Consider the following 56,892-nt stretch of genomic DNA (forward strand, 5'->3'; position numbering starts at 1 on the left):
TTGTGGCATGGGCCGGGTCCCGCCGGTACGTACCGGCGGGACCGGGCCCTTCGCCGTCGGCCGGGCGGACCCGTCCCGACGGGCGGACCGGCCGGCCGTCAGCCCACGAAGATCTCCGTCACGGACCAGATGGCCAGGCCGAGCATGCACAGACCGCCGATGCGCTGCACGGTCTTCAGCGGGACGCGGGTGGCGATGAACCGCCCCGCGAGCAGGGCGAGCGCGGAGACGGACATCAGCGCGGCGGCCGAGCCGATGGCGGTGGACCAGGTGCCGTTGCTCGCGGCGAGGTTGGCCGTGGTGATCTGGGTCAGATCGCCCCACTCGCTGATGAAGACGGCCATGAAGGCGGTGGAGTAGACCGGCCAGAACCCGGTGACCGTCCTGGTCTCCGTCTCGTCCTCCCCGTCGTCGCCCCCGCCGCGCAGCAGCATGAAGGCGCCGAAGGCGAAGAGCGCGGCCGAGACGAGCTTGACGATCCAGTCGGGCAGCAGCCCGATGAGGCTGCCCGCCCCGATGGCGATGGCGACGTGCACGATGAACGCGGTCGACGTGCCGAACCACACATAGAGCGGACGCATCCGCGTCCCCATGGCGAGGGACGCGAACATGGTCTTGTCGGGGAGCTCCGCGAGGAAGATCAGTCCGAAGGCGGTGAGGATCGCCAGGGGATCGAGAGACATTCCGGGTGGCTTTCTCTGGGGGCCGGGCCCGGATCTTCGCGAAGCACCTTGTCGGAGCCAGGAGGACCACTCGGCCCGGCACGACGGTGTTGTCACCCACGCCATGGGACGTGGGCCTGTCAGTGCCTGACCGAAGGTCTCGCCCACCCGCCTGGTCGGCGGGCCCGGCCACCGGGAACCCGGGGGTTCCAGTGTGTCGACGACCGGTTCGCGGGGCTACTCCCCTTCGCAGACCCCCACGGTACCCCACCCGCGGCGCGGCGCGGGCCCCCGGGGGGAATGGGGCTGTGGGGGCCTGCGTCGCGCGGCATACACACGAACGGCGCGGCGTCCGTGTGAACCGTGCGACTCACGGCTCCCCGGACGGCCCTGTCCGCTCGCGCCGGTACCGGGGCTGCCGTCTAGTGGGGGCTGCGGTCGCGTTCGGGCGGGCGCCGTGCTGCCCTTCGGGCGGCCTGATCCGAGGAGTTTCGAATGAAGAGCAACACCAGGGCAGTCACCGCGATGGCCGCGGCCGCACTCTGCGCGGTCGCCCTCGCAGGTTGCTCCGGCAGCGACAGCGCGTCGGAGTCTGCCCGGGAAGAGGCGCCCGCGGAGGCGGCCGCCTCCGCGTCGATGTCCATGAGCATGTCGCCGTCGGCGATGCCCTCCGAGCTTGAGGGCAAGGTGAATGCGAAGGAGCTGGCGCCGTACGGGAAGATCCTCGTCAACGGCCGTGAGCGGACGCTCTACCTCTTCGCGGCGGACAAGACGAAGGAGTCCACCTGCACGGGGGACTGCGCGAGGGTCTGGCGCCCCGTGCTGGTCACCAGCGGTGTCGAGCCGAAGGCGGGCACCGGCGGGGTCAAGCAGAGCCTGCTGTCGACCATCACCCGTACCGACAACACCAAGCAGGTCACCTACAACGGCCACCCGCTCTACACCTACAAGGCCGACAGCGCCCCGGGGGAGGCCCGTGGCCAGGACCTGACCGAGTTCGGCGCCAAGTGGTACGTGGTCGACACCGCCGGCAAGAAGGTCACCACCCCGCCGCCGAGCGGGAGCGCCAGCCCCAGCGGGAGCATGAGCCCCAGCGCGGGAATGAGCGGCACTCCCAGCCCCAGCGCCAGTTACTGATCCCACCCGTCTGATCCCGTCGGGTCGGACAACTCGGAGAAGCCATGCCGTTCCCGGGCGCCCGCAGCCGGTCACCCCGTGCTGTCCTCCTCGCCGCCGTCCTCGTGACGCTGCTCGCGGGCTGTTCCGGCGGGGGCGGTGGCGGATCCTCGTCGCCCTCGCCGTCGCCGACCCCGTCCGCCCCGGCGGGCGGAGCGGCGCGGGTGACGATCGACAACTTCACCTTCACGCCCGCGGCCCTGACCGTCGCTCCGGGCACCGAGGTCACCGTGGTCAACAAGGACTCGGTGGCCCACACCCTGACCGCCGCACAGGGCAAGGTGTTCGACACCGGCACCATCGGCCCGGGGAAGACGGCCACCTTCAGCGCACCGGGCAAGGCCGGCGCCTACCCGTACGACTGCACCATCCACCCCTTCATGAAGGGGACGCTCACGGTCCGCTGAGCGCCACCGGCCGACGACAGCCCCCGCCCACCGCGCGCACGCGGTGAACGGGGGCTCGGTGCTGCCGGGGGTGTCTCCCGGGACGGGACGGTGCGGGGGACAGGTCAGCGGCCCTGGCCGCGCCTGCCGCCGCGCATGCCCCTCTCGTCCTGGTCCGTGTCGTACTCGATCTGCTCCTTGCGGACCTCCGCCGAGACCTCCCGCTGCTCCGTGACCCGCTCCGTGTCCAGGCGGACGCGTTCGACGGGGACGGACTCCTTGCTGATCACCGGCTGGTCGGCGTGCAGTGTGACCTCGGTCTGGGCCTCACCGATCCGGGTGGCGCGGACCGCGCCGCGGTCCTCGGGCGAGATCGCCTCGTGGACCACGCGCACCTCCTCGTGGCTGAGCGGTACGGAGGTGGTGACGTTCTCCGTCACGACGACCTTGCGCAGCCGCGCGTGGCCGACCTCGCGCTCCTCGGTGGTGACGTGGAGCTCCTCCTCGGAGCGGATGAGTTCCTCGCCGTGCATCTCGCCCGTGCGCATGTCGCCCAGGTCGGCGCCGCGTGTCGCGGACCCGGCCATGGCCGGTCCCCGCGTCCCCTCCGGCGTGGCGGCGCGGCCGGTGGACATCCCCGACTCCGCGGACATGCCGGCTCCGGCCCGGGTCCTGCCGCCGGTGGCCGCCCCGCCCGCGCCGGCCGCCGTGCCCATGCTCGCGGCGGTGCCGATACCGCCCGCTCCGGTGAGCCCGTAGTGGTGGTAGAGCTGCTTCTCCTGGCCGGGGTCGAGGTGCTCGTCGGCTTCGAGGCGCGGCGCCTCCTTGACCGTGTCCTTGGCGTACGGGACGTGGATGTCCTCGCCGGCGCGCCGGGCGCCGGACAGCGGTACGAGGCTCTCCTTCATCCCGAACAGACCGGTCCTGACGGTGACCCACTCCGGGCGGCCCGTGCGGTCACCGACATAGACCTGGCCGATGCTGCCGATCTTGTCACCGTCCCTGTCGTACACGCTCCTGCCGTTCAGACTGCTCGGGTTGTTGAACACGCCTTCGGCTGACATCTGCGATCACTCCTCGCGTGGGGGAAGCGCGTCTGCGGGATGAGGCCCCTCACGGCCAGGCGCGCACGACTCCATCGCGCATCCGTACGGGTCCTTCGGCAACCGGGGGAGGCCGGCCCGGCGGTGGCGGCACCGCCGGGCGCCCAGTGCGGACAGTGTTCCCGGGGGCCGGCGGCCGGTCCGAACTATCCGCCATTCGGGTGAATGTGGGGTGGGGTGGGCGGGCGGGAGGCAGCGGCCGCGCGCTCCGTCCGCGCGCGCTCGGACCGCCTCCTCCGTCATCCTGGAACCGATGGCCGACGCGCCGACCGGAGGCCGTGCCGGCCGGACCTACGGAGAGCGGGCCCATGGCTGTGGAACGTATCGGTCTCGTGGTCCACCAGGGCCGCCCGGCGTCGGTGGAGGCGGCCCGTACCGTCCACGCCTGGTGCGAGGCGCACGGTGTCCCCTGCAAGGAGATCGACGTGTGGCGGGACCACGAACCCCGCCACGGCGGCCAGGAGGAGGCGTCCGCCGCGGGCAACCCCGACCTCGTGGTGACCCTGGGCGGCGACGGGACCTTTCTGCGCGGGGCGCGCATCGCGGCCAAGAGCGACGCCGCCGTCCTCGGCGTCGACCTCGGGCACGTCGGCTTCCTGACCGAGGTCCCCGCGGACCGGATCACCCGTGCCCTGGACGCCGTCCGCGAGGGCCGGGCCGCCATCGAGGAGCGCATGACGCTCACCATGCGCGCCTCGCGCGTGCTGGAGATGCCCTCGGAGATCACGGCGCTCCTGCGCCACGGCCGGGGGCCGACGCTGCCACCGCCCCATGTACGGTCCGGGGTCACCGGGGAGGGATGGGGCGTCCCCCTGGACGTCATCGCGCTCAACGACGTCGTGCTGGAGAAACTGGCCCGGGACCGGCAGGTCGCCCTGGGGGTCTACGTCGCGGGCCGGCTGCTCGCCTCGTACTCCGCCGACGCGGTCATCGTCGCCACCCCGACCGGTTCCACCGCCTACAGCTTCGCGGCCGGCGGGCCCGTGCTCTCCCCGCACATGGACGCCGTGGTCTTCACCCCGGTGGCGCCGCACATGACGTTCGACCGTACGGTCGTCGCCGCTCCCGACGAGCCCGTCGCGCTGCGGATCCAGCCGCACTCCGGGGAGGTGGCGATCAGCATCGACGGCCAGTTGCGCGGGGCGCTGGAGCCGGGGGAATGGGTCGGCGTCTACGGGGCCACGTACCGGCTGCGGCTGGTCCGGCTGGGGCCCACCGACTTCTACACCCGGCTGCGTGAGCGGTTCCGCCTCACCGACGCGCCCGCCACCGCGGCGGACGGTCTGGCGGCCCCGCTGTTCCGCCCGGACAGCCCGGTGCCGGACGACCTGGCCCACCTCCGTCTGCCGCCGCCACCGGGCGAGGGGCCGGGACACGGGTGCTGACGACCGGGCGGCCGGACCGGGGCCGCACGGGCGTCAGTCGAGCCAGTGGCGGCGGCCGAGGGCGATGAGCCTGAGCCGGCGGCGCGCCGCGGTCACCACCCGGGCCTCCGCCTCCGCCGCTTCCTCCGAAGGGTGTTCGCCCTCCGGCGCGTGCTCCGTTTCCGGACGCAGCTCCGTCTCCGGACGGCGCTCGGCCGCGTCGAGGAAGGCGGACGCCGTCATCACCATCTGGTCGACATAGACGTCGGCGAGCATCCGCAGATCGTCCCGGCTCCATCCGGCCGAGACCGGCTCGGCGGCGAGCGCGGAGGCCACCTCCTCGGAGAAACGCCGCAGTTGGGCGGCGATGGCCTCCCGCACCGACCGGACGCCCCCATGCCGCTCGCGGGCGATGAACCGGACATGGGCGGGGTACGCGCGGACGTACTCCGCCATCGCCCGGACGGTGCGGTCGATCCGTTCCTCGTCGCCGTCCGTGGCCGTGAGGATGGCGCCGATCGTGCCGTGCAGACTGTCCAGCGCCTGCTCGACGAGGGCCACCCCGAGGTCGGCCGGGTCCCGGAAGTGCCGGTAGAAGGCAGTCGGGGCCACGCCCGCCGCCCGGGTCACCTCCCGCAGCCCGAGGCCGCTGAGGCTCTGCTCCTCCAGGAGCAGCAGCGCCGCGTCCAGCAGCGCCTGACGGGTCTTCTGTTTCCGGACCTGCCGGATGCCCTGGGTGTGACTCATGCCATTCAGTAAACAACTGTTCTCCGGAGAAGGGGAACCTAGACTGGCCAGTCAGTGCACAAGTGTTCTCGCAAAGCTCGTTCGCGCCCATGTGTCCGCGCATCCGTCCGGATCTCCTCGCAAGGAGGCATTTCATGATCTTCCTCGTCGCGGCCCTCCTGCTGATGGGGGTGGTGCTCGGCGCGGTGGCGCACATCCCCCTCCCCGTCACCCTTGTCGCCGCCGCGTTCATCGGCTGCTGGCTTCTGGCGTTCGCCGCCCGTGAGTTCCACGCCCGCGGCGGGCGGCGCTGATGCCCGCCGCGGTACGGCAGGGGCGCGACGCGGACGGCATGGCCGTCGCCTCGTTCGTCCTGGGGCTCCTCGGTCTGCTCGTGCTCAACCTCGTCCTCGGCCCCATGGCGATCGTCCTGGCGGCCCTCGCTCTGGCGCGCGGCACCGGGCGCCGGGGCAGGGCCGCCCTCGGGCTCTTCCTCGGCATCGCCGACCTGGTCGTTCTCGCCGTGCTGGCCGGCGCGGACGGCACGCTGTCCTGGGGGCTCGCCGGCTGACGCTCCGTCCTTCCGTGCGGGTGCCCTCCGCGCGGGTGCCCTCCGTGCGCGGATCCGCCCGACAAATAAATCCCTATGGACAAAAATAATTGTCGGTGGGATGGTGGAGCCATGTGGGACGTGACCGTGATCGAGGACCCGGCGGCGGCAGCCGCCTCGCTGGACCCCATGAGAGCCCGGCTGCTCGCCGAGCTGGCCGCGGGGCCCGCGTCGGCGACGATGCTGGCCGGCCGGGTCGGACTGCCCCGGCAGAAGGTGAACTACCATCTCAAGGCCCTGGAGCGGCACGGCCTCGTCGAGCTGGCCGACGAACGCAGACGCGGCAATGTCACCGAGCGGATGATGCGGGCCACGGCGGCCTCGTACGTCATCTCGCCGCTCGCGCTGGCGGCGGTCCAGCCGGACCCGGCCCGCTTCCGTGACCAGCTCTCCGCGCGCTGGCTGCTCGCGGTCGCCGCCCGGCTCGTACGGGACGTCGGCAGCCTGATCACCGGCGCCGCCCGGGCGCGCAAGCGGCTCGCGACGTACGCGCTCGACGGCGAGGTGCGCTTCGCGAGCGCCGCCGACCGGGCCGCGTTCGTGGAGGAGCTGACCCGCGGCGTGACGGCGCTGATGGCCAAGTACCACGTGGAACAGGACGGGAGCGGCCGTGACCACCGGATCGTGGTCGCGCTCCACCCCACCGTCAAGGCCACAGGGCCGGACCCGGACCTGGCCCCGTCCGTTTTCGGGTCCGGGTCCGGTGCCGGGGCCGGCCCGGAACGCCCCGCACCGATCGGGGAGGCTTCATGAACGAGAAGGAGTACGCCACCATGTCCAAGGAATTCGAGATCGTCCGCGAGTTCGAGACCGACGCGAGTCCCGAAGAGGTCTGGCAGGCCGTCACCACCGGTACGGCCGCGTGGCTGTGGCCCATGGAGTACGAACCGCGCGAGGGCGGCGCCGCGCCGTTCGGCGGCACGATCACCGCCTGGGAACCGGGGAAGCGGCTGACCGCCCGGGTCGAGGACGTCGACGGCATCTCGCAGCAGACCCTCAACCAGCTCGACCATGTCATCGAGCCACGTGAGGGCGGCGGTTCCTGGGTGCGCTACGTGCACAGCGGCATCTTCGTCGACGACTGGGACAACCAGTACGACGGCGCCGCCAAGCACAACACCTTCTACCTCCACACCCTGGGCCAGTACCTGCGCCACTTCACCGGACGCGCCGCCGTCTTCTCGGCCGCCGACGGACCCGCGGCCGCCGGGGCGCCGGACGCGCTCGACACGGCGGGCCGGGCGCTCGGGCTGGCGGACGACGCCCCGGCGGGCACGGCCGTACGGGTCGACCTGCCGGGCGTGGGCCCGGTCGACGCCGTCGTCGACTACCGGGACCCGTACTTCATCGGGCTGCGCACCGACACCGCGATGTACCGGTTCTTCGGCAGGAACCACTTCGGCGCGACGGTCGGGGTGAGCGTCCACGACTTCGCACCGGGCGCCGACGCCGAGCGGACCGGAGAGGCCTGGCAGAGCTGGCTGGACGGCGTGTACGCGTAGGCCCGTACGGGGCGGGGGCTGCGGCCGCCCCGTACGCCTCACGCGCGCGCCGGGGCGCGCCGGGTCCGGGTCCACTCCCGCAGCCCCTCGGCCGTCCAGGTGTTGACGACCCGCTCCGCCGGGACACCGCACTCCTCGGCCCGGGCACAGCCCAGAAGCTGCCAGTCGAGCTGCCCGGGCGCGTGCGCGTCGGTGTCGACGGCGAAGAGGACCCCGGCCGCGACCGCCTCGCGCAGCAGCCGCCGGGGCGGGTCGAGCCGCTCGGGCCGGCTGTTGATCTCCACCGCCGTGCCGGTCCCGGCGCAGGCGTCGAACACCGCCCGCGCGTCGAACTCCGACTCGGGCCGGCTGCCGCCCGTACCGCGGTCCCGGCGGCTCCGGCCGATGACCAGGCGCCCCGTGCAGTGGCCCAGCACGTCGGTGCGCGGATCGCGTACGGCGGCGATCATCCGCCGGGTCATCGAGGCGGCGTCCATCCGCAGCTTCGAGTGGACGGACGCCACCACCAGGTCCAGCCGGTCGAGGAGTTCCGGATCCTGGTCGAGCGAGCCGTCGGGCAGGATGTCGCACTCGATGCCGGTCAGCAGCCGGAACGGCGCCCACCCCCGGTTCAGCTCCGCGATCACGTCGAGCTGTTCGCGCAGCCGTCCGGCCGACAGACCGTTCGCCATGGTGAGCCCGGGGGAGTGGTCGGTGAGTACGGCCCACTCGTGGCCGAGCGCCGCCGCCGTACGCCCCATCGCCTCGACGGAACTGCCGCCGTCGGACCAGTCGGAGTGCAGATGGCAGTCGCCGCGCAGCGCACTCCGCAGCGCGTGCCCGCCCGCCGCGAGCGGCGCTTCGGCCTCCCGCTCCAGCCGCTCCAGATACTCGGGTACGGAGTCGGCCACCACGGCCCGGACCACCTGGGCGGTCCTGGGCCCGATGCCGCGCACCCGGTCCAGCGTGCCGGCCGCGGCGCGTCGGGCGACATCGTCCGGATCCATGGCGGCCACGGTCGCGGAGGCGGTGCGGAACGCCTTGACCCGGTAGGTGTCCGCCCGCGAGCGCTCCAGCAGGAAGGCGATCCTGTCCAGCGCCTCCACCGGATCCATGGGCGCCCCAGACTGTCGGCGGTGGTCCGTCCGTTCCGCGCCCGGAACCCCTCCGTACGCGCGCCTTCATTGTCGGCGCGCCGGGCGCGCCGCGCATCCCGCCCGGCGGCGCACCGTGCCGCGCGCCCGCGGGGACGGAGAGGGGACAGGGGTGAGGCCCCGCGCACGGGGAGCGTCGCGGGGCCTCACGGGGGGCCGGTCCTGGCCGGAGCCCCGCACGCACCGCGGAACGGTGCGGCGGCGCACGGCCCCCGCCGTTCGGTCCATGCCTTCGGCCGGGTGTCCGGCGTCCGGGCGCGCCGCGTGGTGGCGGTGCGGGACGCCACCCGGCAGGGGCGGCGGGGGCGGGCCGACCGGTCAGGACGGCGGATGGTGCGGATGGTGCGGTCATGCAGTGGTGCGGGTGGTGCGGGTGGTGCGGTCACGCGGGTGGTGCGGTGGTGCGGGTGGTGCGTGGGTGACCCCTCGGGTCAGCCCTGTGCGGAACGGCGCTTGCGCGAGGCCCACATGATGCCCGCTCCGGCGACCAGCACGACACCCGCGGCACCGGCGATCAGCGGGGTGGAGCTGGACGCACCGGTCTCGGCGAGATCGTCACCGGCGGGGCTCGGCTGCGAGGACGGGACCGCGGCGGCCGAGGTGCTCGCCTCACCCGCAGGGGTCGGCGCCTCGGGCGCCGGCGTGTCCTCGCCGGGCGTCGCCTCGGGGGTCTCCTCCGGAGCGCTCGGCTCCGGGGCGGACTCCTGCGGCGGGGTGGGCTCCGGGGGCGTCTCCTCACCCTCGCAGACCGGGGCGGTCTTCGTCTCGTCCTTGTTGAACTGGTCGCCGTCGGCGGCCTTGACGACGAGACGGACCGTCACCTCGCTCTTGTGCGCGGGCAGGTCGAGCTTCTTGCTGAAGTCGTTACGGAAATTCTCCGTCGGCAGCAGGTCCTTGCCGTCCACGGTGACCGTCACGGTGTTCTTGTCGCTGTTGCCGTAGGCGGTCAGGTTCAGGCTCACCTCGGAGCACGTCACCGACCAGTTCGGCGTGTGCGCGAACGCGGGAGCCGCCGACAGGCCGACACCGAGGGCGCCGGTCGCCGCGACCGCTATGGAGGCGCTGGCGCGCCGCCACGATCTGCTGAATTGGGTCACAAAATCCTCCGCTATAACCGCGCCGCCGACGATGACGGCGCGCGCGCACAGTACCGCCATCGGTGTGTCCGCCAACAATCGACCCGTCCAACTCGCCGTCCCCGCAGGCCCCGTGGACCTGCGCAGACGCCGAGGAGCGGCCGGGAAGGCCGCGCCGGGGCGAACCGGGGACAGGGCCGCGACGACCATGATCACAAACCGGAGGGGATGGCCCGATCATGCCGTCATCACTGCTTTCGCCCGTCATTACGGGGGTGTGAACCGGCGCGCAAGCGCTTCCCCCGGCCCCATTCACCACGGACTGCCACAGCGCTGGTAAATATTCCGTCAATAATCGGCCGGTGGTTATCCGTTGCGCCGGAATCCGGCGAATCCCGCCGCGCCGACGACCGATTGAAGCCGGCCTCCGCGCATTTCCGCCCCCCCCGTTCGCGTACGGCTCTCTAGCGTCCGCGCCGCGTGAACTTTCGGCGTACCCATTGCCAGGCCGCCGTCAGCCGGGGATGGCGTTCCCGCTGTTCCCGGGAGGCCCGGTCCAGTTCCTCCATCAGCCGCCGGGAACGGTGCTCCAGGTCCAGCTCGTCGAGGATCCGGTCCAGCTCGGCCAGGAGCGCGCCGTGGAGCTGCCACTGCTCCGGGTCGCGCCGTACCTCCGCGAGCAGCAGCCCCGCCAGCCGCTCCCGGCTCGCCCCTGCCGCGTCCAGATCCTCGGCGAGCCGTGCCTCCGCCGTCTCGGCGCTCCGGGTGACGTCCGTGGTCACCATGACGGCGAAGCTCACCACCGCGTCGGCGACCAGGCCGAGCAGTTCCTGCAGCGCCGCTCCGACCTCCGGGGCGAACAGCGCCTCCCGCTCGCGCTCCTTGGCGAGGTCGGTGAGGGTTCTGGCCAGCACCCGCAGCACCACGGTGCAGATCTCCAGGGTGTCCAGGCCGGTCCGCAGCACCACGCGGTGCAGCAGCCCCTCCTTCACCCGGGGGTTGAGCCGGACACTGTCCTCCGCCTGGCGCAGCGCCGCATCCACCTCGCTGATGTCGTGATCGAGCCGGCGCGCCTCGTGCAGCCGTGAGGCGGCGTGCTCCACCGGGATGGACTCCGTCAGTCCCTCCCCGATCCGCAGCAGGAGCTGGCGCATCCGGCGGGCGAGGCCCTCCACGGACTCACCCGCCGTGGCGACCCACACCGGTGGCGCCAGCAGGAAGTTGAACAGCAGCCCCACCACCGCGCCGATCAGCGTCTCCAGCACCCGGTCCCACGCGGTGGACGCCACCCGGGGCACCCCGAGCACGAGCATGGCGCTGATCGCGACCTCGGGCACGAACTCGCTCACCCGCACGATCCGTCCGACCACGAGCGAGGCGAGAATGATCAGCCCCAGGCTCCACCAGGTCAGCCCGACCAGCACACTGAAGGCGCTGGCCACGAGCACCCCGGCCACCACGGCGTTCACCCTGCGGATACCGGTGGTCAGGGTGGAGTACAGCGTCACCTGTACGACGAGCAGCGCGGTCAGCGGCGCGGTGAGCGGCGCGGGCTCGCTGCTCAGCCGCACCGCGACCACGTACGAGATGGTCGCGGCGGCGGTCGAGCGCAGCGTCTGGGTGACGACGGGCTCCCGGCCCCGCTTCACGAACTCCGCCACCGGCGCGCTCAGGACGACTCTGGCATCACGCACGCTCACTCCCTTCCCGCGCGGGCCCGCCCGGACCCCCGCCCGGCCCCCGGATGGGCCGGTCGGGTCACCCCGCCCGCCGCCCGCCCGTCCATGACCGCAGGGCGTCGGCCGCCTTCCCGTCGACGGGGAAGTCGATCCGGTAGTACTTCAGCGCCTTGTCCTCCGCGACCAGCCGCATTCCCACCGCCGTCATGACCCGTTGCGACGCGATGTTGTCCTGATCGGTGTCCCCCTCGACCCGGCTGACCCCGCGGGCCCGCGCGAACTCCAGCAGTCCGCGCAGCGCCTCGGACGCGTACCCCTGCCCATGGACGGAGGGGATCAGCCCGTAGCCGACCGTGACGGCGAGATCCTCGTCGGGGACGGCGTGGAAGCCGAGGCCGCCGATCGCGTGCCCGTCCGTACGGCGGCGGATCTCGTACGCGCCGAAGGGCCCCGGATCGCCGGTGATCGAACACGTCGTCAGGAAGCGCCCGGCCCCCATCATGTCCCCGTCGGCGGGGTACCCGGGCGCCCACAGATCCCCGTCCGCGGTCTCGCCCGCCGCCACCCGCTCGGCTTCGAGCACGCTCAGCGGATGGAGCACCAGCCGCTCCGTCACAAGATCGTCCATAACGGCAGGCGTATCACGGGTCCCGTACGCCCCACAGCCGTTTCACGCGATGTGCATGCGCCGGCCGGGCGGGCTTCGCGCCGGTTCGGCCGGCCGGCCGTCATGGGGGCGCGTGCCGGGCGTGTCACGGGCGCGTCAAGGGTGCGTCAAGCTCCCCCGGGTCCGCGGCAGGGCTCCGTCAAGACCCCGGCCGGCCCCGCCCCGCCGGATCCGGCGGGCGCACGCTGGAGTGGAGGGCCGCCGGCCGGCGGCCCCGGTGGGGCCGGACCTCCGTACCGGCACGGCGAGGTGGACCATGCGCTTCTCACCGCGTGACCGCGTCGCGCTGGGCGCGGCGCCGCTCGCGCCCCTGGCCGTCGCCGGGGCGCTGGTGCCGCTGCGTACAGGAGTGGCGAGTACGAACCTGGCGCTGATCCTCGTCGTGGTCGTCGTGGCGGTCGCCGCGCTCGGCAACCGTGTCGCGGGCGCGGTCGCCGCGCTCTCCGCCGCGGTCTGGTTCGACTTCTTCCTCACCCGGCCGTACGAACGCTTCGCCGTGACCGACGCCAACGACCTCACCACGGCCGTCCTGCTGCTGGCCGTGGGGCTCGCGGTCTCCCAACTCGCCGCGCGGGCACGGCGGCTGCGGGTCATGACCGTGGTCGACGCGGGGCTCCTCGCCCGCATCCACGACACCGCCCGGCTGGCCCAGGGCCATGGTTCCTCGGCCGCCGTGGTCGATCAGGTCGGCCGTCACCTGGTCGACATCCTGCGGCTGCGGAGCTGCCGGTTCGAGTACGGGAGCCTGCTCGGGCACCCGGCGCGGCTGGAGCAGGACGGCACCGTCGTCGTGGACCGTGAACCCTGGGACCTGGAGGGGCGCGGCTGGCCCGACGGCGAGATCGAACTCCGGGCCGCCGCCAACGGGCACTACCAGGGCCGCTACATGCTGCTGCCGACGCCCGGGGCCGTCCCCTCCCGGCAGATCCGGGAGGTCGCGGTCACCCTCGCCGACGACGTCGGCGCGGCGCTCGACACGGCGGGCCCGGTGCCGGAGAACTGACCTGCTCAGCGGGTGGCCGCCGGGATCCGGTCCGCCGGCCAGAACAGGGCCGACGATGCCACGAGCGCGGCGTGGTCGGCCCTGTTCCGGCCGGTGTAGCGCAGGGCGAACTCCGCCACGGCGTGGTCGAAGGTCTCCGCCCCGCCGAGGTAGTGCGCGATGGCGATCCGGTCCCCGGAGCGGGCGTGCGCCCGGGCCAGCGCCCGGCCGCACAGCTTCGCGTAGTCGCGCAGCAGGGCCGGCGGCATGCCGTCGATGACGGCCGAGCCCTTCGTGTCCCGGAGCCCGCGCCAGTAGAAGTGGCGCCCCTCGGGACCGGTGACCCAGCCGAGGAAGATGTCGCCCGCCGCCTGGAGCAGCCGCTGCCCCGCGACCACCCGGTGGCCCTGGTGGGGGTAGACACTGGGCCGGAGATGCGGTTCGAGCACGGACCGCTCGGCCTCCTTGATCTGCAGGAGGAGCGGATCGCCGGCGTCGCGCCCTTCCAGCAGCACGACGAAGCACCGGGTGCCGACGCTCCCGACCCCCACCACCTTGCGGGCCACGTCGACGAACCGGAACCGGTCGAGGAGTACCCGCCGCTCCTCGGGGAGTGTGCTGCGGTAACCGATGAAGATCCGCCGGAGCATCGCCCTGTCGAGGGGACCGACCGGTTCGAGCCGCGGCGGATCGTGGATGATCCGGCGCCCTCCCTCCGCGGTGTCGGTCAGCTTCGCCACCGCCCACGGGCCGGTGCTCCGCCGGGCGCGCGACGGGTCCGCCCCGACGCGCCCGCGCGGCGCCGACCGGACCAGGGCGAGCAGCCCGGCGGTGTCGATCCGCTCGTACCAGACGTCCAGTTCGCGCAGGCGCGCCAGCCGGCGCATCGCCCGGCGGTACGCCCCGGCGGAGGCCCGCGCCCCGTCCCGGGCCTCCGCCGCCGAGCCGCCCTGGTCGAGGACGGCGACCGCGACACTGGTCGCGAGCCGCTTCACATCCCACTCGAACGGGCCGGGAAGGGTCTCGTCGAAGTTGCTGAGATCGAAGAGCAGGGCGCCGTCGGGCGAGGCGAAGACGCCGAAGTTCAGCAGGTGGGCGTCGCCGCAGAGCTGGACGGTCAGCCCGGTGTCCGGCTGGGCCGCCAGATCGGCGGCCATCACGGCGGCGGCGCCGCGCAGATAGGCGAACGAGGACGCGGCCATCCGCTCGTAGCGCAGCGGCACCAGTTCGGGGACCCGGCGCGCGGCCTGCCGGGCCAGGACGGCGAGCGGGTCGGGCCGGTCGACGCCCGGGATCCACAACCCGTGCGAGGACCGGGACGCCTTCTTGCGGGCCGCCCTGCCGCGCTCCGCCCGTTCGGCGGGAGTGGTCATGACGCTCCCTCTCGCCGTGGTCGGTGCCGTGGCACGGCCGGTCACCACGAGCATCCCGCTCCTGCGGCCCGGCAGCCCGGTGCACCGACCATCCGAGTGATCCGGCGGCGCGCGAGCACTCCGTACGGCGAACCAGGTCCAGATGTACGGTCCGCCGCGTCGGACATTTTTGCGGTTTCGCGCGCATTCGTGGAACGTGGCGTGTCGGCCCGTGGTGCGTGGCATGCTCGACAAGCGTTCTTACCGGTGACAACACCGTGTGTTCCCAGGGCGATTCGGGGAGGTCGGATGGATCCGTGCCGGAATTCCGCGGACACGACGGCGACGTCATCGTACGCCCGTACGAGAGCCAAGGAGCCCCGCACGGACCAGGACCGCATGGACCAGGACCGTACGGGATCGGATCGTTCGGCTTCGGACCGTACGGCTTCGGACCGTTCGGGATCGGATCGTTCGGGACAGGAGCGCAGGGCCCTTCGCCGCGAGCGGCTGCTGGCGACCGCCACCGACCTGTTCACCACCCGCGGCTATCCGGCCACCTCCATCGAGCGGATCTGTGCCACCGCCCACGTCTCGATCCGCGCGTTCTACGAGGAGTTCGAGGGTCGTGAGGCGCTGCTCATCGCGCTCCACAACGACGTCGCGCGGGCCGGCATGGAGGCCGCGCTGACGGTCCTCAGCGACCCCGGGATGGAGTCGGCCGGGGCCCGGAGCCGCATCACGGCGCTGACCCGCTCCTATCTGGACGCCGTCACCGCGGAGCCCGCCGCCACCCGGATCGCGTTCGTCGAGGTGATCGGCGCCGGCCGCGCGGTCGAGGAGCACCGGCTGCTGTGGCGGAGCCTGTGGTCCGACTTCCTCAGCGGAGAGGCGGAGCGCGCCGTCGAACGGGGCGAGTCCGCGCCCCGTGACTACTCCCTCGCCATCGTGGCGCTCATCGGGGCCATCAACGAACTGGTGGCCCACTGGGCCCGCGACGCCACCGCGTTCTCCCGGGAGCTGCTGGCCGACGAACTCGTCCACCACGCCCTCGCCACGCTCGGGATCCCCGCAGAGGACGTCCCCGTCACCGACATAGCCGCCGACGGCACATCCCTCGGCGGCACGCCCCCTGATGCCACCCCCGCCGACGCCACCCCCACGGACGAAGGGAAATGACGCGATGACCGGACTCTGGCACCAAGTGCTCCACACCATGTCCCAGCCCGGGGCGTCCCCGGACGACGATCTCCTGGCCCAGGCCGCCGCGGACATCGCCCTGCGCGATCACCCGCGCCCGCCGGCCGACGCCGAAGTGGTCCTGGAGATCGCCCGTACGGAGTTCGCCGCCGTCCTCAGCACCGGCCAGGCCCAGGCGGCCCTCGACCGGGCCCGCAGACTCTCCTCCCAGGACCGGGCCGCCACCTGACCGGGGACGGGGCCCGGCCGGTCGCGCGGGCCGCGCGCGGCGCACGGCCCGCTCCCGGGCGGATAGCCTGAGGGCACGATGAACCGTTTGACGACACCCTGGGGCGAGTTCGGCCTCACCCGATTCCCCGAGCATCCCCGCGAGACGCTGCGCGCGTGGGACGCCGCCGACGAGTACCTGCTGAGCCACCTCGGGGAAGCGGGAGCGGCCGGGCTCTCCGGCACCGTCGTGATCGTCGGAGACCGGTGGGGCGCGCTGACCACCGCGCTCGCCGGACACGAGGACCGTGCCGCGGGCGATCTCGTGCAGATCAGCGACTCGTACCTCACCCAGCAGGCCACCCGCGCCAACCTGCGCCGCGCCGGTCTCGGCCCGGACGCCGGGCGGCTGCTGTCCACCCTGGACACGCCACCGGAGCGGATCGACGTCCTGCTGGTACGCGTTCCCAAGAGCCTGGCCATGCTGGAGGACCAGCTCCACCGGCTGGCGCCCGCCGTGCACCCCGGAACCGTCGTCATCGGCACGGGCCGGGTGACGGAGATCCACACGTCCACCCTGAAGCTGTTCGACCAGATCCTCGGCCCCACGAAGACCTCCCTCGCCGTCAAGAAGGCGCGGCTCATCTTCTGCACGCCCGCGGCGGGACGGGCCAGGACCACCAGCCCCTGGCCGCACAGCTACGCGCTGCCCGAAGGACTCGGCTCCGTGTCGGGCCGTACGGTCGTCAACCACGCCGGGATCTTCTGCGCGGAACGGCTCGACATCGGCACCCGGTTCCTGCTGCGGCACCTCCCGCGGAGCCACGGGCCCGAGCGGGTCATCGACCTGGGCTGCGGCAACGGCGTCATCGGCACCGCCGTGGCGCTGGGCAACCCGGACGCCACCGTGACCTTCGTCGACGAGTCGTACGCGGCCGTCGCCTCGGCCGAGGCGACCTTCCGCAAGAACGCCGACGCCGCGACGGATGCGGAGTTCGTCCTCGGCGACAGCCTGACCGGCGTACCGGCGGAGTCGGCCGACCTCGTCCTGACCAATCCGCCGTTCCACACGCACCAGTCGACCACCGACGCGACGGCGTGGCGGATGTTCACCGGGGCGCGCGCGGTGCTGCGGACCGGGGGAGAGCTGTGGGTCATCGGCAACCGCCACCTCGGCTACCACACCAAGCTGCGTCGGCTCTTCGGCAACTGCGAGACGGTGACGAGCGATCCGAAGTTCGTGATCCTGCGGGCCGTCAAGCGCTGAGACGGCCGTTCAACTGTGTTCGGGGTACCGGCGTATCGACGCGTCCGCGTATGGATGCGTCCGTGATCGGTGTACCCACGCATCTGCGAGGGAACATCATCTGAAGAATTGTAAATGCGAGACGCTCCGGCCTATCTTGTCGCACATGCAGTCGTACACCATCGGCCAGGCGGCCCGGCTCCTCGGCGTGAGTCCCGACACGGCCCGCCGCTGGGCCGACGCGGGCCGGGTCGCCACCCATCGCGACGAGGGCGGACGCCGCCTCATCGACGGCCGTGCGCTGGCCGCGTTCTCCGTCGAGGTCGCCCGGAGCGGACCGGACGGGGAGGACGTCGCGTACACCTCGGCCCGCAACGCGTTCCCCGGCATCGTCACAGCCGTCACCCTCGGCGATGTCGCGGCCCAGGTGGAGATCCAGGCGGGGCCGCACCGGCTGGTCTCGCTGCTCACCCGGGAAGCGGTCGAGGAGCTGGGGCTGGAGGTCGGCGTGGAGGCCACCGCCCGCGTGAAGGCCACCAGCGTGCACATCGACCGCGTCTGACACCCTCCCGGCCGCGTCCCTCTCCGCCGTCGTCCCACCGCCAAGGAGCCTCCTCATGTCCCTCGCCCTCACCCGCCGCCGTGCCGCCACCGCGCTCGTGACGGCCGCCCTTCTCCTGCCGCTGGCGGCCTGCGGAGGAAAGGACGACGCGAAGGACACCGGCACCGGTGCCAAGGACGGCGCCTCGCCGGGCGGCGCCCCCAAGGCCCAGCTCACCGTGCTCGCCGCCGCCTCGCTCACCGATGTCTTCAAGACGGCGGGCGCCGCGTACGAGAAGGCCAACCCGGGCACCCGGCTCACGTTCTCCTTCGCCGGTTCGCAGGAACTGGCCGCGCAGGTCAACCAGGGCGCACCGGCCGACGCGCTGGTCACCGCCGACACCAAGACCATGGACGGGCTGAAGAGCGACACCGGCACCCCGACGGTCATCGCCAAGAACCGCCTGGTCATCGCCGTCGGCGAGGGCAACCCGGACAAGATCGAGAACCTGAAGGGTCTCGCCGACCCGAAGCTGAAGGTCGTGCTGGCCGCCCCCGAGGTGCCCGTGGGCCGCTACAGCAAGCAGGTGCTGGACGCGCAGAAGGTCACCGTGAAGCCGGTCTCGCAGGAGCCGAACGTCCGCGCCGTGCTGAGCAAGGTCGAGCTGGGCGAGGCCGACGTCGGCATCGTCTACAAGACCGACGCCGCCACCGCGACGGACAAGGTCGACGCCGTCGAGATCCCCGACGCGCAGAACGCGATCGCCCAGTACCCGGCCGCCACGCTCAAGACGTCCGAGAACGCCGACGCCGCCGCCGCGTTCGTCAGCTGGCTCAGCGGCCCGGAGGCGCAGAAGATCCTCCAGGCGGCCGGTTTCCAGCAGCCGTAACCGGGGCCCCGATGAGCCACTCCCGCGTCCGGGGGCTCCGCGCCCCCGTCGCCCTGGCACTGCCCGCGCTGCTCGCCGTCGCCTTCCTGCTGCTGCCCCTGATCGGCATTCTCGCCCGGACCACCTGGGGCGAGCTGGGCACCCATCTCACCAGCCCCGGCGTGGTCGAGGCGCTGAAGCTGTCCCTGCTCGTCTCCTTCTGGTCGCTCGCGCTCTCGCTGCTGCTCGGCGTGCCGCTGGCCTGGCTGCTGGCCCGGGTGGACTTCCCGGGCAAGACCCTCGTCCGCACCCTCGTCCTGCTGCCGATGGTGCTGCCCCCGACCGTCGGCGGTGTGGCGCTGCTGCTCGGCTTCGGCCGGCGCGGGCTGCTCGGGCCCTGGCTGGAGGGCACCTTCGGCATCACCCTGCCGTTCCACACCTCGGGCGCCGTGGTCGCCGCGACCTTCGTCGCCATGCCGTTTCTCATCATCAGTCTCGAAGGCACCCTCGCCGGGCTGCGGCCCGCGTACGAGGAGACGGCCGCGTCGCTGGGTGCCTCGCCCGTTCGGGTCTTCCTCACCGTCACCCTGCCGATGGTCGCGCCCGGGCTCGCCGCGGGCGCCGCGCTGACCTGGGCGCGCGCGCTCGGCGAGTTCGGCGCCACGATCACCTTCGCCGGGAACCTGCCCGGCACCACCCAGACCCTGCCGCTCCAGGTCTATCTGCTGCTCCAGGACTCGCCGGAGGCCGCCACCTCCGTCTCCCTGCTGCTGCTCGCCATCGCCATGGCCGTGCTGATCGCCCTGCGGGGCCGCTGGACGGGCCAGGCGCCGGACCGCTCGCGGGGGCGCGGACCACTGCCGGACGGCGACGGTACGGGAGAGTCCCCGGCGACCCCGGCGGCCTCCGCGACCCCGGCGGCCTCCGCGGCCCCGGCGACCTCCGCGGCCCCGGTGACCCCGGCCACCGCCGGCGCGTCGGCCGCCCCGGCCGACGACAAGGCCGCCGCGCCCGGAGAGCCCCCGGAGCGGTGGCGGCTGCACGCCGAGGTGAGCGGCTTCAACCAGCTCACACTGGACGCCGAACCCGGCACCACCATCGCCGTCGTCGGACCCAACGGCGCCGGCAAGACCACCCTGCTGCGCGCGCTCCTCGGCCTCACCCCCCGCGCCCACGCGGAGCTGCGCCTCGGCGAACTGGACGTCACCGCCCTGCCGCCGCACCGCCGGGGCGTCGCCTGGGTGCCCCAGGACGGCGCGCTCTTCCCGCACCTCAGCGCCCTCGCCAACACCGCGTACGGGCTGCGCGCCCACGGCATACCCCGCGCGGAGGCCCGCCGTACCGCACAGCACTGGCTCGACCGCCTCGGCGTCGGGCACCTCGCCGGCCGCAAGCCCCACCAGGTCTCCGGCGGCCAGGCGCAGCGCGTCGCGCTCGCCCGCGCGCTGGCCGCCCGGCCCCGGCTGCTGCTCCTGGACGAACCGCTGGCCGCGCTCGACCAGACCACCCGGGCCCAGGTACGGCACACGCTGCGCGGCCATCTCGACGGCTTCGGCGGGGTCTGTCTGATCGTCACGCACGATCCGGTCGAGGCGGTCTCCCTCGCCGACCGGGTCCTCGTACTCGACGAGGGGCGGGTCCTCCAGGACGCCCCGCCCACCGAGGTGACCCGGCACCCCCGGTCGCCCTGGGTGGCCCGGATGCTCGGCCGCAACGCCTGGCCCGGCGCCTTCGGCCCGGACGGCCTCACCCTCGACGCGGGGGGCCGGCTGGTGGTCGCCGAGCCGTCGCCGGCCGGCTCGCGGGCCCTGGCGATCATCGCCCCGGAGGCCGTCTCCGTCCACCGGCAGCGGCCCGGCGGCAGCCCGCGCAACGTCTGGCCCGGCACGGTCCGGGAGATCACCGCGCTCGGCAGCAGGCTGCGCGTCCTGGTCTCCTCGGAGGAGGCGCCCGACCTGATCGCCGAGATCACCCCCGAGGCGGCGGCCGAACTCGGCCTGGCCGACGGCGCCTCCGTCTGGACCGGCGTCAAGGCCACGGAAGTCACCCTCGTACCGCTGTGACCCGGCGCCCGTCGCGCCGTTCCTCCGGCGGCCGGGGCCTGACAGGGTGAGGACGGGCCGTACGAGCAGGGGAGCGAGCGGTGTTGCTGCGTCAACTGGAGTATCTGGTCGCCCTCGCCAGGGAACGCCACTTCGCGCGCGCCGCGGCGGCCTGCTACGTCTCCCAGCCCTCGCTCTCCGCCGCCATCCGCAAGCTCGAACACGAGCTGGACGTGCCCATCGTCCGCCGGGGCCGCCGCTTCGAAGGGCTCACCCCCGAGGGCGAACGGGTGCTGCTCTGGGCGCACCGCATCCTCGCCGAGCGCGACGCCCTGCGCCATGAACTCTCCGCGATGCGCGGCGGCCTCGCCGGCACCCTGCGCCTGGGCGCCATCCCCACCGCGCTCACCGCCGCCTCCCTGCTCACCACCCCCTTCGTCGAACGCCATCCGCGCGCCCGGGTCTCGCTCGACTCGCTCTCCTCGCGTGACATCGCCCGGAAACTGGCCGCGTTCGAACTCGACATCGCCCTCACCTATCTGGACGACGACAGCCTCGGGCCGGTCCGCAGGACCCCGCTGTACGAGGAGCGCTATCTGCTGCTCACCCCGCACGACGGCCCCCTGTCCGGCCACCCGCTCGTCCGCTGGGCGAGCATCGCGGAACAGCCGCTGTGCCTGCTCTCCCCGCAGATGCGCAACCGCCGCATCATGGACGAGTACTTCGCCGCCGACGGGGTGCCCGCCGTGGCCCCCGCCATCGAGACCGACTCCGTCGCCGGGCTGTACGCGCACCTCACGGCCGGCCGCTGGTCCAGTGTCATCTCGCACGCCTGGCTGCACATGTTCGGCGTCCCCGAGGGGATGCGGGTGATCCCGCTGGAGCACCCGGCGCACGGCCCCCGGGTCGGCCTCGTCATCGCCGACCGCACCCCCGAACCCGTCCTGGCCAGGGCCCTGTTGGACACCGCCAGGGAGGCGGGCGTACGGGAAGCGCTCGACCGGCTGCTGGACACCTATCTGCACCCCGCCGCCCGGCCGGCCCGGTCACCGGGGGACACCCCGCCCGGATAGGCCGTGCCGGGACAGCCGTGCCGGGATAGTTCACGGCTATCCCGGCATAGGAAAGTTCGCTTTGACGCTGCTCCCGGGGGCCCGGGATGGTGAAGACACCTTCCCGCTGCAACGGATGAGGAGCCGCAGTCATGGCAAAGGTGCTGTGTGTGCTGTACGACGACCCGGTGGACGGCCCGCCGAAGTCCTACGCGCGGGACGGCCTTCCCCGCATCGACCACTACCCCGGCGGCCAGACCACCCCCACCCCCCGGTCCATCGACTTCACCCCGGGCGAACTGCTCGGCAGCGTCTCCGGCGAACTGGGGCTGCGCGGCTATCTGGAGTCCCAGGGCCACACCCTGGTCGTCACCTCGGACAAGGACCGGGACGGGTCCGTCTTCGACCGGGAACTGGTCGACGCCGACGTGGTCATCTCGCAGCCCTTCTGGCCCGCCTATCTGACGGCCGAACGCATCGCGAGGGCCGAGAAGCTGAAACTCGCCGTCACCGCGGGCATCGGCTCCGACCACGTCGACCTCGACGCCGCCATCGCCAAGGGCATCACCGTCGCCGAGGTCACGTACTGCAACAGCATCAGCGTCGCCGAGCACGTGGTGATGATGACGCTCTCCCTCGTACGGAACTACCTCCCCTCCCACCAGTGGGTCCTGGACGGCGGCTGGAACATCGCCGACTGCGTCGCCCGCTCGTACGACCTGGAGGGCATGCAGGTCGGCACCGTCGCCGCGGGCCGCATCGGACTCGCCGTCCTGCGCCGCCTCGCCCCCTTCGACGTGGGGCTCCACTACACCGACCGGCACCGGCTGCCCGGGTCCGTCGAGCGGGAGCTGGGCCTCACCTGGCACGCGAGCGCGGCCGACATGGTCCCGCACTGCGACGTCGTCACCATCAACGCGCCCCTCCACCCCGAGACCGAGGGGCTGTTCGGCGACGAGATGATCGCCACCATGAAGCGCGGCGCCTATCTCATCAACACCGCCCGCGCGAAGATCGCCGACCGGGACGCCGTCGACCGCGCGCTGCGCAGCGGACAGCTCGCCGGGTACGCCGGGGACGTGTGGTACCCGCAGCCCGCCCCCGCCGACCACCCCTGGCGGACCATGCCGCACCACGGCATGACCCCGCACATCTCCGGCTCCTCGCTCTCCGCGCAGGCCCGTTACGCCGCGGGCACCCGGGAGATCCTGGAGTCCTGGTTCGCGGGCACACCGCTGCGCGACGAGTACCTGATCGTCGACCAGGGCGCGCTGGCCGGAGCAGGGGCACACTCCTACTCCGTCACCGGAACCTGAGGCCGGGGACGCCTGATGACCAATTGAACTGACGTTTCTTCAGCAACGCCCAGCACGAAGTGCTTTGACCTGAAATCAGCCGTCCCGGCCGCGCCCCCGGCCGGGACGGCTGTGCTCCTCCCGAACGCGCGCGCGGCACACTGGTGCGGTGCCCACACTTCCTCACCAGGTACCCCACGGCTCCGCGGCGGGCCACATGATCGTCTGCGGCGACGACACACTGGCCCACCGGCTGGCGGGCGAGCTGCGCCATGTCTACGGCGAACAGGTCACCCTGGTCGTGCCGCCCGTACGGGCCTCCCGCCTGCCGCCCGCCCCGGTCGTCGGTCTCGGCAGGGCCTCGGCCTTCTTCGGCCGGATGTCGGCGGCCATGGCCCGTACGGCGGCGACCCTGCCGGACCCGGCGGACGACGACCCCGGCGGGGCTTCGAGCGGGCCGCGGGTCCTGGAGACCCCCGAACTCGACGAGGACGCCCTGGAGGAGGCCGGGGTGGCGGAGGCGGCGGCCCTCGCCCTCGTCCATGACGACGACGAGATCAACATCCGGGCCGCACTCGCCGCCCGCCGTCTCAACCCCCAACTGCGCCTGGTCATCCGGCTCTACAACCGCAAGCTCGGCCAGCACCTCGAAGAACTCCTCGACCAGGCCGCCGCCGTCGCCGTCCCCGGCCTCGACCAGGCGGCGCTCGACGCGACCACCACGGTCCTCTCCGACGCCGACACGGCCGCGCCCGCGCTGGCGGCCACCGCGGTCGCGGGCACCAGCAAGGTCATCCGCGCCGACGGCCTGCTGCTGCGTGCCGTGGAGCGCAACCCGCCGGGCCCCGGCCAGGTCGCCGACCCCGGACTCTGCACCCTCGCCCTCCTCTCGGCCACCACCAATGATCCGGCGGGTACGGAGGGCTCGGAGAACAGCGGCCAGGAAGCGCCCCAGCTGCTGCCCGACGACGCGAGCGCCGCCGCCGCCACCGGGCGCGGCACGGTCGTCCTGGAGGCGGTGTCCCACGCCGGACCCGATCTGCCGTCGCGCCGGCTCGGCCGCCGGGGCGCCCCGCTCTCCTCGCTCTTCTCCCGCCGGCTGCGCTGGTCGTTCGCCGGGATCATCGCCGCCGTCCTGGCGCTGGCCGTCGCCTCCTGGATCGCCACCGGTGTCCGGCCGCTGGGCGCCCTCTACCTCACGCTGCTCGATCTCTTCGCCATCGGTGACCCCGCGGTCGGCGAGCCGGTGAACCGGCAGGTCATGCAGCTCCTCGCCATGGTCACCGGGATTCTGCTGCTGCCCGTGGTCCTCGCCGCGGTCCTGGAGGCGCTCGGCACGTTCCGTACGGCGTCGTCGCTGCGCCGCCCGCCCCGCGGCATCTCCGGCCATGTCGTCCTGCTCGGCCTCGGCAAGGTCGGCACCCGCGTCCTCGTCGGCCTGCGTGAGCTGGGCATCCCCGTCGTCTGTGTGGAGGAGGACCCCGAGGCGCGCGGTATCGCGCTCGCCCGCAGCCTGCGGATCCCGACCGTCCTGGGCGACGTGACCCAGGAAGGGGTGCTGGAAGCCGCCAAGATCGAGCGCGCGCACGCCCTGCTCGCCCTCACCAGCGTCGACACCACCAACCTGGAGGCCACGCTCTACGCCCGCTCCGTCGCCCCCGACCTGCGGGTGGCCCTGCGGCTGTACGACGACGACTTCGCGACGGCCGTCTACCGCACCCTGCGCGCGGCCCACCCCCGGGCGCTCACCCGCAGCCGCAGCGTCTCCACCCTGGCCGCCCCGGCCTTCGCCATCGCGATGATGGGACGCCAGATCCTCGGGGCGATCCCGGTCGAGCGCCGGGTGCTGCTGGTGGCCGCCATCGATGTCGCGGGCCACCCGCGGCTGGAGGGGCGCACGGTCGCGGAGGTGTTCCGGCCCGGTGCCTGGCGGGTCATCGCGCTCGACACCGCGGACCCCGGGGACCGGGTGCCGGACCTGGCGGACGCCCGGCCCGGGCCCGAGGGGCGGCGGCCGCCGGGGCTCGTCTGGGATCTGCACCCCGGTTACGTGCTGCACCCCAGGGACCGGGTGGTCCTCGCCGCCACCCGGCGCGGCCTCGCCGAACTGCTCGGGCGCCGGCACACGGCACGGGCCCGGCCCGCGCCGGACCCCGGGCAGCCGGGCTGACCGGGGAGACCGGGGACGACCGGAGGGCGGCCGGGGCGGCGACCGGGGATGCGATCGGGCCCGGAGAGCACGACAATGGCCCCACCGGACGAACGAGGAGGCGGCATGAAGGAAGAGTCCGCTGCGCAGCCCGAGATCCCGTTCGAGATCGAGAGCGCGACCCCGGACCGGCTGCTGCACACCGGTGCCGGTGACGAGGTGACGGCCGAGGATCTCGTGCTCGCCTCCGGCCGCGATCTCACCCCGGAGAGCCTCGCCTGGGCCCGGCGCAAGCTGGCCGAGCGGGGACGGGCGGCCATCGAGGAGCAGCTTCCGTAACGACGGGCCCCGGCCGCTGCGGTACGTACGTGGGTGAGCCCTGAGCCCTGAGCCCTGAGCAGTGGGTAGTGGGCCCTGGGCTCCGAGTGGTGTGCCGTGCCGCAGCCGTACCGGGCGGTACCCACCCCGCCACGCGCCCATCACCCCGGAGCGCCCCACCGCGACGACGCGGCGGGGCGCTCCGTCGCGTGCGGCCCTTGGCGCCGCACCGTCATACCATCGCGTAGCCCCCGCGGCACACCACCCCTGTCGCACAGCCCGCGGCACACCGGCCGTCGCCCCGGCGATCGTGTCCGTAGGCCCGATGTCCTCCCGCTCGTCACCGAACTCCCTTACGCTCCCTCTCTGTTGACATGCCCAAGACATGCATGCCGAGAGGAACCAGGGATATGGCCAAGCTCCTCCGTACGACCCTGGCGGCCGGTGCCGCCGCCGTGCTCGCCCTCGTCGCCACACCGGCCGACGCCGCGGGCACCGACCAGCTGCCCTACCCCTCCGGCACCGGGGTCGGTGTCCACAACGCCTACGAGAAGGCCACGTTCCCGTACTTCGCGGACGCGCTGGACTCCGGCGCCGGAATGCTCGAACTCGACGTGTGGACCAACGTGTACGGCGCCTCCTGGCGTGTGTCGCACTCCAACCCGATCGGCAACGACAACAACTGCGTCAACGCGGCCAACACCGGCGAACTGCGGACCAAGGCCCGCAACCGCGACCTGCCGGGCTGCCTGGCGGACATCAAGGTCTGGCACGACGCCAACCCGGGCCACCGCCCCGTCGTGCTCAAGCTGGAGATGAAGGACGGATTCCAGGGCCAGGGCGGCCGGGGCCCCGCCGCCCTCGACGCGCTGCTGACGAGCAAGCTCGGCGACGCGCTTTACCGTCCCGCCGATCTGGCGGGCGGCCACGCCGATCTCGACCAGGCGGCCCAGGCCGGTGCGTGGGCGACGCGCGCGCAGCTCGCGGGGAAGTTCGTCGTCGAACTCATCCCGGGCACCGTGGAGGAGCAGAACCCGCTGGACACCCTGTGGACCGACCGGGAGTACGCCATTCACCTGCGCGACCTCAAGGCGGCCGGCCGGCTGGGCGAGGCCGCGGCCTTCCCGGCCGTCCACAAGGCCGCGGCGGGAGATCCCCGTACCCGGTACACGGACGTGACGCTCCGGCCCTGGTTCGTCTTCTTCGACGGCGACGCGGCCGCGTACGCGGCGGGCACCATCGACACCTCCTGGTACAGCCGGCGCAACTACTTCCTGCTGATGACGGACGCGCACAACGTGGCGCCCGCCATCGACGGCACCAACCCGACCGAGCAGCAGGCCCGCGACCGGCTGGCGCTGCTGGCGCAGCGCGACGCGAGCCTGATCTCGGCGGACTGGCGCGGGCTGCCGACCGTACTCGCGTCGGTGGTCCCGCGCGGCACGGCGGGCCGGTAGGCACACCGTCGGGGCGGTCGGCCGCGCGAACCGCGCCGCCCCGGCCGGGCCGGTTCGCGAGGCCGCCCGGCCGCTCAGCCCGACCGGTTGCTCAGCCCGCGGCTCAGAGCGGCGCCCGACCGGCCGCTCAGCCCGGCCGGCGCGGGGCCCGGCCGTGGGCCGCCAGCACCGCCCCGATCGTGTCCGCCTCCTCCGCCGTCTTGTCCTCCCGGTAGCGCACCACCCGCGCGAAGCGCAGCGTCACCCCGGCCGGATACCGGGACGACCGCTGCAGCCCGTCGTAGGCGATCTCCACGACCAGTTCCGGACGTACGGTCACGGTGAACCCGTCGTCCCGCAGCGCCAGTTCCCGCAGCCGGTCCGTCTGCCACTCCAGCATCGCGTCCGTCAGCCCCTTGAACGTCTTGCCCAGCATCACGAACGAGCCGTCGTCCCGCCGCGCGCCGAGATGGAGATTGGAGAGCCGCCCGGTCCGTCTGCCGTGGCCCCACTCGACGGCCAGCACCACGAGGTCCAGGGTGTGCACCGGCTTCACCTTCAGCCAGCCGGCGCCCCTGCGGCCCGCGCTGTACGGGGTGTCGAGCGCCTTCACCACCACGCCCTCGTGCCCCCGGTCCAGGGTCTCCCGGAGGAACTCCTCCCCGGCGCCGGCGTCGAGGGGCGCCCCGCCGCCGCCCGGGACGACCAGCCGCCGTACCCGCATCGGCTCCGGCACCAGCCGTGCCAGCACCTCGTACCGGTCCGCGCACGGCAGATCGAGCAGATCCTCGCCGTCGGCGGCGAGGACGTCGAAGAACACCGGCGACAGCGGCACCGCGGCAGCGGCCGACGTGACGTCCGTACGCGACCCGACCCGGCCCGCGACCTCCTGGAACGGCCTCGGCCTGCCCCGCTCGTCCAGCGCGATCACCTCCCCGTCCAGTACGAACCGGTCGCCGTCCAGCCCCAGCGCCGCCGTGCTCACCTCCGGCAGCCGGCCGGTGATCTCGTCGAGCGTGCGCGTGAAGATCCGTACCGTGGACCCGCTCCGGTGCACCTGCACCCGGATCCCGTCGAGCTTCTCCTCCACCACGCACTCCCCGAGCCGGTCGACCGCCTCCGCCACGCTCGTCGCGCTCTGGGCGAGCATCGGCAGGACGGGGTGGCCCACCGTCAGCAGGAACTCCTCCAGTACGTGCGGACCCTCGGCCAGCAGTCGCTCGGCCACCGGCTGCAGCGAGCCCGCCAGCATCACCGCCCGCCGTACGGCCGCCGGGGAGGCGCCCGCCGTCTGCGCGAGCGCCTCGACGGCGACCGCGTCCAGCGCGCCCTGACGCACCTCGCCGGAGATCAGCCCCACGAGGAACCGCTGTTCCTCCTCGGTGGCCGCCCCCAGCAGCTCCCGTACCAGCCGCCGTCGCTCTCCCTGGGCCCCGGCCCCGGCGACAGCCGCGAGCTCGGTGAACACGGCGTCGGTCCCGTGCACGGTCAGCGTGGCCCGGCCCGCGGGCGGCGGCGGATCCTTCAGCGCGTTCCAGCCGACCCCGATCCGCCCCTGGGGCAGCCGGCCCGCCAGATACGGGATGACGACGGGCACGTCCCCCGGCCCCGCCGTCCGGAAGACGCCGGCCAGCAGCGAGATCTTCCGGGTCCGCGCCGAGCTCTCGGCGACCTCCCGGGAGACACGGGCGAGCGGTGCCAGCAGCATGCTGCCATCGTGCAACGCCGGACGCGGCTCCGCCCGTCAGGGAGCGGTCCGCCGTTCCTGACGGGCGGAGCACATGCGGCGGGCACACCCCGGCGCGGCGATAACCTGGGCGCACCGTCGGCGGATCACCGCGGCGGCACCACGGGGCAGGGGAGACGACGGCCATGACCGGGACCGGGACCAGGGCGGCGGCGCGGCTCGGGCCCGACACGTACCCCGACCCGTACACACTCCAGGCCAGGGCCGCCATACTGGACGGGCCGGGGAGGGCGCAGCGAGAGTGACGGGGGGCCACAGCACGCGATGGCGGACAGCATGCTGATCCAGGGCCGTTACCGGCTGCTCGATCTCATCGGACGCGGCGGGATGGGCGAGGTCTGGCGGGCACGCGACGAGTCGCTCGGCCGGCAGGTCGCGGTCAAATGCCTCAAACCGCTCGGCCCGCAGCGTGACGACTCCTTCACCCGCATCATGCGCGAGCGGTTCCGCCGCGAGGCCCGGGTCGCCGCCGCGCTCCAGCACCGGGGCGTCACCGTCGTCCACGACTTCGGTGAGTACGACGGCGTCCTCTACCTCGTCATGGAACTGCTGGAGGGCCGCAACCTCAGCCAGCTCCTGACGGACCACGGCGACCCGCTGCCGGTGCCCGATGTCGTCGACATCGCCGAGCAGGTCGCCGACGCGCTCGCCTACACCCATGAACAGGGCATCGTCCACCGCGATCTGAAGCCCGCCAACATCATGCGGCTCACCAGCGGCGCCGTGAAGATCTGCGACTTCGGCATCGCGCGCCTCGGCCGTGACATCGGCTTCACCTCGCGCCTCACCGGCACGGGCATCGCCATGGGGACCCCGCACTACATGTCGCCCGAGCAGATCGCCGGCGGTCAGGTCGACCACCGCAGCGATCTCTACTCGCTCGGGTGCGTGCTGTACGAGATCGCCACCGGCGCCCCGCCGTTCGACCTGGAGGACGCCTGGTCGGTGCTGGTCGGCCACCGCGACACCGTCCCCGAGGCGCCCAGCGGCCACCGCTCGGAACTGCCCGCGTTCTTCGACGGGATCGTCCTCGACCTGCTGGCCAAGACCCCCGAGGAGCGCCCCGCCGACGCGGGTGACCTCCGCCGCCGGATCAGCGCCGCCCGGGCCGGCGCGGGACTCGGCCCGGGACCGGGCGGTTACGGCTACCCCGCGCTCGGCGGCCCCGGCGCGGGCACGGCCGCCCACCCCGTGGGCGGGCACGGGACGGCGCGCCCCGACGGGGCGCCCCTGCCGTCGTGGACCCGCGCCATGACCACGGGACACAAGGCGATCGGCCTCGCCGACCTGCGGCCCACCCCGCCCGACCACACCGCCGGGCTGACCGGCGAGTGGACGACCGCGACCGGCCCGCGCGCCGGGGACCGCCGGCCCGGGCCGTCCGCCACCGGGCGGCCCACCCCGCCGCCCGAACAGCTCGCCGTCCTGACCAGCAGACACAACGCCGGTCTCAGCCTCGGCAGGCTGGGCCGCTGGGAGGAGGCGGGGGAGGTGCACCGCACGGTCGCCGCCGAACGCGAGCACGCGCTCGGCCCGGACCACCCGGACACCCTCGGCAGCCGTTACGAGCTCGGCTTCACCCTCAGCAGGACCGGCCGCACGGCGGACGCGCTCCGCGAGTTCACCCGCGTCGCGGAGGGCCGCGAGCGGGCCCTCGGCCCCGACCACCCGGAGACGCTCGCCGCGCGCCAGGAGACGGCGTACGTACTCGGCCAGCTCGGCCGGTACTTCGAGGCCCACGAGGTGTTCACGGCGGTCCTCGCCGCCCGCGAGCGCACCATCGGCCCCGACCACGCCGACACCCTGCGCTGCCGCCACAACCTCGCCTACAACCTCGGCCGGCTGGGCCGGCTGGAGGACGCCCACCGGCTCGCGGGCGAGGTGGCCTCGGCGCGCGCCCGGGTGCTCGGCCCCGGCCACCCCGACACATTGATCAGCCGGTACGAGGTGGCGTACGCGCTCGGCCAGCTCGGCCGCTGGCCGGAGGCGCTCGCCGCCTACCGCGAGGTCGCCGCCGCGCGCGCCGAATCCCTCGGCGCCGACCACCCCGACACCCTCGCCGCCCGCTACGAGGTCGGCATCAGCCTCGGGCGGCTCGGCGAGAGCACGGAGGCGCTGGAGCTCTACCGCGCGCTGGTGGCGGACCGTACCCGGATCCAGGGCCCCCACCACCCGGAGACCCTGCGCGCCCGGCACGGCCTCGGCGTCAACCTCGGCCGGCTCTCCCGCTGGGAGGAGGCGCTCGCGGAGTCCCGCGACGTCTGCGCGGCCCGCGAACGCGTCCTCGGCGCCGACCACCCCGACACCCTGGTCAGCCGCCGCGAGATCGCCGTCGGCCTGGGCTGGCTCGGCCGCTGGTCCGACGCCCTGTCCGTCTACCGCCAGGTCGCGGACACCCGCGACCGGGTCCTCGGCGCCACCCACCCCGACGCGCTCGCCAGCCGCAACGACGAGGCCCACTGCCTGGAACAGCTCGGCAGGGGAGCGGAGGCGGTCCAGCTCTACCGGCAGGTGGCGGCCCTGCGCCAGCAGCACGGCGCCCGCGGCTACTGAGCCGCCCCGGACAGCGGAGTGTCCCCGCGCCCCTCCGGGCCCCGCCGCCCCTCTGGCCCCGAGATCATCCACGTGTTACCAAGGGCCATGCCCGCACACACCTCGTACGACGCCGTCATCGTGGGCGGCGGTCACAACGGCCTGGTCGCCGCCGCCTACCTCGCCCGCGCGGGACGCTCCGTCCTGGTCCTCGAACGGCTCGGCGCCACCGGCGGCGCCGCCGTCTCCAGCCGTCCCTTCCCCGGGGTGGACGCCCGGCTCTCCCGCTACTCGTACCTCGTCTCGCTCCTGCCCGACACGATCGTGCGGGAGCTGGGGCTGCGCTTCGCCGTGCGCAAGCGCACCGTCTCCTCGTACACCCCCCTCGGCGACGGGGGACTCCTGGTCGGCGAGGGACGAACGCGGGACTCCTTCGCCGCGCTGACCGGCTCCGACACGGAGTACGCGGCGTGGCGCGCCTTCTACGCGACGACGGCCCGTGTCGCCGAACGCGTCTTCCCCACCCTCACCGAACCGCTGCCCACCCGCGCGGCGCTGCGCGAGCGGATCGACGACGAGGCCGCCTGGCGGATGCTGTTCGAGGAACCGATCGGCTCCGCGATCGAGGAGCGGTTCGACCACGACCTGGTCCGCGGTGTCGTGCTCACCGACGCGCTCATCGGCACCTTCGCCGACGCCCACGACCCCTCACTCGTACAGAACCGCTGCTTCCTCTACCACGTGATCGGCGGCGGGACCGGTGACTGGGACGTCCCCGTCGGCGGCATGGGCGCGCTCACCGACGCGCTGGCCGGGGCGGCACGGTCGGCGGGCGCGGAGATCGCCACCGGGCACGAGGTGACCGCCGTGGCGACCGACGGGACACGCGTCGAGGTCACCTTCCGCACCGGCGACACCGAGGGCGTGGTGGCGGGCCGTCACGTCCTGGTGAACGCCTCGCCGCGGGACCTGGCCGCGCTCCTCGGCGAGGAACCGCCGCCCGCCGCCGAAGGCGCCCAGCTCAAGGTCAACATGGTGCTGCGCCGGCTGCCGGAACTGCGCGACCGGTCCGTCGACCCCCGGGAGGCGTTCGCCGGTACGTTCCACATCGCCGAGGGGTACGGCCAGCTCGCCACGGCGTACGCACAGGCGGCGGCGGGCGCGCTGCCGAGCGCCCCGCCCTCCGAGATCTACTGCCACACCCTCACCGACCCGTCGATCCTCGGCCCGGAACCCGCCGCGCGGGGCTACCAGACCCTGACCCTGTTCGGACTCCACACGCCCGCACGGCTGTTCGCGCGGGACAACGAGGCGGCGCGCGCGGAGCTGCTCGCGGCGACCCTCGCCCAGCTCGACGAGCGGCTGGCGGAGCCGATCGCGGACTGTCTCGCCCTGGACGAGGACGGCCGCCCCTGCATCGAGGCGAAGACACCGCTCGACCTCGAACGCGAACTGCGGCTGCCCGGCGGCCACATCTTCCACCGCGACCTCGCCTTCCCGTACGAGGACGGCTCGGCCGGCCGCTGGGGTGTGGCGACGGCGCACCCGAACGTCCTGCTGTGCGGCGCGGGCGCGGTACGCGGCGGCGGGGTCAGCGGGGTGGCGGGACACAACGCGGCGATGGCGGTGCTGGGTCGGTAGCCGTTAGCCGTTAGCCGTTAGCCCGCGGCCCCGCCGGGCGGGGCCGCGGGGCGCGGGCCGCGTAGGCCGGATCAGTCCGCCGAGGGCGCCCAGCCCGCCGCCGTGATCCGTGCCGCGTCCCGGCCCCGCGCCTCGTCGAAGAGGGTGCGGCGCCCGTCCTCGACCCGCAGACCGGTCACGTACACCCCCCGGCCCACGTACAGGCGGTCCGTCGTGTACCGCCAGCGCAGCACGGTCTCGCGGCCGTGCCACGCCGTGAGTGCCGCCGTCAGCCGGTGCCAGACGCGGCCCGACCAGCCCGTCACCGAGCCCGCCGGGTGCTCCCGAGGCTCCTGTCCCGCCGTCACGGTGGTGAAGGGCACCGGCCGCCAGCTCCGCCCGCCGTCCCCCGACGCCTCCAGGAACAGGGCGTCCGGCCCCGGTTCGGTGTCCCACCACACGGAGCAGCGCAGCCGCGCCCCTTCGGTGGCCGGGGTGAGCGGGGGCAGGGCGAGGGTGGCGGTCGTCGAGTTGGCCATGCCGCCGAACCAGGCGGGGCGCCGCCGGGGCGGCGCCACCGCCACGGCGCGTGCCATCCGGTCGGCGGTGGCCACCCGCGGCGCGCTGCCCGAGCGCCAGTTCCGTACCGGATGGACGGAGTTGCCCAGCACGATCAGGAACGAGTCGGTCGTCGGGTCGAGGACGAGACTGGTGCCGGTGAAACCGGTGTGGCCCGCCGTGCCGGGGGTGGCCATCGCGCCCATGTACCAGTGCTGGTAGAGCTCGAAACCCAGCCCGTGGGCGTCGCCGGGGAAGTCCGTGTTGAAGTCGGTGAACATCAGCTCCACCGACGCGGGCCGCAGGATCCTCGCCCGGCCGTACGCGCCGCCGTTGAGGAGCGTACGGGCGAGGACCGCCAGGTCCCAGGCGTCGGAGAAGACCCCGGCGTGCCCGGCGACCCCGGCCAGGCTGTACGCGTTCTCGTCGTGCACCTCGCCCCACACCAGCCCCCGGTCAAGCCCCGACCACGGCGGCCGGGCATCCTCGGTGGCGGCGATGGCGGGCCGCCAGGACGCGGGCGGGTTGAAGCGGGTGCGGCGCATGCCGAGCGGGTCGGTGATCCCGGTGCGCAGCAGTACGTCCAGGGGGTGACCGGTGATCCGCTCCAGGACGAGCTGGAGCGTGATCAGGTTGAGGTCCGAGTACCGGTAGACCGTCCCGGGCGGGTCCGCCGGGATCTCGTCCCACAGGAGCTGGAGCTTGCCCTCCCGGGTCGGCGCCGTGTACAGCGGAATCCACGCGCGGAACCCGGAGGTGTGCGTCAGCAGCTGGCGCACCGTGATGTCGCCCTTGCCGGCGGCCCGCGCGGCGTCCGGACCCGCGAACTCCGGGAGATATGTGACGACCCGCTCCGTCAGCTCCAGCGCGCCGCGCTCGATCTGCTGGACGGCGAGGAGCGAGGTGAAGAGCTTGGAGACCGAGGCGAGATCGAAGACCGTGTCCTCGGTCATCGCGATCCGCCGCTCGGCGGGCAGCTCCACCCCGGTGCCGGTCGTCTCGTCGTACGCCGCGTAGCGCACGGCGTGGCCGATCGCCCGGTGCAGCGCCACCGTCGCACCGCGCCCCGCGAGCAGCACGGCGCCCGCGTACCAGGGGTGGACGGGGGAGGGCCCGAGGAACGTCTCGGCGGCGCCGACCAGCCCGTCCAGCTCCCGCCGGATCAGCCCGGCCCGCTCGGCGGAACCGCGGCGCAGCGTGGGCGCGGCCCGCCCGGAGCCGTCCGGGGCGGCGGCCGGAGCGGCGGCCGTCCCCGCCTCGGCCGTCCGCGCGGCGGAGCCCTCGGCGAACGGGATCGGCGCCACCGCGAACGCCCCGCCGAGAGCCAGCACCCCACCGCCGAGCCTGCGCCGGCTGATGCCCTCACCGGCGGTTGCGTCCTCCGTCATGGAAAGCCCTCCCCCTGAAGCCTGAAAGTATTTTCCGAGACCTCGATCAAGTGCTGAAACTTTCTTGCGGGACCCCGCCGGTGTCAACCCTCCGGGCCCGTACGGCTCCGAACCGTCACCGCGCGGACCCACGCCACCTCTGGCACCGTGTGGCGCATGAGTACGAGCACCGGCATCCGGTCCCTGATGTCCCAGTGGACCGTGGTGGTGCCGCTGCTCGCCGTGATCGCCCTCGTCCTGGGCTGGGGGCGTACCCTGCCGGGGTTCGCGGTCGGCCTGATCGCCCTCTGTCTCGGGGGCGCGGTGCTCGCGGCCGTGCACCACGCCGAGGTGGTCGCCCACCGGGTGGGGGAGCCGTTCGGATCGCTCGTCCTCGCGGTCGCCGTCACCGTCATCGAAGTGGCCCTCATCGTCACCCTGATGGTCGACGGCGGCGGCAAGAGCGCCACCCTCGCCCGGGACACCGTCTTCGCCGCCGTCATGATCACCTGCAACGGCATCCTCGGCCTGTGTCTGTTCGTCGGCGCGCTGCGCAGCCGCGTCGCCGTCTTCAACGCCGAGGGCACCGGGACGGCGCTGGCCACCGTCGCGACCCTGGCCACCCTCACCCTGGTCCTTCCGACCTTCACCACCAGCAAGCCGGGGCCGCAGTTCTCCCCGGCGCAGCTCGGCTTCGCCGCCGTCGCCTCGCTCGTCCTGTACGGGCTGTTCGTCGCCGTGCAGACCGTGCGCCACCGCGACTACTTCCTCCCCGTCACCCAGGCGGGCGATGTGCTGGAGGAGGACGCGCACGCCCCGCTGCCGACCCGCCGGGCGACCACCCTGAGCCTGGTGATGCTGGTGGTGGCGCTGATCGCCGTCGTCGGTGACGCCAAGGCCGTGTCGCCCACCATCGAGTCGGGCGTCGAGTCGGCCGGGCTGCCGCAGGCCGTCGTCGGTGTCGTCATCGCCCTGCTGGTACTGCTGCCGGAGACCCTCGCCGCCGTGCGGGCCGCCCGCCACGAGCGGGTCCAGACCAGCCTCAACCTGGCCCTGGGTTCCGCCATGGCGAGCATCGGGCTGACGATCCCGGCCATCGCGCTCGCCATGATCTGGCTGGAAGGGCCACTGGTCCTCGGACTGACCGCCACCCACATGGTGCTGCTCGCCCTCACCGTGGTGGTGGGCGCGCTGACCGTGGCGCCCGGCCGGGCCACTCTGCTCCAGGGCGGGGTCCATCTCGGCATCTTCACCGCGTTCGTGTTCCTCGCCATCAGCCCCTGATCCCAGCGTCCCGGGGCGGGCCCTCACGTGGCGCGGGGGCCGTGGGGCTCGTCTGGGTCGCGTAGGGTCACACGCCGCGTAGGTCGCGTAGGGCGCGCAGATCGACGATCCGCTTGATCTTGCCCACCGAACGCTCCAGCGTCTCCGGATCGACCACCTCGACCGCGACCGACACCCCCACCCCGTCCTTGACGGCCGCCGCGATCGCCCGCGCCGCCTCCGTGCGCTGCTCCGGCGTGGCCGCCGCCCGCGCCTCGGCCCGTACGGTCAGGGTGTCCAGCCGCCCCTCACGGGTCAGCCGCAGCTGGAAGTGCGGGGCGACGCCCGGGGTGCGCAGCACGATCTCCTCGATCTGGGTGGGGAAGAGATTCACCCCGCGCAGGATCACCATGTCGTCGGTCCTGCCGGTCACCTTTTCCATCCGGCGGAAGACACGGGCCGTACCGGGCAGCAGCCGGGTGAGGTCCCGGGTCCGGTAGCGGATCACCGGCATCGCCTCCTTGGTCAGCGTGGTGAAGACCAGTTCGCCCTCCTCGCCGTCCGGCAGCACCTCACCGGTGAGCGGATCGACGACCTCCGGATAGAAGTGGTCCTCCCAGACCGTGAGCCCGTCCTTGGTCTCCAGGCACTCCTGCGACACCCCCGGGCCCATCACCTCCGACAGCCCGTATATGTCGACCGCGTCGATCGCGAACCGCTCCTCGATCTCCCGCCGCATCTCCTCCGTCCACGGCTCGGCGCCGAAGATCCCCACCCGCAGGGAGGTGGCGCGCGGATCGACGCCCTGCCGTTCGAACTCGTCCAGCAGCGTGAGCATGTACGACGGGGTGATCATGATGATCTCGGGCCGGAGGTCCTGGATCAGCCGGACCTGACGCGCGGTCATGCCCCCGGAGGCGGGCACCACCGTGCAGCCCAGCCGCTCCGCGCCGTAGTGCGCGCCGAGCCCGCCGGTGAACAGGCCGTACCCGTACGCCACATGGACCGTGTGCCCCGGGCGCCCGCCGGCCGCCCGGATCGAGCGGGCCACCACATCGGCCCAGATGTCCAGATCCCGCTGGGTGTAGCCGACCACGGTCGGCACTCCCGTCGTACCGCTGGAGGCGTGCAGCCGCCGTACCTCCGAGCGGTCCACGGCGAGCAGCCCGAACGGATACGTGTCCCGCAGATCGGATTTGGTGGTGAGCGGGAAGCGGGCCAGGTCCGCGAGCGAGCGGCAGTCCTCGGGGCGCACCCCGGCCCGGTCGAAGGAGCGCCGGTAGAAGTCCACGTTCTCGTACACGCGGCGCAGGGTGGACCGCAGCCGCTCCAGTTGCAGTACGGCCAGTTCCTCGCGGCTGAGCCGTTCCGCCGCGTCGAGCAGAGGGGTCATGGCGCTCTCCCTGGTCCGTCCGGCCGTACCGGGGGCCCGGGCGGCCGGGCGGAACTGATCATTCGGTTGATCGTCCCGGAGCCAGTAACGCAGGAGCCTCCGGCGGGCGTCAAGGGACGCGGCGCGGTGTCGCCCCATCGCGTTCCGCCGGCCTTCCTCCGCATGGCGCCCGGCCTCGCGCCCGGCGTTCCACCTGGCGCGAAAGCCGTTGCCGTGATCGCGCACGGACTGTGAGGATCGCGGCATGCCCACGTTCAGCACATACGACGGAACCGAACTCGCCTACCACCTGGTGGGGGAGGGGAAGCCCCTGGTGTGTCTGCCCGGCGGCCCGATGCGGGCGTCGGAGTACCTCGGCGATCTGGGCGGGCTCGCCGCGCACCGGCAGTTGGTACGGCTCGACCTGCGCGGTACGGGGGATTCCGCCGCCCCCGCCGCCGCACCCCTGGCGTACCGCTGCGACCGCCAGGTCGACGATGTCGAGGCGCTCCGCGCCCACCTCGGACTCGCCCGCCTCGATCTGCTGGCGCACTCGGCCGCCGGGGAACTCGCCCTCCTCTACGCGGCCCGCCACCCGAGCCGGCTCGCCTCCCTGACCCTGGTGACCCCGAGCGCCACGGCGGCCGGGATCGAGGCGACACCGGAGGACCGCCGCGAGGCCATGGCGCTGCGCGCCGGTGAACCCTGGTACGCCGCCGCGACGGCGGCCTTCGAAGAGGTCCTGGCGGGCCGGGCGACGGACGAGGTGTGGGCGACGCTCAAACGCTTCAACCACGCGCGCTGGGACGCCGCCGCGCAGGCCATGGTCGCCGCCTCGCCCCGGCAGACCAACCAGGAGGCGGCCGCGGCCTTCTTCGGCGAGGGGGCCTTCGACCCGGCCGCGACCCGGGCCGCGCTCGCCGCCCTGGCGGCGCCGGTCCTGGTGGTGGCGGGGGCGCTCGACGGCGGCCCGCGCCCCGCGAAGGCCCGTGCGCTCGCCGGGCTGTTCGGGCACGGCCGGCTCACCGTGCTGGAGGGCGCGGGACACTTCCCCTGGCTGGACGAACCCGGCGCGTTCGTCCGTGCGGTGGCGGGCTTCCCGGACTCCGGCACGCACGGTGGGCACGCGGAGGAGGAGGCGGCGGAGGCGGGCGGAGCGCGGCCGGCCTGACGCGCGGCACGGCGGACGGCCCACCGGTCAGGGGCCGCCGGAATTCCGGGCGGATCCACGGCAGTTCGCGGGAGGGCCGGTGCCGGTGCCGCCGTACGATCAGGATCCCGGCCCCACCCGTGGGAAGGCCCCCGATGCACACCACCCCCGCGCACACCACCGCCACACGTACCACCCCCACCCGCGCCACCCCTTCCGTGCGCCGCCGCGTCGCCCTGACCGCCGCCACCGCGCTGCTGCTCCTGGGGCCCGGCACGGCCTCGGCCGCCGTACTCCCCCTCCCCGTTCCGGACGCTCCGGAGGCACCGGTCCCCGCCGCGTCCGACCGGCCCACCGGCTCCTTCGGGCGCCTGTACCTCCTCGCCGAACTCTCCGCGCGGCGCCTGGCCACCGCCGACCTGGTCGCCGCGGCGAAGCGGGGCACCGGCAGCCCCGGCAGCCTCGTCGACGACCCCGAACGCGAGCGGCAGGTCCTCTCCACCGCCGCCCGCCGGGCCCTGGAACTGGGTGCCGACCCGGCGGTGACCGTCAGGATCTTCCGGGACCAGATCAAGGCCAACAAGGACGTGCAGCGGGAACTGCTCCGCCGCTGGGACACGGACCCCGCGCACGCGCCGTCCGAGCGGCCGGATCTGGCCGGGGTGCGCGCGGAGATCGACCGGATCGACGCGGGGCTCGTCCGGGCCGTCGCGGGCTCGGCCCAGGACCGTACCGCGCCCCGCTGCGGCCGTCTGCTGACCGCCGCGGCGGTCCGGGCCACCGCCGGGCAGCGTCCGGACCTCGCCCATGCGAAGGCGCTGGGCAGGGCACTGGGCTCCGTCTGCGTACGGGACGAGCCGCCCCGTACGCAAGGCTGACGCGGCCATGTCATGACCATGTCCCGTGCCGCCCCGGGGCCCTCTGTCGCGGTCTGTCCCGGGCCGTCGGTGATGGATAGGCTGGGGCCCGGGACGACGCAGCGGGAGGAGCAGGACGTGGCTGAGAGCACCACCACCCAGAAGCCGCTTTCGGGCTGGGACAAGCCGGAACTCGATCTGAGCGGCGCGGACTGGCAGTCCAGCAGCCAGGGGGCGGGCGACGTGCAGATCGCCTTCGTCGAAGGCTTCATCGCCATGCGCAACAGCCGCCGGCCGGAGAGCCCTTCGCTGATCTTCAGCCCCGCCGAGTGGCGGGCCTTCGTGATCAACGCCCGTGACGGAGAGTTCGACCTCACGTGAGGTGACCCCGCGCGGCCGGCCCCCAGGCCCCGGGCCCCCGGGCATCCGGCCCCGGGCCCGCATTTTCGGTCCTCACCCGGCTCCTCCGGAGTGGCGCGAACCCGTACCATGGTGGGATGTCCTTTCTCCGCCGCCGCAGCGCCGCCACACCCGCGGGCCCGGACTTCGATGTCCTGGCCATGGACCCGGGTGACTGGCCCGGCAATCTGGGCGCCGGTCTGCTGCCCGCCCCCGACGGGAGCTGCCAGGGGGTCTTCCTCCGGTACGACCTGTTCGGCGGCCGCGGGCCCGCGATGATCATCGGAAATCTGCCGGAGGGCTCACCCGCCCGTGAGCTGGGGGACGGACAGATCCCCTTCGAGGTGGCGCAGCTCCTGCTCGCGCTGGAGAACGACGAGCCGGTCGAGGTCATCGGCACCGAGGACATGCCGGTGATGCAGGGGGACAACCTCCTGATCGTGCGCCGGCTCAAGCTCTCGGAAAGCCGGATCTCCTGCGTGCAGTTCGACCGCAGCGACAACGTCCTCGTCACCATCGCGAGCTGGGACCGGCCGATCACCGACGACCTCTACGCACTGCTCAAGCCGCTGCCCGCGGAGCTGTTCCAGCAGGGCTGACAGCGGCGCCCCGCTCAGGGGCACCGTCCACTTCACGCCAGCGTGCGCGGTGGGCTGTCCGCTCCCTTGCCGGATGAGTCATCGGACTTTTACCGTGACTGGCCATGACTCCTGGGATGAGCCGCAGAACCACGATCGCGTCAGCACTGGGTGCAACAGGCGCCCTGGTGTGGGGAGTTCCCGCCATGGCCGATACGGGTGCTGCCGCCGACCCGTCCGATGAATCCACACTCTGGTACCGGGCCCCCGCCGCCGACTGGGAGCGCGAGTCCCTCCCCGTCGGCAGCGGCGCCCTCGGCGCCGGGGTGCACGGCACCCTCGCCACCGAGCGGCTCACCCTCAACGAGAAGGCCCTCTGGACCGGCGGCCCGGGCGCCGGAGGCGGTTACGACCACGGTGACTGGACCGTGCCGCGCCCCGGCGCCCTCGCCTCCGTACAGCAGCGCCTGGACACCGAGGGGCGGCTCGATCCGGCCACCGTCGCCGCCGAACTCGGCCAGGCCAAGAGCGGTTACGGCGCCCACCAGGTCCTCGGTGACCTGGAAGTGACCGTGTCCGGAGCGCCGGAGACCCCCGACGCCTCGTACCGCCGTTCGCTCGACCTGAGGAACGCCCTCGCCGCCGTCTCGTACACCCACGGCGACACCGCCTACACCCGGGAGTTCTTCGCCTCCTACCCCGGCCGGGTGATCGCCGGACAGTTCGCCGCCGACCGCCCGGGACGGACCGGCCTCACCCTGCGCTACACCTCCCCGCGCGCCGACTTCACCACCACGGCCGCGGGCGACCGGCTCACCGTGCGCGGCGCCCTCCAGGACAACGGGCTGCGCTTCGAGGTCCAGATCCGCGTCCGTACACAGGGCGGCACCGTACGCGCCGAGACCGACGGCACCCTCACCGTCAGCGGCGCCGACCGCGCCTGGTTCGTCCTCGCCGCGGCCACCGACTACGCCGACACCGGCCCCGGGTACCGGGGCGAGGACCCGCATCCGGCCGTCACCCGCGCCGTCGACCATGCCGCCGCCAGGCCGTACGAAGCACTGCGCGCCGCTCATGTACGCGACCACCGGGCGCTGTTCGACCGGGTCTCGCTCGACCTCGGCGGCCGCCTCCCCGACCTGCCCACCGACGAACTCCTGGCCCGGTACACCGGCGGGAGCGGGGCCGCGGACCGGGCGCTCGAAACCCTCTTCTTCCAGTACGGCCGCTATCTGCTCATCGCCTCGTCCCGCCCGGGATCGTTGCCCGCCAACCTCCAGGGCGTGTGGAACAACTCCACCAACCCGCCCTGGTCGGCGGACTACCACGTCAACATCAACCTCCAGATGAACTACTGGCTCGCCGAGGTCACCAACCTCGCCGAGACCACCGCCCCCTACGACCGCTACGTCGAGTCGCTGCGCGCCCCCGGCCGGCGCAGCGCCCGCCGGCTCTTCGGCACGCCCGGCTGGGTCGTCCACAACGAGACCAACCCGTACGGCTTCACCGGGGTCCACGACTGGCCCACCGCCTTCTGGTTCCCGGAGGCCGCCGCCTGGCTCACCCAGCAGCTCTACGACCACTACCGCTTCAGCGGCTCCACCCACTACCTGCGCGCCACCGCCTACCCGGTGATGAAGGAGGCCGCCGAATTCTGGCTGGCCAACCTCAGGAGCGACCCGCGCGACGGCACCCTCGTCGTCACCCCCAGCTACTCCCCGGAGCACGGCGATTTCACGGCCGGCGCCGCCATGTCCCAGCAGATCGTCCACGACCTGCTCACCAACACGCTGGAGGCCGCCACCACCCTCGGTGACGCCCCGGCCTTCCGCACCCGGCTCCAGGACACCCTCGAACGGCTCGACCCCGGGCTGCGCGTCGGCTCCTGGGGACAGCTCCAGGAGTGGAAGGCCGACCTGGACAGCCCCACCGACGACCACCGCCATGTCTCGCACCTCTTCGCCCTCCACCCCGGCCGGCAGATCGAGGCGGGCAGCGCCTGGGCCGAGGCCGCCAAGGTCTCGCTCACCGCGCGCGGCGACGGAGGGACCGGCTGGAGCAAGGCGTGGAAGATCAATTTCTGGGCGCGGCTGCGCGACGGCGACCACGCCCGCACCATGCTCGCCGAGCAGCTCGGGAACTCCACCCTCGCCAACCTCTGGGACACCCATCCGCCGTTCCAGATCGACGGCAACTTCGGCGCCACCTCCGGCATCGCGGAAATGCTGCTCCAGAGCCACCACGGCCCGGTCGAGATCCTGCCCGCCCTGCCCGCCGCCTGGCCCGAAGGACGGGTGACCGGGCTGCGGGCGCGCGGCGGCGCCACCCTCGACATCACCTGGTCCGGCGGGCGCGCCACGCGGATCGTGCTGCGCGCGAGCCGTACCGGGGAGCTGACGCTCCGCAGCACCCTGCTCCCCGGCGGCGAGCGGACCTTCCGCGCCACCGCCGGCCGGACCTACACCTTCGCCGCACCGCCCGGGCCGGCCTGACCGCCCGCAGGGCCCTGCGCCGGTGCGGCACCTCCTGCGGAACCCGCCGGTATCCCGCAGGATGGACGCACGCACACACGGGGGGCCGGTGAGCGAAGGGACAGCATGGACAGCAACGGTCTGACGCCCGAAGTCCTGCGGGAGCTGCGCGCGCCGCGCCCGTATCCGGCCGTGTCCCTGACGATGCCCACGCACCGCCGCGACCGTCACAACGAGCAGGACACCGTACGGCTGCGCAACCTGCTCGCCGCGGCGGGCCACCGGCTGGAGGCCGACCCCGGGGTGGACCGCAGGGCCCGCACCGCGGTCATGGAGCGGCTCACCGCGGCCGTCGCCGAGGTCGATCTGCGCCACGCGCTCGACGGACTGCTCGTCCTCGCCGACGCCCGGGAGCACCGGATCTGGTACCTCCCGCGCGAGGTGCCCGAGCGCGTCGTGCTCGCCGACACCTACCTCACCCGGAACCTCGTGGCCGCCACCGCGCAGTCCCGCCCGTACTGGGTGCTCGGGATCGCCGCGGACCGGGCGACGCTCTGGAGCGGTTCCGGCGAGTCGCTGCACGAGCACCATGTGAACGGCTTCCCGATGACGCCCCCGGAGGAGAGCTGGGACGTCGAGCGCGAGGAGCGGGTCGGGAACATCCCGAGCACCTTCAGCGACGAGGAGACCCGCCGCTTCCTGCGCTCCGTCGACCACGCCATGGGCACCGTCCTGGCACGCCGGCCCAGGCCGTTCCACCTGGTCGGACTCGCCCCCGCCCTCGCCCTGCTGGCGGAGGCCGGCAACGCCACCCACACGGCCGCGGGCCGGCTGGTCAAGGGCGGTCTCACGGACGGCCCGGCGCCGGTCCTGCTGAAGGAGATCCGCCCCGTGGTCGAGGAGCACGCGCGCCGCGAGAAGGCCGAGGTGCTGGACCGGCTCGACGAGGCGAAGGGGCGGCGCACCTTCGCCGCCGGGCTGGACGAGGTCTGGGAGTCGGTACGGGAGAAACGGGCCGATCTGGTCGCGCTCGAAGAGCACTTCCGGCGTACGGTCCGGGTCCGGGACGGCCATCTCGTGCCCGTCGACGACGCCTCCGCGACCGGTCCCGGTGTACGCGACGACATCGTGGACGAACTGGTGGAGGGCGCGCTCGACGGCGGCGCCCGCGTCGTGTTCCTCCCGGACGGCACGCTCGACGGGCACGACCGGATCGCCGCCGTCCTGCGCTACTGACGGGACGGCTGGACGGCACGCGGGTACGGGGGTACGGAGGTACGGGCGTCACCGACTCCCCCGTGGCCGGCAACGCCCGTACGTCATTCCCCCGTCCCCCCCGTCCCCCCGTCCCCCCGTCCCCCCGTTCTCCGGCTCCGGTCAGCGACCCGCCGGACGTACCTCGACATCGGCCGCCTTCACGAACGCGATCCGATGCCCGAACTGGATCTGGTAGTACCGCTCCGTGCCCCGCACCACGTGGTGGCCCGCCGGGTCGAAGGTGGCCGCGTAGTAGTACTCGCCCGGCCCCTCGCCCCCGACCACGTACCGCTGCCCGGCGAGCAGCTTGTACGGCAGCGGGGAGACCGGCTGGACCGGCACGCCCGCCGGGTACGCGGCCGCCTCCGGGTAGGCCCGCCCGTACACCGGGACCTCCGCGAGACCGGCCCTCGGGGTCAGCACCGGCGCCTTCGTGCCCACGGCCGCGGGCGCCGCCGCGGGATCGAGGAACCACGCCTTCTGCCCGAGGTACCAGATCGCCGTCCAGTCACCCTGCCGCGCCGCCACCGCGTACCGCTGACCCGTCGAAGCGCGGGCGCCCGTGTCGTTGACGTCCGCCGTCGAGTCCTGACCGCCCGGGCGCAGCCCGGCGTCCTTGACCAGCGGGGCGTTCGCGTCCGGCGCCGTGTGCAGCCGTACGGCGCCCGAGCCGTGCGGGGCGCACGCCGTGCCCGCGCTCTCGCACCCGGTGTACGGCGGCCTGCTGGCCGCGTAGTCGGGCCGGATCGTCACCACGGAGGGGCGCCCGCCCCCGCTCGCCCGCAGCGGCGCGCCCAGCAGCTCGAAGTAGTGCGCCCAGTCCCAGTAGGGACCCGGGTCGGTGTGCATCCCCGGGATCGTCGAGGGCGTCGTGCCCGGCACGTTGTCATGGCCCAGGATGTGCTGCCGGTCCAGCGGCACCTCGTACTTCTTCGCCAGATACGCGACCAGCCGGGCCGACGAGCGGTACATCGACTCCGTGTACCAGGCGTCCGGCGCGGCCAGGAACCCCTCGTGTTCGAGCCCCACCGACTTCGCGTTGACGTACCAGTTGCCCGCGTGCCAGCCGACGTCCTTCACCGGCACGTGCTGGGCGATCCGGCCGTCGGAGGAGCGCAGCGTGTAGTGCCACGACACATACTCCGGATCCTTGATCAGCTTGAGCGTGGTGTCCCAGGAGCCCTCGGTGTCATGGATGACGATGTAGTCGATCTTCTGGGAGTCTGGCCGGTCCGCCAGATCGTGATTGCCGTAGTCCCCCTCGCCGAACTCCTCGTACGGCGCCGGCACCCAGGTGCAGGAGACCGTGCGCGGGCACTCCGTGCGCGCCGGGTCACCCGACCGCAGGCCGAGCCGGGAGAGCTGCCCGGTGTCGGGTGCGAGTCCGGGCAGCGCGGACAGCGCCACCCGCTGGCCGCTGTCCGTGGTGCGCCGCTCGCCCGCGCGGATCACCTCGTACACGTCCCGGGCGTAGGCGGCGGCGGTCGCGGAGTCGTCCGCGCCGGAGAACCGGGCGACCGCGCCGTACCAGTGGGCCGGGTCGGCGCTGAGCGGCTCGCCCAGCTCCCGCTGGGCCGCCGCCAGCAGCGCGGCACCGCCCCGGAGATTGGCGGCGGGGCTCGTACGCAGCTCCTCGGCGGGCAGCCCGGTCAGCCGGGCGGCGCGGTCCAGGGTGCGCAGCGACGCGGGCAGTTCCGCGGTGCCCGGCACCGTCACGCGGGCGGGTGCCGTCAGCGGGCGCGCGGTGTCGCCGCGCGCGTCCTCCGTACCGTCCGAGTGGTGCGGCGCCTCGGCGAGCGCGGTCCTGGCGTCGGTGAGATGCATGGGGCCGTAGCCGCCGCTCACGCTCGGCGCGCCGCTGTGCGTGTCCCAGCGGGACTGGAGGTACGAGACCCCGAGGAGCACGCTCGGCGGCACCTGGTACCGCGCGGCGGCCGCCGCGAACTCACCCTGAAGGGACGCGGGGCCCGGCTGCTCCGCGGTGGCGGAGGGGCCGGCCGAGACGAGCGGGAGCAGCAGCGCGGCGGACGCCACGACACCGCCCGCCCGCAGTGCGCGCCCGCGCGCCGATCTCGGTCGCGGGCGGAGAGAACCTTGCAATGCAGCCTCCAGTGACGGGTGGTGCGCTACGTACTGCCGGGCCGATCCGCTTCCCAGAGGTATCGGCTCCCGGACGATCCGTCAATCAGGCTCCACGGGAAGGATTTCGCACGTCAGCATGGGTTTCCCGGAGTTTCTCCGCGGTGGTGCCCCGGCCTGCGGCGCGTCAGTGGAATGTACCAATGAATGTATTTGGCGGAGGAGGGCGGAGCTCCGGCCGCCGGCCCACCGTCCCCTCGGACGGCCCCGGGGGCCGGCGGGCCGGGTCAGCGGGTGCCGACCGCGGCGCGCACCGCCCGCCGCGCCATCGCGCAGTCGTCGTGCAGCCGCCGCAGCAGCAGCCGCTGCTCCTCGCCCGTCGGCGCGCCGCTCTGCTGCGCCGCCGCGGACGCTCCGGGCCCCGGGGAGGGGGCCTCCCGCATCGCGCGCTGCACCGCGGTCTCGTACATCCGGATCTCCCGCGTCAGCACGAGCATCAGGTTGACGAGGAACGCGTCCCGCGCCACCGGACCGCTCGCCGCGGCGAGCTGGCTGATCTGACGGCGCGCCGCCGGCGCGTCCCCGAGCACCGCCCAGAGCGTCGCCAGATCGTACCCGGGCAGATACCAGCCGGCGTGCTCCCAGTCGACGAGCACCGGGCCCGCCGGTGACAGCAGGATATTGGAGAGCAGCGCGTCGCCGTGACAGAACTGGCGCATGGTCTGCCGGGCCCCCGCCAGACCGTGCAGCAGCTTCTGGAGGTCTCCCAGATCCCGGTCGGTGAACAGCCCCAGCTCGTGGTAACGGGCGATCCGCGACGCGTAGTCGAGCGGTGCGCCGAACAGATCGGCCTGCGGGCGCCAGGTGTTGAGCCGGGCGATCGCGCCGAGCGCGGCCCGTACGTCCGCGCGCGGCGGCGCCTCCGTGGGGTGGCGGGTCAGCGCCGCGGCGCGACCGGGCATCCGCTCGATGATCAGCGCGCAGTTCTCCGGGTCCGCCGCGATGAGCCGGGGCACCCGGACCGGCGGCCGGTTCCGGACGAACGAGCGATATGCCGCTATTTCGTGGCGGAACCGCTCCGTCCAGACGGGCGAGTGGTCCAGCAGGCACTTGGCGACCGCGCTGGTCCGCCCCGTGGTCCCGACCAGCAGGACGGACCGGCCGCTGCGGCGCAGTACCTGAACGGGCTTGAACTCGGGGCAGATCCGGTGCACCGCCGTGATCGCCATGCGCAACTGGGCGCCCTGGGGGCCGGACAAGTCGAGTCTCCCGCTGAGCGTCTGGGTGCCCGCCCCCGCCCTGAACCGAGTCCGTCCCGCGTGGGTGGGGTCGAGATACGGTCCGCTGCCCGGGGTGACCGGACGCCCGGACCGGGGCGGGGCGGACACGGAGGACGATGCTGTGTACATGGGCGCTACAGATCCCTTCGTGTGCCGACGAGTTACGGCGCCTTCCCGCCCCGGCCGCCGTGAGGCACCCTGGGGAGTACGTCCGGTTGCCGGGCCGGGGTGGCGCGTTCCTACTCGACACCGGCGAACGGGTGGCACACCATCTGGCGCACCCTGGCGAACCCTGGCGAATAGTCGCCAGGTACCTGACTGAGCGTTACTGTCAAGTCAGCCGAGAACCTGGGGGCTTGACGTGAGCGGTGAACCCAACACCCGTCTGTCGGATCTGTTCGGCCTGGCCGGCTGGTCCAAGGGCGAACTCGCACGGTTGGTGAACCGGCAGGCGGCGGCCATGGGCCACCCCCAACTGGCCACCGACACCTCGCGGGTGAGGCGTTGGATCGACATGGGGGAGACTCCGCGCGATCCGGTACCGAGAGTGCTGGTCACGCTGTTCACCGAGCGGCTCGGTCGTGTCGTGACCATCGAGGACCTCGGGTTCGCACGGAACGGACGCGCGGGGAAACGACGGGACTCCGGGAACGCGGACAACCCCGACGCCCTGCCCTGGGCGCCCGACCGGACGGCAGCGGTCCTCACCGAATTCACGGGAATGGACCTCATGCTCAACCGTCGCGGCTTGGTGGGCGCGGGTGCAGCGCTCACCGCAGGCACCGTACTCACCAGCACTCTGACCGACTGGCTGCACGCCGACCCCGCACCTTCCTCCGGCCCTCCACCCGCCGACGATCACCTGAACGCGGAACCCGCCGGGTTCGACCGCTACGAGGCCGCCCCCATCGGGTCCCAGGAGATCGAGGCACTGGAGCGGTCGGTCGAGGTCTTCCGCGCCTGGGACGCCGCCCGTGGCGGCGGACTCCAGCGCAAGGCCGTCGTGGGCCAGCTCAACGAGGTGGGCGGGATGCTCGCCTACCGCCACCCGGACCATCTCCAGCGGCGCCTGTGGGGCGTCGCCGCCAACCTCGCCGTCCTCGCGGGCTGGATGTCCCACGACGTCGGCCTCGAACCCACCGCCCAGAAGTACTTCGTCATCGCCACCCACGCGGCGCGGGAGGGCGGGGACCGCCCCCGGGCCGGCGAGGCGCTCTCCCGGGCGGCCCGCCAGATGATCCATCTCGGCCGGCCCGACGAGGCCCTCGATCTGATGAAGCTCGCCAAGTCCGGCTCCGGGGAGGAGAATCTGCCCCGCACCCAGGCCATGCTCCGCACCATCGAGGCCTGGGCCCAGGCCTCGATGGGACGCGGCCAGGCCATGCGCAGAACCCTCGGCGAGGCGGAGGACCTCTTCGTCTCGGACAAGGGGGACGTCCCGCCGCCCTGCTGGATGCAGATGTTCGACGAGGCGGACCTCCACGGCATGGAGGCGCTGGCCTTCCGTACCCTCGCCGAACACGACCCGAAGGCGGCGAAGATCGCGCAGGGCCACGCCAAGGAGGCGCTGGAGCTGCGCGGCGGCGGACGGCAGCGGTCCAAGATCTTCGACTACATCTCGCTGGCGTCCGCCTGCTTCATCGCGGACGATCCGGAACAGGCCGACCGCTACGCGCGGCTCGCGCTGGTGTCGATGGGGGAGACCTCCTCGCACCGCACCTGGGACCGGCTGCGGGAGATGTACCGGCTCACCGGCCAGTACGCGGGGTACGAGAAGATCGAGGAACTGCGCGAGGAGATCGCACGCGCGCTGCCGAAGAGCCCGGGCAGGAAGGCGGAACCGGGCCGGGCCGACATCTGAGGCCCTGAGCGGCGCACGCGTGCACAGCTGACAGCTCACAGTCACCACAGCGGTCTCGCAGACCACAGTTCACCACGGCGGGCTCACCGCTCACGGAAGGAATCCGCGAAGGCTCCACCCGGCGCTGCTCAGCGCGTTTCCCCGCCGATCCTGGCGGCCATCACACAGGCGTCGTCCGAGCGCTCGGCCATGCCGAACTCCTCGCCGATCGCCCGTACCCACTCCTGCGCCGTCGACGTTCCCGTCATCCGGGGCGCCAGAGCCAGGAGCCGTTCCCGGCGCGTTCCGGTGCCTTCACCCTCACGGGTCAGTCCGTCGGTGTGCAGCACCAGTACATCCCCGGGCTCCAGCCGGGCCTCGGCCTGTTCGTACCCGGCCCCCGAGGTCGCGCCGAGCAGCACGCCGTCCGGCGGTGTCAGCGCGTGCCCCGTCCCGTCGCGGAACAGCAGCGGGGCGGGGCACGCCGCCTGCGCCCAGGAGAGCGCCCCGGTCGCCGGCCGGTACCGGGCGCAGAGCGCGCTGCCCAGCACGGGCTGTTCCGTGGTGTCCAGAAGCTGGTTGAGATGGCCCAGCAGCGCCCCCGGCTCGATCCCCGCCACGGCCATCCCGCGCACCGCGCCCAGCAGCATCGCCAGGGACGAGGCCGCCGCGAGGCCGCTCCCGGTGAGGTCACCGAGGGTCAACAGGGTGTCGCCGCCGGGCAGTTCGAGCGCGTCGTACCAGTCCCCGCCGCCCGGCGGACCGGCCGCCGACGGCAGATGGCGCGCGGACAGCTCCAGCGCGGCCGGGCCGCTCTGCGACAGCCGCAGCGCGCCGCGTCGCGACGGGACGACGGCCTCCTGCAACGCGGTCACGAGCCGGTGCTCGGTCTGGGCGATGTGCTGCGCGCGCTGGACCGACCGGCCGCTCTCGCGCACCGCGCGCTCGCTCCTGCGCAGCGCGCTGACATCGCGGAGCACGGCCCACAAGGAGGCGGTGCAGCCGTCGGCGTCCAGCACCGGCTCGCCCATCATGTGCACCGTACGGACCTGGCCGTCGGCCCTGACCACACGTACTTCGCCGTCGATGGGCCTCCCGTCGATCAGGCAGTCCGTCACCATGCCCGTGAGCAGCGACTGGTCGTCGGCGAAGACCAGGGAGGGCAGCTCGTCGAGCGTCATCGGCCCGCGCTCACGCGCCCGGCCGATGATTCCGTACATCTCCTCCGACCAGTTCACCTCGTCGGTCAGGAGGTTCCACTCGGCGCTGCCGACCCGGCCGAGCACCGGGGCCGCGCGGGCCGGCCCTTCCTGGGGGAGACCGGCGCCGGCCCCCGCCGTACCCGTGGCACATGCCGTGGGTGTGTGCCGCTGTCCCCGCGGGGGAGCGTCCGGGGAGGGACGGCCGTCCGGAGCGGCACCGTCCTCCGCGGGGCAGTTCTCGACGCGGCCGTCCGCCGGGAGGATCTCCGGACGGCCGGCCCTGAGCTGGTCCAGGTGTGCGCCCAGATGGTCCAGCTGGCGTACCGCGAGATCGCAGAGCGCCCGCTGCCAGCGCCGCAGGGTCTCGTCGTCCGTCCCGTTGTCCTGGCGCACCGCCTCCACGTCCCCGCGCAGCGCGCGGGTCCTGGCGATGAGCGCGTCCACCGTCTCCCGCTCGACAGGCTGCGGGACGGGGTGGTCCGCGAACAGGGGGGACGGCATCTCGTACTCCGATACGGGCGCGGCACGGCCTGGTCTGGATGATGGACCGTTATGACTGTTGCACAAGCGCCCCGTGCCCGTAAGGCATTTGGCAACACTCGATCCGGTGGTGCTTCTGGCATATGCCGCAGGCTGGTTGATTCTCCTCATGCCACATGCGGCGGTCGCGCGTATGCGTCAACCCGACGCCAACCAGGGCGATCGCACCCGGTATCGGGGACTTCCCCGGCCGCAACGACTGATGGACATGTACGCATGAGTCATGCGTACATGTCCATCAGCGGGCTCATGTGGGTGGCCGGGGCGTGCGGACCGTCCGTTCACGCGGGGGTGGGCGCACGCCGCCGCGGCACGGTCACCAGATCGACTCGACCCACTCCGGGTGGTCGATGAACGGGTTGCGGTTGTGCTGGTACTGGTTGTAGATGACGTCGTTGCGGCGCTTCTCGAAGGCGTCCGGCGGGTCCTCGTCGCTCCACTGCTTCAGGACCGACAGCTTCCCCATCAGGGGGCTGGAGCCGTTGTTGACCTTCTCGTTGGGTTCGAGGTCCGGCCAGGAGTCGCCGCCCTCGTACCGGACGGCCATGTAGAGGATCATCCGGGCGACATCGCCCTTGACCGCGTCGCGCGGCTCGAAGGAGTCGGAGTCGGTGTAGTTGCCCGGCGCGCCGGAGACGGCGCTGCCGCCGTTGTCGAAGTCCTTGTTCCCGCGGATGGAGTTGACCTGGACGTCCTCCGGGCGCAGGTGGTGGAGGTCGGTGCCGGGGCCGGTCGCCTCGCCGAAGCCGCCATGGGACTTGGCCCAGACGTGCTCACGGTTCCAGTTGCCCGTGTTGCCGCCGTTGCTCGACTTCGAGATCGACTTGCCCGTGTACAACTCGATCACGTTCGAGGAGTTCGCGGGGTCCTGGTCGGAGTTCTTGAGCGCGTCCCAGACCGCCGCGTACGAGATCTTCGTCTGGTCCTTGATGATCGTGTGCAGGGCGGACTTGAGCGCGGCCCCGCTCTTGCCGATCGCGTTCTGGTAGTACGTGTCGTCCAGTGCGGCGGTGGCCGCGGTGGAGGAGGCCGCGGTGGCCGTGGCCGGCGTGGTGGCCGTGGTCCGGGACGGGGTGACCGCCGGTGCGGCGGCGGCCGTGGTGGCGATCACCGCGGTGGCGGCGCCGAGCGCCAACAGTGCGCGTCGGGTGGGGAGATGGCGACGGGACATGAGGGAGCTGTCCTCTCCGGGGGGCCGTCGCGGCACACGACCACAGGGTGGGGGCGGGTGCCGCGGTGGTCATGAGGAAACGGTTCAGCGGGAGTTTTCCACAGCACCTGTGTGGGTGTGTGAACACCTCGTGTCAGCCATGTGCAGGTCAAGTTGCCGAACGGGGTGACGGGCTCGGTGCAGCGCGAGTTGACGGTCGCGCGCCCCTGTTGCCGCTGATTTGCCGGGGTTTACGGGGAAGTTGTGGCGGGTCTGGCGAACTTTGGTCCATACCAACTGCTTGACGCTGCGTCACTCCCTGTCTTAAATCATTGGCGGACAGAACTCTCCGGGGCGGCCTCTTCCCCTGCGCTCGCCGCGCATGCCGCCCGGGGCGGCTTGTCATGCTCATGCCCCCCACGTGAAGTGATGTGATGCCCCGTGCGAATCTCCCTGAGACGCCGAGCGACGCTGTGCGCGCTCGCTCTTCTCTGCTGTACCGGCGTGCTGACGGCGGTACCCGCCTCCGCCGCCGTGCCCGATCCGGCCCCCGCCGCCGCGGCGGCCGTGACCTTCAACGACGACTTCAACGGTCCGGCGGGAGCGGCGGTCGACGGCGGAAAGTGGCAGATCGAGACCGGCGACAACGTCAACAACCACGAACGGCAGTACTACACGGCGGGCAACCGCAACGCCGCCCTCGACGGCCAGGGCAATCTGGTCATCACCGCGCGCCGTGAGAACCCCGGCAACTACCAGTGCTGGTACGGCCGGTGCGAGTACACCTCGGCCCGGCTCAACACCTCCGGCAAGTTCACCGCGCAGTACGGACGCGTCGAGGCGCGGATGAAGGTCCCGCGTGGACAGGGCATGTGGCCCGCCTTCTGGATGCTCGGCAACGACATCGGCAGCGTCGGCTGGCCCAACAGCGGCGAGATCGACATCATGGAGAACGTCGGCTTCGAACCCGGCACGGTCCACGGCACCCTGCACGGCCCCGGCTACTCCGGTTCGGGCGGTATCGGCGCCGGCTACACCCTCCCGGGCGGCCAGGCGTTCGCCGACGCCTTCCACACCTTCGCGGTCGACTGGGCGCCCGACTCCATCACCTGGAGCGTCGACGGCAATGTCTACCAGCGCCGGACGCCCGCCGATCTCGGCGGACGCGCCTGGGCGTTCAACAAGCCGTTCTTCCTCATCCTGAACCTGGCGGTCGGCGGCTACTGGCCCGGCGACCCCGACGGCAGCACGCCCTTCCCGGGCCAGCTCGTCGTGGACTACGTACGCGTCACCACGGGCGACAGCGGCTCCGGCGGCACCACCGGCACCATCACCGGGATCGGCGGCATGTGCGTGGACGTGGCCGGGGCCAGCTCGGCGAACGGCACGCCCATCCAGCTCCACAACTGCAACGGCGTCGCCGCCCAGCAGTGGACCGTCGGTACGGACGGTACGATCCGGGCCTTCGGCAAGTGCCTGACGGTGAAGGACAACAGCACCGCCGACGGAGCCCCGTTGCAGCTCTGGGACTGCAACGGTGGCGGGAACCAGCGCTGGGGGATCTCCGCCGCGCGGGACATCGTGAACGTCCAGGCCGACAAGTGCATGGACGCCACCGGCAACAGCTCGGCCGACGGCACCCGGCTCCAGATCTGGACATGCGCGGGCACCGCGAACCAGAAGTGGACCGTGAACCGCTCCTGACCCGGGCCGGAAGCGGACGGGAACCCGGGGGCCCGACGGTACGCCGACGCGTGCCGCCGGGCCCCCGTGGCATGCGCCCGGCGCGGGGCCAGGGGGCGGGGGCCCGGGGTGGGGCCAGGGCGCGGGGTTACGGCGCGGGCTCCACCTCCAGGAACCGGCGGCGCCGCGGGCCGCGGTAGAGCAGGGCCTCCCAGCCCAGCGGTGCCAGCGCGGCGGCGCACTCCGTCAGGGCACGCTCCTCCTGCCGCGCGGCCCCGGAGCCGTGCGGGCCGAGCCACTCCACCCGTACGGTGCCCTCCCGCTCACCCGGCGACACGCGGTACCCCGTCGCGGTCCGCTCGCCGGAGGCGTCCACCGCCGACGCGGCGAGCGAGGCCGCCTCCAGCGCGAGCGCGACCGCCCGGACCGGCCGGCGCAGCTCCCAGGGCGCGGGAACGGCCGCGGGATCGCCGGGACCGGTGTGGGTCAGCCGCCTGATCTGGAGCAGCCCCTCGAACGCGATCCGCACCTCGGCCGCCCGCTCGCGGGGCGCCGAGGCGGGCGGCGGACCGTCGCCCGTGGCCGCCTCGAACCCGCCGGGCCGCTCCGCTCCGCCCTCGGCCGCCATCGCCACCGTTCCCGCCCCCGCCCTTGCGCACGTCCGTGGTCCGCCCCGGCTCCGGGAGGGACCCGTACGGCCGATCCTCTCAGCCCAGGACCCCGCGGCGCACCGGCCCGGGCGGCCTAGGCCCCTGCGTCCCCAGCCTGCCCGGGCCCGCGGACATGGCGAGACCCCGACCGGACGGGGGGACGCCGGTCGGGGTCGTCAGGGGAGGGCGCGGATGGCGGTCGCCTCGCGGCGGTGCGCTCCATGGGGCTTCAGCCGAACGATCTTCCCCACAGGCTTTTCTCAGGTGGGCCCGGGGACTCAGTTCCACCCACACCCTCACCCCTTTCAACGGGGCGCCGGCACGGAATGTTCCCGGAACGGAGTCAGGGGCCCCTCGCTCCACTATGCATCGCGTGTATACCTCGTGTGTATAGTGCGACGCGGTTCATTCACCGCCACCGGCGCCCCTGGGCGCGCCGGTTCTTCGTCATGCCGTGAGCGGACCGGGTGCCGTCGGCCGGACGCCCGGCCGTGGCTGCGGCATGCCCCGAGAAAGAGGGTTTGTCGTGTCTCGTCACCTAGGGGCGTCCGGAAAGCGCGCCTCCACCGCGGTCGTGGCGGTCGCGTCACTGGCGCTGATGCTGGGCGGCTGCACGTCGTACGACCGCTACACCCCCGCGGACGCCAGGAAGGACGCGACGAAGGGGGCGGCCCTCGCCCCGGGCGCCGTCGACTGCGCGAAGGCCCGCTGCATAGCCCTGACCTTCGACGCGGGCCCCTCCGAACACACGCCTCAACTGCTGGACATCCTGAAGAAGGAGAAGGTCCACGCGACCTTCTTCCTGCTCGGCAGGGACCATGTCGTCAAGTACCCCGATCTCGTGCGCCGGATCGCGGACGAGGGGCACGAAGTCGCCAGCCACACCTGGTCGCACAAGATCCTCACGGAGCTGGACGCGGACGGCGTACGCGAGGAGCTCACCCGCACCCAGGAAGCCGTCGAGAAGATCACCGGCCACCGGCCCACGCTGATGCGCCCGCCGCAGGGCCGGACCGACGACCAGGTCTCCGAGGTGAGCCGCGAACTCGGGCTCGCGCAGATCATGTGGAGCGCCACCGCCAAGGACTACGCCACGACCGACTCCGCCCTCATCGAGAAGCGCATCCTCGACCAGGCGGACCGGGACGGCATCATCCTGCTGCACGACATCTACGACGGCACCGTGCCCGCCGTCCCCGGCATCATCGGGAAACTGAAGGAGCGCGGCTACACCTTCGTCACGGTCCCCGAGCTGCTGGCCCCCGGTACCGCCGGTCCCGGCAAGGTCTACAAGCCCTGAGGCGGCAGGCCGCCTTCTCCGCCGGTTCCTCTGCTGGCGGGGGCGGGGGACCGGTCGTACGGTGAGGGTAATGGATCTCCAGGAGACCTGTGCGGGTCGGACAGGCGGCGTGATGGCGAACAGCGAAGCGGGGTCGGGCAGCCCGATCTGCGCCCATCTCGCGGATGTCGAGGAGGTGACCCCGGACAGCGAGGACAGCTGCCCGGAGTGTGTCGCCCTGGGGGACACGTGGGTGCATCTGCGGGAGTGTCAGACGTGCGGCCACATCGGTTGCTGCGACTCCTCCAAGAACAAGCACGCCACCGCCCACTACGCCGCTTCCGGACACCCGCTCATCCGTTCGTACGAACCCGGCGAGGGCTGGTGGTGGTGTTACGAGGACGAGATCGTCTTCGAGGTCGAGGGAGTGGGTCCGGAGCGCCCCGTCTGACCGTGCCACACACTCCGGCGGGGCGTTGACTCTCACCCTCAGGTCCAGGGTGAGAGTCAACGCCCCGCCGGAGTGATGTGTGGTGTGGGTCAGCCCGAGGTGACGGTGAAGAGCGCGCCGTCCGGATCGCGGAGCGTCGCCTCCCGCAACGGTGTGTCCCGCGGGACCGGCGAGGTGTCCTCGGGCGAGACCAGTGCGCCCCCGGCGTCCAGCGCCGCCGCCACGGACCCGGCCGCCTCGGGAACCCGGAAGTAGACATGCCAGCGCGGCCGGAGCTGCGGATCCGGTGTGGCCTGCACGGCGCCGCCGCGGATCTTGGCGACGATCTGCTCGTCCTGGCGCAGCACCGCGTGGTCGTCCTCGTGGACGAGTGTGAAGCCGTCCTGCTTCTCCGGTGCCCAGCCGAGGACCTGACCGTAGAAACGGGCCGCGTCCCGTGTGTCGCGCGTCCGCAGCTCCAGCCACGCGGGCGCACTGCCCCGGCCCACCGTCCAGTCGGAGCGCACCGCGCCCTCCCAGATCCCGAAGGCCGCCCCGTCGGGGTCGGTGGCGAGCGCCGCACGGCCGGAGTGGAAGGCCAGCGGCCCCACCGCGACCGTGGCGCCGCGCTCCCTGATCCTGGCCGCCGCCTCGTCCACGTCGGTCACCGCGAAGTACGGCGTCCACGCGACGGCGACCTGGAGGGACGAGGCGAGCGCGCCGATCCCCGCGACGGCCATCCCGTCGGAGAGCGCGACGCAGAAGTCCTCGCCCAGCCCGGCGGGGCGGTACGTCCAGCCCAGCACGTCACCGTAG

General features: G+C 73.3%; 49 protein-coding genes (1 of these 49 only partly in view). 32 read left to right on the forward strand and 17 right to left on the reverse strand.

Annotation, left to right across the window (positions count from 1 at the left end):
• Positions 1-98 precede the first annotated feature (98 nt).
• The gene (locus ACFTZC_RS32855) at positions 99-683 is read right to left on the reverse strand and encodes a TMEM165/GDT1 family protein (RefSeq protein ID WP_382895949.1); all 585 of its coding nucleotides are present in this window, start codon (positions 681-683) and stop codon (positions 99-101) included.
• A gap of 474 nt (positions 684-1,157) precedes the next feature.
• Between ACFTZC_RS32855 and ACFTZC_RS32860 the strand changes: the two genes are divergently transcribed.
• Positions 1,158-1,799, forward strand: coding sequence for a hypothetical protein (locus ACFTZC_RS32860; protein ID WP_382895951.1), 642 nt, complete (start codon positions 1,158-1,160; stop codon positions 1,797-1,799).
• A gap of 44 nt (positions 1,800-1,843) precedes the next feature.
• Complete coding sequence (locus ACFTZC_RS32865) at positions 1,844-2,245, forward strand: cupredoxin domain-containing protein (protein ID WP_382895953.1); 402 nt, start codon at positions 1,844-1,846, stop codon at positions 2,243-2,245.
• Between the two features lie 104 nt (positions 2,246-2,349).
• Here ACFTZC_RS32865 and ACFTZC_RS32870 read toward each other — a convergent pair whose 3' ends face one another.
• A complete protein-coding gene (locus tag ACFTZC_RS32870; protein ID WP_382895955.1) occupies positions 2,350-3,288 on the reverse strand; it encodes a DUF2382 domain-containing protein in 939 nt (312 codons plus the stop codon).
• A gap of 347 nt (positions 3,289-3,635) precedes the next feature.
• Between ACFTZC_RS32870 and ACFTZC_RS32875 the strand changes: the two genes are divergently transcribed.
• Entirely contained in the window at positions 3,636-4,712 is a 1,077-nt protein-coding gene (locus ACFTZC_RS32875) for an NAD(+)/NADH kinase (protein ID WP_382895957.1), read from the forward strand.
• Positions 4,713-4,745: 33 nt separating this feature from the next.
• Here ACFTZC_RS32875 and ACFTZC_RS32880 read toward each other — a convergent pair whose 3' ends face one another.
• Complete coding sequence (locus ACFTZC_RS32880) at positions 4,746-5,438, reverse strand: TetR family transcriptional regulator (RefSeq protein WP_382895959.1); 693 nt, start codon at positions 5,436-5,438, stop codon at positions 4,746-4,748.
• 134 nt (positions 5,439-5,572) lie between these two features.
• Here ACFTZC_RS32880 and ACFTZC_RS32885 point away from each other — a divergent pair, with 134 nt between their 5' ends.
• The 4 genes from ACFTZC_RS32885 to ACFTZC_RS32900 all read left to right on the forward strand — a co-directional run bounded on the left by ACFTZC_RS32885 (position 5,573) and on the right by ACFTZC_RS32900 (position 7,529).
• Positions 5,573-5,731: a hypothetical protein gene (locus ACFTZC_RS32885; protein WP_382895961.1), complete on the forward strand. Its 159-nt coding sequence runs from the start codon at positions 5,573-5,575 to the stop codon at positions 5,729-5,731.
• A complete protein-coding gene (locus tag ACFTZC_RS32890) occupies positions 5,731-5,988 on the forward strand; it encodes a DUF4190 domain-containing protein (RefSeq protein WP_382895962.1) in 258 nt (85 codons plus the stop codon). The genes ACFTZC_RS32885 and ACFTZC_RS32890 overlap by 1 nt, the downstream gene beginning before the upstream one ends.
• A 111-nt stretch (positions 5,989-6,099) precedes the next feature.
• Entirely contained in the window at positions 6,100-6,780 is a 681-nt protein-coding gene (locus tag ACFTZC_RS32895) for an ArsR/SmtB family transcription factor (protein WP_382895964.1), read from the forward strand.
• Positions 6,781-6,800: 20 nt separating this feature from the next.
• Complete coding sequence (locus ACFTZC_RS32900; RefSeq protein WP_382896078.1) at positions 6,801-7,529, forward strand: SRPBCC domain-containing protein; 729 nt, start codon at positions 6,801-6,803, stop codon at positions 7,527-7,529.
• 38 nt (positions 7,530-7,567) lie between these two features.
• Here the strand turns inward: ACFTZC_RS32900 and ACFTZC_RS32905 are convergent, their stop codons facing one another.
• The 4 genes from ACFTZC_RS32905 to ACFTZC_RS32920 all read right to left on the reverse strand — a co-directional run bounded on the left by ACFTZC_RS32905 (position 7,568) and on the right by ACFTZC_RS32920 (position 12,045).
• A complete protein-coding gene (locus ACFTZC_RS32905; RefSeq protein ID WP_382895965.1) occupies positions 7,568-8,623 on the reverse strand; it encodes a PHP domain-containing protein in 1,056 nt (351 codons plus the stop codon).
• 470 nt (positions 8,624-9,093) lie between these two features.
• Positions 9,094-9,759 carry an LAETG motif-containing sortase-dependent surface protein gene (locus ACFTZC_RS32910; RefSeq protein WP_382896080.1) on the reverse strand — a complete coding sequence of 222 codons (666 nt, stop codon included), beginning with the start codon at positions 9,757-9,759 and terminating at the stop codon, positions 9,094-9,096.
• Positions 9,760-10,202: 443 nt separating this feature from the next.
• Complete coding sequence (locus ACFTZC_RS32915) at positions 10,203-11,432, reverse strand: aromatic acid exporter family protein (protein WP_382895967.1); 1,230 nt, start codon at positions 11,430-11,432, stop codon at positions 10,203-10,205.
• Positions 11,433-11,496: 64 nt separating this feature from the next.
• Positions 11,497-12,045 (reverse strand): GNAT family N-acetyltransferase, encoded by a 549-nt coding sequence (locus ACFTZC_RS32920; RefSeq protein WP_382895969.1) that lies wholly within the window; start codon positions 12,043-12,045, stop codon positions 11,497-11,499.
• Between the two features lie 295 nt (positions 12,046-12,340).
• On the opposite strand from ACFTZC_RS32920, the gene ACFTZC_RS32925 reads away from it, so the two are divergent.
• Complete coding sequence (locus tag ACFTZC_RS32925; RefSeq protein ID WP_382895971.1) at positions 12,341-13,087, forward strand: DUF4118 domain-containing protein; 747 nt, start codon at positions 12,341-12,343, stop codon at positions 13,085-13,087.
• A gap of 5 nt (positions 13,088-13,092) precedes the next feature.
• On the opposite strand, the gene ACFTZC_RS32930 is transcribed toward ACFTZC_RS32925, so the two are convergent.
• A complete protein-coding gene (locus ACFTZC_RS32930; RefSeq protein ID WP_382895973.1) occupies positions 13,093-14,439 on the reverse strand; it encodes a DUF2252 domain-containing protein in 1,347 nt (448 codons plus the stop codon).
• 378 nt (positions 14,440-14,817) lie between these two features.
• On the opposite strand from ACFTZC_RS32930, the gene ACFTZC_RS32935 reads away from it, so the two are divergent.
• The 11 genes from ACFTZC_RS32935 to ACFTZC_RS32985 all read left to right on the forward strand — a co-directional run bounded on the left by ACFTZC_RS32935 (position 14,818) and on the right by ACFTZC_RS32985 (position 26,793).
• Positions 14,818-15,597, forward strand: coding sequence for a TetR/AcrR family transcriptional regulator (locus ACFTZC_RS32935; protein ID WP_382895975.1), 780 nt, complete (start codon positions 14,818-14,820; stop codon positions 15,595-15,597).
• A gap of 4 nt (positions 15,598-15,601) precedes the next feature.
• The gene (locus tag ACFTZC_RS32940) at positions 15,602-15,847 is read left to right on the forward strand and encodes a hypothetical protein (RefSeq protein WP_382895977.1); all 246 of its coding nucleotides are present in this window, start codon (positions 15,602-15,604) and stop codon (positions 15,845-15,847) included.
• Positions 15,848-15,925: 78 nt separating this feature from the next.
• Positions 15,926-17,092, forward strand: a complete 1,167-nt coding sequence (locus tag ACFTZC_RS32945; RefSeq protein WP_382895979.1) for a methyltransferase — start codon at positions 15,926-15,928, stop codon at positions 17,090-17,092.
• Positions 17,093-17,237: 145 nt separating this feature from the next.
• A complete protein-coding gene (locus ACFTZC_RS32950; RefSeq protein ID WP_382895981.1) occupies positions 17,238-17,633 on the forward strand; it encodes a molybdopterin-binding protein in 396 nt (131 codons plus the stop codon).
• 55 nt (positions 17,634-17,688) lie between these two features.
• Positions 17,689-18,501 carry a molybdate ABC transporter substrate-binding protein gene (gene modA / locus ACFTZC_RS32955; protein WP_382895982.1) on the forward strand — a complete coding sequence of 271 codons (813 nt, stop codon included), beginning with the start codon at positions 17,689-17,691 and terminating at the stop codon, positions 18,499-18,501.
• An 11-nt stretch (positions 18,502-18,512) separates the two neighbouring features.
• On the forward strand, positions 18,513-20,543 hold the full coding sequence (locus ACFTZC_RS32960) for an ABC transporter permease (protein ID WP_382895984.1): 2,031 nt from the start codon (positions 18,513-18,515) through the stop codon (positions 20,541-20,543).
• An 80-nt stretch (positions 20,544-20,623) separates the two neighbouring features.
• Positions 20,624-21,595: a LysR family transcriptional regulator gene (locus ACFTZC_RS32965; protein WP_382895986.1), complete on the forward strand. Its 972-nt coding sequence runs from the start codon at positions 20,624-20,626 to the stop codon at positions 21,593-21,595.
• A gap of 131 nt (positions 21,596-21,726) precedes the next feature.
• Positions 21,727-22,890: an NAD-dependent formate dehydrogenase gene (locus ACFTZC_RS32970; protein ID WP_382895988.1), complete on the forward strand. Its 1,164-nt coding sequence runs from the start codon at positions 21,727-21,729 to the stop codon at positions 22,888-22,890.
• Positions 22,891-23,086: 196 nt separating this feature from the next.
• Positions 23,087-25,039, forward strand: coding sequence for an NAD-binding protein (locus ACFTZC_RS32975; protein WP_382896082.1), 1,953 nt, complete (start codon positions 23,087-23,089; stop codon positions 25,037-25,039).
• A gap of 105 nt (positions 25,040-25,144) precedes the next feature.
• Positions 25,145-25,357, forward strand: coding sequence for a hypothetical protein (locus tag ACFTZC_RS32980; RefSeq protein WP_365818849.1), 213 nt, complete (start codon positions 25,145-25,147; stop codon positions 25,355-25,357).
• A gap of 389 nt (positions 25,358-25,746) precedes the next feature.
• On the forward strand, positions 25,747-26,793 hold the full coding sequence (locus ACFTZC_RS32985; protein ID WP_382895991.1) for a phosphatidylinositol-specific phospholipase C domain-containing protein: 1,047 nt from the start codon (positions 25,747-25,749) through the stop codon (positions 26,791-26,793).
• 127 nt (positions 26,794-26,920) lie between these two features.
• On the opposite strand, the gene ACFTZC_RS32990 is transcribed toward ACFTZC_RS32985, so the two are convergent.
• Complete coding sequence (locus tag ACFTZC_RS32990; RefSeq protein ID WP_382895993.1) at positions 26,921-28,480, reverse strand: ATP-dependent DNA ligase; 1,560 nt, start codon at positions 28,478-28,480, stop codon at positions 26,921-26,923.
• A gap of 303 nt (positions 28,481-28,783) precedes the next feature.
• On the opposite strand from ACFTZC_RS32990, the gene ACFTZC_RS32995 reads away from it, so the two are divergent.
• Entirely contained in the window at positions 28,784-31,072 is a 2,289-nt protein-coding gene (locus ACFTZC_RS32995; RefSeq protein WP_382895994.1) for a tetratricopeptide repeat protein, read from the forward strand.
• Positions 31,073-31,159: 87 nt separating this feature from the next.
• Complete coding sequence (locus ACFTZC_RS33000) at positions 31,160-32,692, forward strand: phytoene desaturase family protein (protein ID WP_382895996.1); 1,533 nt, start codon at positions 31,160-31,162, stop codon at positions 32,690-32,692.
• A 71-nt stretch (positions 32,693-32,763) separates the two neighbouring features.
• On the opposite strand, the gene ACFTZC_RS33005 is transcribed toward ACFTZC_RS33000, so the two are convergent.
• Complete coding sequence (locus ACFTZC_RS33005; RefSeq protein WP_382895998.1) at positions 32,764-34,617, reverse strand: serine hydrolase; 1,854 nt, start codon at positions 34,615-34,617, stop codon at positions 32,764-32,766.
• Positions 34,618-34,773: 156 nt separating this feature from the next.
• On the opposite strand from ACFTZC_RS33005, the gene ACFTZC_RS33010 reads away from it, so the two are divergent.
• Complete coding sequence (locus ACFTZC_RS33010) at positions 34,774-35,880, forward strand: calcium:proton antiporter (protein WP_382896000.1); 1,107 nt, start codon at positions 34,774-34,776, stop codon at positions 35,878-35,880.
• A gap of 67 nt (positions 35,881-35,947) precedes the next feature.
• Here ACFTZC_RS33010 and paaK read toward each other — a convergent pair whose 3' ends face one another.
• Positions 35,948-37,252 (reverse strand): phenylacetate--CoA ligase PaaK, encoded by a 1,305-nt coding sequence (gene paaK / locus ACFTZC_RS33015; RefSeq protein WP_382896002.1) that lies wholly within the window; start codon positions 37,250-37,252, stop codon positions 35,948-35,950.
• 244 nt (positions 37,253-37,496) lie between these two features.
• Here paaK and ACFTZC_RS33020 point away from each other — a divergent pair, with 244 nt between their 5' ends.
• From ACFTZC_RS33020 to ACFTZC_RS33045, 6 genes are all read left to right on the forward strand, one after another.
• Positions 37,497-38,402: an alpha/beta fold hydrolase gene (locus tag ACFTZC_RS33020; protein WP_382896004.1), complete on the forward strand. Its 906-nt coding sequence runs from the start codon at positions 37,497-37,499 to the stop codon at positions 38,400-38,402.
• A gap of 134 nt (positions 38,403-38,536) precedes the next feature.
• Positions 38,537-39,259, forward strand: a complete 723-nt coding sequence (locus ACFTZC_RS33025; RefSeq protein WP_382896006.1) for a chorismate mutase — start codon at positions 38,537-38,539, stop codon at positions 39,257-39,259.
• A gap of 117 nt (positions 39,260-39,376) precedes the next feature.
• Positions 39,377-39,619, forward strand: coding sequence for a DUF397 domain-containing protein (locus ACFTZC_RS33030; protein WP_382896008.1), 243 nt, complete (start codon positions 39,377-39,379; stop codon positions 39,617-39,619).
• A gap of 116 nt (positions 39,620-39,735) precedes the next feature.
• Positions 39,736-40,236: a hypothetical protein gene (locus ACFTZC_RS33035; RefSeq protein WP_365819492.1), complete on the forward strand. Its 501-nt coding sequence runs from the start codon at positions 39,736-39,738 to the stop codon at positions 40,234-40,236.
• 185 nt (positions 40,237-40,421) lie between these two features.
• Positions 40,422-42,707: a glycoside hydrolase N-terminal domain-containing protein gene (locus tag ACFTZC_RS33040; RefSeq protein ID WP_382896010.1), complete on the forward strand. Its 2,286-nt coding sequence runs from the start codon at positions 40,422-40,424 to the stop codon at positions 42,705-42,707.
• Positions 42,708-42,812: 105 nt separating this feature from the next.
• Positions 42,813-43,922: a chemotaxis protein gene (locus ACFTZC_RS33045; protein ID WP_382896012.1), complete on the forward strand. Its 1,110-nt coding sequence runs from the start codon at positions 42,813-42,815 to the stop codon at positions 43,920-43,922.
• A 141-nt stretch (positions 43,923-44,063) separates the two neighbouring features.
• On the opposite strand, the gene ACFTZC_RS33050 is transcribed toward ACFTZC_RS33045, so the two are convergent.
• Entirely contained in the window at positions 44,064-46,043 is a 1,980-nt protein-coding gene (locus tag ACFTZC_RS33050) for an N-acetylmuramoyl-L-alanine amidase (RefSeq protein WP_382896014.1), read from the reverse strand.
• 266 nt (positions 46,044-46,309) lie between these two features.
• Positions 46,310-47,431: an aminoglycoside phosphotransferase family protein gene (locus ACFTZC_RS33055; RefSeq protein ID WP_382896016.1), complete on the reverse strand. Its 1,122-nt coding sequence runs from the start codon at positions 47,429-47,431 to the stop codon at positions 46,310-46,312.
• Positions 47,432-47,663: 232 nt separating this feature from the next.
• Between ACFTZC_RS33055 and ACFTZC_RS33060 the strand changes: the two genes are divergently transcribed.
• A complete protein-coding gene (locus tag ACFTZC_RS33060) occupies positions 47,664-49,163 on the forward strand; it encodes a hypothetical protein (RefSeq protein WP_382896018.1) in 1,500 nt (499 codons plus the stop codon).
• A gap of 128 nt (positions 49,164-49,291) precedes the next feature.
• On the opposite strand, the gene ACFTZC_RS33065 is transcribed toward ACFTZC_RS33060, so the two are convergent.
• Both ACFTZC_RS33065 and ACFTZC_RS33070 read right to left on the reverse strand, forming a co-directional pair.
• The gene (locus ACFTZC_RS33065; protein WP_382896020.1) at positions 49,292-50,845 is read right to left on the reverse strand and encodes a PP2C family protein-serine/threonine phosphatase; all 1,554 of its coding nucleotides are present in this window, start codon (positions 50,843-50,845) and stop codon (positions 49,292-49,294) included.
• 355 nt (positions 50,846-51,200) lie between these two features.
• Entirely contained in the window at positions 51,201-52,055 is an 855-nt protein-coding gene (locus ACFTZC_RS33070) for an endonuclease I family protein (RefSeq protein ID WP_382896022.1), read from the reverse strand.
• Between the two features lie 483 nt (positions 52,056-52,538).
• Between ACFTZC_RS33070 and ACFTZC_RS33075 the strand changes: the two genes are divergently transcribed.
• Positions 52,539-53,738: a family 16 glycosylhydrolase gene (locus ACFTZC_RS33075; RefSeq protein ID WP_382896024.1), complete on the forward strand. Its 1,200-nt coding sequence runs from the start codon at positions 52,539-52,541 to the stop codon at positions 53,736-53,738.
• Between the two features lie 127 nt (positions 53,739-53,865).
• Here the strand turns inward: ACFTZC_RS33075 and ACFTZC_RS33080 are convergent, their stop codons facing one another.
• Entirely contained in the window at positions 53,866-54,345 is a 480-nt protein-coding gene (locus ACFTZC_RS33080) for a hypothetical protein (protein WP_382896026.1), read from the reverse strand.
• A 524-nt stretch (positions 54,346-54,869) separates the two neighbouring features.
• Here ACFTZC_RS33080 and ACFTZC_RS33085 point away from each other — a divergent pair.
• Together ACFTZC_RS33085 and ACFTZC_RS33090 are read left to right on the forward strand one after the other, a co-directional pair.
• Positions 54,870-55,667, forward strand: a complete 798-nt coding sequence (locus tag ACFTZC_RS33085; RefSeq protein ID WP_382896028.1) for a polysaccharide deacetylase family protein — start codon at positions 54,870-54,872, stop codon at positions 55,665-55,667.
• Between the two features lie 112 nt (positions 55,668-55,779).
• Entirely contained in the window at positions 55,780-56,097 is a 318-nt protein-coding gene (locus tag ACFTZC_RS33090) for a UBP-type zinc finger domain-containing protein (RefSeq protein WP_365819473.1), read from the forward strand.
• Between the two features lie 89 nt (positions 56,098-56,186).
• Here the strand turns inward: ACFTZC_RS33090 and ACFTZC_RS33095 are convergent, their stop codons facing one another.
• A protein-coding gene (locus tag ACFTZC_RS33095) for a VOC family protein (protein ID WP_382896084.1) crosses the window boundary here: on the reverse strand, positions 56,187-56,892 show its 3' portion. It continues 77 nt past the right edge of the window; only the last 706 of its 783 coding nucleotides appear in the window; the start codon falls outside the window, past its right edge; it ends in the stop codon at positions 56,187-56,189.

The sequence above is a fragment of the Streptomyces sp. NPDC056987 genome (assembly GCF_042673865.1).
Lineage (GTDB): Bacteria > Actinomycetota > Actinomycetes > Streptomycetales > Streptomycetaceae > Streptomyces.

Coding starts and splice junctions, on each gene's coding strand:
- ACFTZC_RS33040 (WP_382896010.1), top strand. CDS start 40,422: ATGGCCGATACGGGTGCTGCCGCCGACCCGTCCGATGAATCCACACTC.
- ACFTZC_RS32890 (WP_382895962.1), top strand. CDS start 5,731: ATGCCCGCCGCGGTACGGCAGGGGCGCGACGCGGACGGCATGGCCGTC.
- ACFTZC_RS32855 (WP_382895949.1), bottom strand. CDS start 683: ATGTCTCTCGATCCCCTGGCGATCCTCACCGCCTTCGGACTGATCTTC.
- ACFTZC_RS32930 (WP_382895973.1), bottom strand. CDS start 14,439: ATGACCACTCCCGCCGAACGGGCGGAGCGCGGCAGGGCGGCCCGCAAG.
- ACFTZC_RS32860 (WP_382895951.1), top strand. CDS start 1,158: ATGAAGAGCAACACCAGGGCAGTCACCGCGATGGCCGCGGCCGCACTC.
- ACFTZC_RS32995 (WP_382895994.1), top strand. CDS start 28,784: ATGGCGGACAGCATGCTGATCCAGGGCCGTTACCGGCTGCTCGATCTC.
- ACFTZC_RS32920 (WP_382895969.1), bottom strand. CDS start 12,045: ATGGACGATCTTGTGACGGAGCGGCTGGTGCTCCATCCGCTGAGCGTG.
- ACFTZC_RS33070 (WP_382896022.1), bottom strand. CDS start 52,055: ATGTCCCGTCGCCATCTCCCCACCCGACGCGCACTGTTGGCGCTCGGC.
- ACFTZC_RS32975 (WP_382896082.1), top strand. CDS start 23,087: ATGATCGTCTGCGGCGACGACACACTGGCCCACCGGCTGGCGGGCGAG.
- modA (WP_382895982.1), top strand. CDS start 17,689: ATGTCCCTCGCCCTCACCCGCCGCCGTGCCGCCACCGCGCTCGTGACG.
- ACFTZC_RS33085 (WP_382896028.1), top strand. CDS start 54,870: ATGCCCCGAGAAAGAGGGTTTGTCGTGTCTCGTCACCTAGGGGCGTCC.
- ACFTZC_RS32985 (WP_382895991.1), top strand. CDS start 25,747: ATGGCCAAGCTCCTCCGTACGACCCTGGCGGCCGGTGCCGCCGCCGTG.
- ACFTZC_RS33000 (WP_382895996.1), top strand. CDS start 31,160: ATGCCCGCACACACCTCGTACGACGCCGTCATCGTGGGCGGCGGTCAC.
- ACFTZC_RS33065 (WP_382896020.1), bottom strand. CDS start 50,845: ATGCCGTCCCCCCTGTTCGCGGACCACCCCGTCCCGCAGCCTGTCGAG.
- ACFTZC_RS32870 (WP_382895955.1), bottom strand. CDS start 3,288: ATGTCAGCCGAAGGCGTGTTCAACAACCCGAGCAGTCTGAACGGCAGG.
- ACFTZC_RS32875 (WP_382895957.1), top strand. CDS start 3,636: ATGGCTGTGGAACGTATCGGTCTCGTGGTCCACCAGGGCCGCCCGGCG.
- ACFTZC_RS32900 (WP_382896078.1), top strand. CDS start 6,801: ATGTCCAAGGAATTCGAGATCGTCCGCGAGTTCGAGACCGACGCGAGT.
- ACFTZC_RS32880 (WP_382895959.1), bottom strand. CDS start 5,438: ATGAGTCACACCCAGGGCATCCGGCAGGTCCGGAAACAGAAGACCCGT.
- ACFTZC_RS33020 (WP_382896004.1), top strand. CDS start 37,497: ATGCCCACGTTCAGCACATACGACGGAACCGAACTCGCCTACCACCTG.
- ACFTZC_RS32940 (WP_382895977.1), top strand. CDS start 15,602: ATGACCGGACTCTGGCACCAAGTGCTCCACACCATGTCCCAGCCCGGG.
- ACFTZC_RS33005 (WP_382895998.1), bottom strand. CDS start 34,617: ATGACGGAGGACGCAACCGCCGGTGAGGGCATCAGCCGGCGCAGGCTC.
- ACFTZC_RS32905 (WP_382895965.1), bottom strand. CDS start 8,623: ATGGATCCGGTGGAGGCGCTGGACAGGATCGCCTTCCTGCTGGAGCGC.
- ACFTZC_RS32980 (WP_365818849.1), top strand. CDS start 25,145: ATGAAGGAAGAGTCCGCTGCGCAGCCCGAGATCCCGTTCGAGATCGAG.
- ACFTZC_RS32945 (WP_382895979.1), top strand. CDS start 15,926: ATGAACCGTTTGACGACACCCTGGGGCGAGTTCGGCCTCACCCGATTC.
- ACFTZC_RS32885 (WP_382895961.1), top strand. CDS start 5,573: ATGATCTTCCTCGTCGCGGCCCTCCTGCTGATGGGGGTGGTGCTCGGC.
- ACFTZC_RS32935 (WP_382895975.1), top strand. CDS start 14,818: ATGGACCAGGACCGTACGGGATCGGATCGTTCGGCTTCGGACCGTACG.
- ACFTZC_RS33055 (WP_382896016.1), bottom strand. CDS start 47,431: ATGTACACAGCATCGTCCTCCGTGTCCGCCCCGCCCCGGTCCGGGCGT.
- ACFTZC_RS33035 (WP_365819492.1), top strand. CDS start 39,736: ATGTCCTTTCTCCGCCGCCGCAGCGCCGCCACACCCGCGGGCCCGGAC.
- ACFTZC_RS33010 (WP_382896000.1), top strand. CDS start 34,774: ATGAGTACGAGCACCGGCATCCGGTCCCTGATGTCCCAGTGGACCGTG.
- paaK (WP_382896002.1), bottom strand. CDS start 37,252: ATGACCCCTCTGCTCGACGCGGCGGAACGGCTCAGCCGCGAGGAACTG.
- ACFTZC_RS32865 (WP_382895953.1), top strand. CDS start 1,844: ATGCCGTTCCCGGGCGCCCGCAGCCGGTCACCCCGTGCTGTCCTCCTC.
- ACFTZC_RS32950 (WP_382895981.1), top strand. CDS start 17,238: ATGCAGTCGTACACCATCGGCCAGGCGGCCCGGCTCCTCGGCGTGAGT.
- ACFTZC_RS32960 (WP_382895984.1), top strand. CDS start 18,513: ATGAGCCACTCCCGCGTCCGGGGGCTCCGCGCCCCCGTCGCCCTGGCA.
- ACFTZC_RS33090 (WP_365819473.1), top strand. CDS start 55,780: ATGGCGAACAGCGAAGCGGGGTCGGGCAGCCCGATCTGCGCCCATCTC.
- ACFTZC_RS32990 (WP_382895993.1), bottom strand. CDS start 28,480: ATGCTGCTGGCACCGCTCGCCCGTGTCTCCCGGGAGGTCGCCGAGAGC.
- ACFTZC_RS33025 (WP_382896006.1), top strand. CDS start 38,537: ATGCACACCACCCCCGCGCACACCACCGCCACACGTACCACCCCCACC.
- ACFTZC_RS32895 (WP_382895964.1), top strand. CDS start 6,100: ATGTGGGACGTGACCGTGATCGAGGACCCGGCGGCGGCAGCCGCCTCG.
- ACFTZC_RS32925 (WP_382895971.1), top strand. CDS start 12,341: ATGCGCTTCTCACCGCGTGACCGCGTCGCGCTGGGCGCGGCGCCGCTC.
- ACFTZC_RS32970 (WP_382895988.1), top strand. CDS start 21,727: ATGGCAAAGGTGCTGTGTGTGCTGTACGACGACCCGGTGGACGGCCCG.
- ACFTZC_RS33045 (WP_382896012.1), top strand. CDS start 42,813: ATGGACAGCAACGGTCTGACGCCCGAAGTCCTGCGGGAGCTGCGCGCG.
- ACFTZC_RS33080 (WP_382896026.1), bottom strand. CDS start 54,345: ATGGCGGCCGAGGGCGGAGCGGAGCGGCCCGGCGGGTTCGAGGCGGCC.